General features: G+C 61.6%; 41 protein-coding genes. 27 read left to right on the top strand and 14 right to left on the bottom strand.

The window, feature by feature from the left end:
• Positions 1–151: 151 nt before the first annotated feature.
• Genes AAFN47_RS26715 through AAFN47_RS26685 form a run of 7 tightly spaced genes read left to right on the top strand, consistent with a single transcriptional unit; the run spans position 152 to position 6,501 of the window.
• Positions 152–655 carry a cytochrome P450 gene (locus AAFN47_RS26715; RefSeq protein WP_499812279.1) on the top strand — a complete coding sequence of 168 codons (504 nt, stop codon included), beginning with the start codon at positions 152–154 and terminating at the stop codon, positions 653–655.
• 11 nt (positions 656–666) lie between these two features.
• Complete coding sequence (locus AAFN47_RS26710) at positions 667–1,785, top strand: NAD(P)-dependent alcohol dehydrogenase (RefSeq protein WP_499812278.1); 1,119 nt, start codon at positions 667–669, stop codon at positions 1,783–1,785.
• Positions 1,778–3,190, top strand: coding sequence for an aldehyde dehydrogenase family protein (locus AAFN47_RS26705; RefSeq protein ID WP_499812277.1), 1,413 nt, complete (start codon positions 1,778–1,780; stop codon positions 3,188–3,190). Before AAFN47_RS26710 ends, AAFN47_RS26705 begins: the two co-directional genes overlap by 8 nt.
• 26 nt (positions 3,191–3,216) lie before the next feature.
• Positions 3,217–3,537 carry a 2Fe-2S iron-sulfur cluster-binding protein gene (locus tag AAFN47_RS26700; protein ID WP_499812276.1) on the top strand — a complete coding sequence of 107 codons (321 nt, stop codon included), beginning with the start codon at positions 3,217–3,219 and terminating at the stop codon, positions 3,535–3,537.
• A gap of 17 nt (positions 3,538–3,554) precedes the next feature.
• Complete coding sequence (locus tag AAFN47_RS26695) at positions 3,555–4,673, top strand: C4-dicarboxylate TRAP transporter substrate-binding protein (protein WP_499812275.1); 1,119 nt, start codon at positions 3,555–3,557, stop codon at positions 4,671–4,673.
• A gap of 30 nt (positions 4,674–4,703) precedes the next feature.
• Positions 4,704–5,201 carry a TRAP transporter small permease gene (locus AAFN47_RS26690; RefSeq protein ID WP_499812274.1) on the top strand — a complete coding sequence of 166 codons (498 nt, stop codon included), beginning with the start codon at positions 4,704–4,706 and terminating at the stop codon, positions 5,199–5,201.
• Between the two features lie 4 nt (positions 5,202–5,205).
• On the top strand, positions 5,206–6,501 hold the full coding sequence (locus AAFN47_RS26685) for a TRAP transporter large permease (protein WP_499812273.1): 1,296 nt from the start codon (positions 5,206–5,208) through the stop codon (positions 6,499–6,501).
• A 75-nt stretch (positions 6,502–6,576) separates the two neighbouring features.
• Here the strand turns inward: AAFN47_RS26685 and AAFN47_RS26680 are convergent, their stop codons facing one another.
• The 8 genes from AAFN47_RS26680 to AAFN47_RS26645 all read right to left on the bottom strand — a co-directional run bounded on the left by AAFN47_RS26680 (position 6,577) and on the right by AAFN47_RS26645 (position 16,400).
• Positions 6,577–7,509, bottom strand: coding sequence for an IS5 family transposase (locus tag AAFN47_RS26680; RefSeq protein WP_499812272.1), 933 nt, complete (start codon positions 7,507–7,509; stop codon positions 6,577–6,579).
• Positions 7,415–7,888 (bottom strand): IS110 family transposase, encoded by a 474-nt coding sequence (locus AAFN47_RS26675; RefSeq protein WP_499812271.1) that lies wholly within the window; start codon positions 7,886–7,888, stop codon positions 7,415–7,417. Before AAFN47_RS26675 ends, AAFN47_RS26680 begins: the two co-directional genes overlap by 95 nt.
• 152 nt (positions 7,889–8,040) lie before the next feature.
• Positions 8,041–10,281 (bottom strand): acyl-CoA dehydrogenase family protein, encoded by a 2,241-nt coding sequence (locus AAFN47_RS26670; protein ID WP_499812270.1) that lies wholly within the window; start codon positions 10,279–10,281, stop codon positions 8,041–8,043.
• Between the two features lie 16 nt (positions 10,282–10,297).
• The gene (locus AAFN47_RS26665) at positions 10,298–11,083 is read right to left on the bottom strand and encodes an enoyl-CoA hydratase-related protein (RefSeq protein WP_499812269.1); all 786 of its coding nucleotides are present in this window, start codon (positions 11,081–11,083) and stop codon (positions 10,298–10,300) included.
• Positions 11,080–13,218: an acetate--CoA ligase family protein gene (locus AAFN47_RS26660; RefSeq protein ID WP_499812268.1), complete on the bottom strand. Its 2,139-nt coding sequence runs from the start codon at positions 13,216–13,218 to the stop codon at positions 11,080–11,082. The genes AAFN47_RS26665 and AAFN47_RS26660 overlap by 4 nt, the downstream gene beginning before the upstream one ends.
• Before the next feature lie 120 nt (positions 13,219–13,338).
• Positions 13,339–14,397, bottom strand: a complete 1,059-nt coding sequence (gene dctP / locus AAFN47_RS26655) for a TRAP transporter substrate-binding protein DctP (protein WP_499812266.1) — start codon at positions 14,395–14,397, stop codon at positions 13,339–13,341.
• A gap of 108 nt (positions 14,398–14,505) precedes the next feature.
• The gene (locus AAFN47_RS26650; RefSeq protein ID WP_499812265.1) at positions 14,506–15,804 is read right to left on the bottom strand and encodes a TRAP transporter large permease; all 1,299 of its coding nucleotides are present in this window, start codon (positions 15,802–15,804) and stop codon (positions 14,506–14,508) included.
• A gap of 62 nt (positions 15,805–15,866) precedes the next feature.
• The gene (locus tag AAFN47_RS26645) at positions 15,867–16,400 is read right to left on the bottom strand and encodes a TRAP transporter small permease (protein WP_499812264.1); all 534 of its coding nucleotides are present in this window, start codon (positions 16,398–16,400) and stop codon (positions 15,867–15,869) included.
• A 195-nt stretch (positions 16,401–16,595) separates the two neighbouring features.
• Between AAFN47_RS26645 and AAFN47_RS26640 the strand changes: the two genes are divergently transcribed.
• The 4 genes from AAFN47_RS26640 to AAFN47_RS26625 all read left to right on the top strand — a co-directional run bounded on the left by AAFN47_RS26640 (position 16,596) and on the right by AAFN47_RS26625 (position 20,006).
• Positions 16,596–17,753: a thiolase C-terminal domain-containing protein gene (locus AAFN47_RS26640; RefSeq protein ID WP_499812263.1), complete on the top strand. Its 1,158-nt coding sequence runs from the start codon at positions 16,596–16,598 to the stop codon at positions 17,751–17,753.
• A gap of 1 nt (position 17,754) precedes the next feature.
• A complete protein-coding gene (locus tag AAFN47_RS26635; protein ID WP_499812262.1) occupies positions 17,755–18,171 on the top strand; it encodes a Zn-ribbon domain-containing OB-fold protein in 417 nt (138 codons plus the stop codon).
• Positions 18,172–18,215: 44 nt separating this feature from the next.
• The gene (locus AAFN47_RS26630; protein WP_499812261.1) at positions 18,216–19,352 is read left to right on the top strand and encodes a nitronate monooxygenase; all 1,137 of its coding nucleotides are present in this window, start codon (positions 18,216–18,218) and stop codon (positions 19,350–19,352) included.
• 177 nt (positions 19,353–19,529) lie between these two features.
• A complete protein-coding gene (locus tag AAFN47_RS26625) occupies positions 19,530–20,006 on the top strand; it encodes a MarR family winged helix-turn-helix transcriptional regulator (RefSeq protein ID WP_499812260.1) in 477 nt (158 codons plus the stop codon).
• 39 nt (positions 20,007–20,045) lie between these two features.
• Here the strand turns inward: AAFN47_RS26625 and AAFN47_RS26620 are convergent, their stop codons facing one another.
• Entirely contained in the window at positions 20,046–21,593 is a 1,548-nt protein-coding gene (locus AAFN47_RS26620; RefSeq protein ID WP_499812259.1) for a TLP1 C-terminal extension domain-containing protein, read from the bottom strand.
• Positions 21,594–21,614: 21 nt separating this feature from the next.
• Positions 21,615–23,246, bottom strand: a complete 1,632-nt coding sequence (locus tag AAFN47_RS26615) for a flavin-containing monooxygenase (RefSeq protein WP_499812258.1) — start codon at positions 23,244–23,246, stop codon at positions 21,615–21,617.
• A gap of 134 nt (positions 23,247–23,380) precedes the next feature.
• On the opposite strand from AAFN47_RS26615, the gene AAFN47_RS26610 reads away from it, so the two are divergent.
• From AAFN47_RS26610 to AAFN47_RS26580, 7 genes are all read left to right on the top strand, one after another.
• Complete coding sequence (locus tag AAFN47_RS26610) at positions 23,381–24,340, top strand: alpha/beta hydrolase (RefSeq protein ID WP_499812257.1); 960 nt, start codon at positions 23,381–23,383, stop codon at positions 24,338–24,340.
• Between the two features lie 166 nt (positions 24,341–24,506).
• Complete coding sequence (gene dctP, locus AAFN47_RS26605) at positions 24,507–25,526, top strand: TRAP transporter substrate-binding protein DctP (RefSeq protein ID WP_499812256.1); 1,020 nt, start codon at positions 24,507–24,509, stop codon at positions 25,524–25,526.
• A 77-nt stretch (positions 25,527–25,603) separates the two neighbouring features.
• Positions 25,604–26,074, top strand: coding sequence for a TRAP transporter small permease (locus AAFN47_RS26600; RefSeq protein ID WP_499812255.1), 471 nt, complete (start codon positions 25,604–25,606; stop codon positions 26,072–26,074).
• Complete coding sequence (locus AAFN47_RS26595) at positions 26,074–27,381, top strand: TRAP transporter large permease (protein WP_499812254.1); 1,308 nt, start codon at positions 26,074–26,076, stop codon at positions 27,379–27,381. Before AAFN47_RS26600 ends, AAFN47_RS26595 begins: the two co-directional genes overlap by 1 nt.
• The gene (locus AAFN47_RS26590; RefSeq protein ID WP_499812253.1) at positions 27,378–28,202 is read left to right on the top strand and encodes an SDR family oxidoreductase; all 825 of its coding nucleotides are present in this window, start codon (positions 27,378–27,380) and stop codon (positions 28,200–28,202) included. The genes AAFN47_RS26595 and AAFN47_RS26590 overlap by 4 nt, the downstream gene beginning before the upstream one ends.
• Positions 28,199–28,942 carry an SDR family NAD(P)-dependent oxidoreductase gene (locus AAFN47_RS26585; RefSeq protein ID WP_499812252.1) on the top strand — a complete coding sequence of 248 codons (744 nt, stop codon included), beginning with the start codon at positions 28,199–28,201 and terminating at the stop codon, positions 28,940–28,942. The genes AAFN47_RS26590 and AAFN47_RS26585 overlap by 4 nt, the downstream gene beginning before the upstream one ends.
• A gap of 90 nt (positions 28,943–29,032) precedes the next feature.
• Positions 29,033–30,424, top strand: a complete 1,392-nt coding sequence (locus AAFN47_RS26580) for a hypothetical protein (RefSeq protein WP_499812251.1) — start codon at positions 29,033–29,035, stop codon at positions 30,422–30,424.
• Here the strand turns inward: AAFN47_RS26580 and AAFN47_RS26575 are convergent.
• Complete coding sequence (locus tag AAFN47_RS26575; RefSeq protein ID WP_499812250.1) at positions 30,421–30,831, bottom strand: helix-turn-helix transcriptional regulator; 411 nt, start codon at positions 30,829–30,831, stop codon at positions 30,421–30,423. The genes AAFN47_RS26580 and AAFN47_RS26575 overlap by 4 nt on opposite strands.
• Here AAFN47_RS26575 and AAFN47_RS26570 point away from each other — a divergent pair.
• On the top strand, positions 30,736–31,524 hold the full coding sequence (locus AAFN47_RS26570) for a DUF7146 domain-containing protein (protein WP_499812249.1): 789 nt from the start codon (positions 30,736–30,738) through the stop codon (positions 31,522–31,524). The two genes, AAFN47_RS26575 and AAFN47_RS26570, sit on opposite strands and share 96 nt — an antisense overlap.
• 298 nt (positions 31,525–31,822) lie before the next feature.
• Positions 31,823–32,734: a DUF2493 domain-containing protein gene (locus AAFN47_RS26565; RefSeq protein ID WP_499812248.1), complete on the top strand. Its 912-nt coding sequence runs from the start codon at positions 31,823–31,825 to the stop codon at positions 32,732–32,734.
• Positions 32,735–32,742: 8 nt separating this feature from the next.
• Here the strand turns inward: AAFN47_RS26565 and AAFN47_RS26560 are convergent, their stop codons facing one another.
• Both AAFN47_RS26560 and AAFN47_RS26555 read right to left on the bottom strand, forming a co-directional pair.
• A complete protein-coding gene (locus AAFN47_RS26560) occupies positions 32,743–33,036 on the bottom strand; it encodes a helix-turn-helix domain-containing protein (RefSeq protein WP_499812247.1) in 294 nt (97 codons plus the stop codon).
• Positions 33,033–33,416 (bottom strand): type II toxin-antitoxin system RelE/ParE family toxin, encoded by a 384-nt coding sequence (locus AAFN47_RS26555; protein WP_499812246.1) that lies wholly within the window; start codon positions 33,414–33,416, stop codon positions 33,033–33,035. Before AAFN47_RS26555 ends, AAFN47_RS26560 begins: the two co-directional genes overlap by 4 nt.
• Positions 33,417–33,996: 580 nt before the next feature.
• Here AAFN47_RS26555 and AAFN47_RS26550 point away from each other — a divergent pair.
• The 4 genes from AAFN47_RS26550 to repC all read left to right on the top strand — a co-directional run bounded on the left by AAFN47_RS26550 (position 33,997) and on the right by repC (position 38,581).
• The gene (locus tag AAFN47_RS26550; protein WP_499812245.1) at positions 33,997–34,335 is read left to right on the top strand and encodes a DUF736 domain-containing protein; all 339 of its coding nucleotides are present in this window, start codon (positions 33,997–33,999) and stop codon (positions 34,333–34,335) included.
• Positions 34,336–34,829: 494 nt separating this feature from the next.
• Positions 34,830–36,041 carry a plasmid partitioning protein RepA gene (repA, locus tag AAFN47_RS26545; RefSeq protein ID WP_499812244.1) on the top strand — a complete coding sequence of 404 codons (1,212 nt, stop codon included), beginning with the start codon at positions 34,830–34,832 and terminating at the stop codon, positions 36,039–36,041.
• A gap of 103 nt (positions 36,042–36,144) precedes the next feature.
• Positions 36,145–37,140 carry a plasmid partitioning protein RepB gene (gene repB / locus AAFN47_RS26540; RefSeq protein ID WP_499812243.1) on the top strand — a complete coding sequence of 332 codons (996 nt, stop codon included), beginning with the start codon at positions 36,145–36,147 and terminating at the stop codon, positions 37,138–37,140.
• 160 nt (positions 37,141–37,300) lie between these two features.
• Positions 37,301–38,581, top strand: coding sequence for a plasmid replication protein RepC (gene repC, locus AAFN47_RS26535; protein ID WP_499812242.1), 1,281 nt, complete (start codon positions 37,301–37,303; stop codon positions 38,579–38,581).
• Between the two features lie 12 nt (positions 38,582–38,593).
• Here the strand turns inward: repC and AAFN47_RS26530 are convergent, their stop codons facing one another.
• Positions 38,594–39,598: a tyrosine-type recombinase/integrase gene (locus AAFN47_RS26530; protein WP_499812241.1), complete on the bottom strand. Its 1,005-nt coding sequence runs from the start codon at positions 39,596–39,598 to the stop codon at positions 38,594–38,596.
• Between the two features lie 221 nt (positions 39,599–39,819).
• On the opposite strand from AAFN47_RS26530, the gene AAFN47_RS26525 reads away from it, so the two are divergent.
• From AAFN47_RS26525 to AAFN47_RS26515, 3 genes are read left to right on the top strand one after another with little or no spacing between them, the layout of a single operon-like run.
• Entirely contained in the window at positions 39,820–41,466 is a 1,647-nt protein-coding gene (locus AAFN47_RS26525; protein ID WP_292306978.1) for a TnsB C-terminal domain-containing protein, read from the top strand.
• The gene (locus AAFN47_RS26520; protein WP_292306980.1) at positions 41,456–42,337 is read left to right on the top strand and encodes a TniB family NTP-binding protein; all 882 of its coding nucleotides are present in this window, start codon (positions 41,456–41,458) and stop codon (positions 42,335–42,337) included. Before AAFN47_RS26525 ends, AAFN47_RS26520 begins: the two co-directional genes overlap by 11 nt.
• Positions 42,334–43,350, top strand: coding sequence for a TniQ family protein (locus tag AAFN47_RS26515; protein WP_292306981.1), 1,017 nt, complete (start codon positions 42,334–42,336; stop codon positions 43,348–43,350). The genes AAFN47_RS26520 and AAFN47_RS26515 overlap by 4 nt, the downstream gene beginning before the upstream one ends.
• Positions 43,351–43,530: the final 180 nt, after the last annotated feature.

Below are 43,530 nucleotides of genomic sequence, written 5' to 3'. Positions count from 1 at the left end.
ATTGGCGCTTCAGCTTGTCGGCAATGGCATTCAGAATCATGGCTACGCTCCGCTACATTGGGAGCGGCAATTTCTCCGCTGGTGGTCAACAGGCCGTTAACCAAGAAAATTTGCGACAGGCCCGATCGAGCCGGACGAGGCTCCTCTTCTCGTGCGCCCCTTCATTACTGCAGGGATTGATACCACAATCGGAGCAATCTCGGCTAGTGTACTGGGGTTGGCGGAATCGGGCGATTGGGAAAAGCTCACTGAGAATCGTGACCTGGCGCCTCAGGCATTCGAAGAAGCGGTTCGGTGGAGTTCGCCTATTCAGTCCGTATTTCGCACCACGGCCTGCGACGTTGAGATCGGCGGGAACTTAATTCCTAAGAAAAGCAAGGTGCTCATGATGATGGGGGCAGCGAACCGGGATCCCCGAAAATTTGAGAGCCCTGACAAGTACATCTTGGGCCGTAAGACGTCGGGTCATTTGGGCTTTGGCTCAGGAATACACACATGTGCAGGTCAGATGATGGCGCGAGTCGAAGGAGAAGCGCTCCTAAGAGTTCTTTCCCGTCGAGTAAAATCCATTTCTCTCGAATCCGATCCTGAGTTCGAGTTGAGCAACACGACCCGTGTGCTGAAGGCTGCCAAGGTTACCGTGGTCGCCTTTTGAAAGGATGCTTCATGTCTATCGAGATGATTTCCGCGATATCTCGCGGCAAAGATGAGCTATTGGCGCTTGAGTCCTGCGAACTTGCTGTGCCGGGACCAGGTGAGGTGCTCGTACAAATTGATGCCTGTGGAATTTGTCACACGGACGTTGCTGTTATTAGGCAACATATACCATTGCCTTTCCCAAGGGTACTCGGGCATGAAGGCGCAGGAAAGGTTAAAGCCTGCGGCGAAGGAGTCGAAGACCTTCAGCAGGGCGACCATGTATTGCTCAGTTTTGGATTCTGTGGTGAGTGCGAGCAGTGCAAATGTCGCGAACCTGCCTATTGTAGCTCGTTCCGCGAAATAAATTTCGGAGGACAGCGAGCCAGCGGAGATGCAATTTCGCAGGGTGGAAAACCGATTGGGGGTAATTTCTTTCGCCAGTCGGCCTTCGCAACTTTTGCATTAGCGCAGCGAAGCAATGTCGTGAAAATCGACCGCGATCTTCCATTGGATGTTTTAGCACCGCTTGGTTGTGGAGTTCAAACCGGTGTCGGGGCGGTTTTGAATGTGATCAAGCCGACTGCTGGGAGTTCGTTTGCCGTTTTCGGTTCCGGGTCGGTAGGCTTGTCGGCCGTGATGGGAGCAAAGATCGCCGGATGTGATGTCATCTGCGCGGTCGATATGGCCGATAACCGACTGGCGTTGGCAAAAGAACTTGGCGCGACCCACGTTTTTAGGGGTGACGCACCAGGCCTCACCGAATCGATACGTGAAGCCACTGGAGGTGGTGTGAATTCAGCACTCGATACGACCGGCGTTCCGGCAGTAGTGACTACGGCAACCCAATCTCTTCGCAAGCTTGGAATTCTTGCGCATGTCGCGGCCCCGGCAGCAGGGACGGAATACAGCGTAGACAGTCGCTTGTTCGTCGGGGCTGGGCTGTCTTGGCGGGGTATAGTAGAGGGTGATAGCGATCCGCAAGATTTTATTCCTCAATTGATTGAATACTATCGGAACGGCCAGCTTCCACTGGAAAAACTCATCACTCATTATCCTTTCGCCTCGATCAATCAGGCGATTAAGGACATGGAAGATGGACTAATAGTTAAGCCCGTCCTCCGTATGGGGAAAAACTCCAATGCGTGAGTTCGGACTTTTTATAGATGGTCAGGTAATGCCCGGGACCCGAACGTCGCCGGTGGTCAATCCTGCGACCGAAATCACTGTTGCCCTAGCGGCGCGCGCCACACCGGTCGAACTGGACTTGGCAGTAGAAAGTGCTCAACGCGCGTTCGCGACTTGGTCACAACTTATGGTGGCTCAGCGGCAGAAAGCCGTCGGTCGAATTGCCCAAATAATGGAAGAAAATGTAGATCAGCTTGGTGAGCTTCTGATGCTTGAGCAGGGAAAGCCGCTTAGTGCCGCTAAAAACGAAGTTCTGCGCGCGGCGGAGTTCTTTCGTTACGCAGCTTTGCGCCAAGTCGAAGACCGGCACATTCATGCTGGAGGCGGTCGAGATTCTATCATTCAGCGTCGTCCGCTTGGCGTTGTTGCCTGCATTATCCCATGGAACTTCCCAATCGCATTAATGGCGTTGAAGGTCCCTCTGGCACTGATCGCGGGGAACACGCTGGTCGTGAAGCCAGCTGGCTCCACCCCGCTTTCAACGCTACGGTTTGCTGAACTGGTAGGTGATATCCTGCCAGCCGGCGTGCTCAATGTGCTTAGCGACGAAAATGATCTGGGTCCGCTAATCAGTGCCCATCCTGGCATACGAAAGATTTCGTTCACCGGTTCAACAGCAACTGGCCGCCGCGTGATGGCTACGGCGGCAAGCACTTTGAAGCGTGTTACGTTGGAACTCGGCGGCAACGATCCTGCCATTGTTCTGGACGACGCCGACCCAAAGCTCGTTGCTGCCAGAATCTTCGCTTTTGCCTTCGTGAACTCCGGCCAAATGTGCATTGCGATCAAACGGGTTTATGTTCCTGAAGCCCTCCATGATCGGCTATGTGAGGAACTTGTTCTGCTTGCGGAACAAGCGGTGGTTGGTGCCGGTACCGAAGAAGGAGTCCAGATCGGACCGTTACAAAACCGTGCGCAATTTGACCGGATCCTAGAGCTCCTTCAGGATTGCAATAGCCGCGGAACAATATTGACGGGGGGAAATCGGGTCGGCAACAAGGGCTTTTTTGTACGGCCTGCAATTGTCTGTGATGTCGCTGATGGCGATCGCATCGTGGACGAGGAGCAGTTCGGTCCAATCTTGCCGATTGTGAAATACACAAACCTCGACAAAGTAGTGGATACGCTGAACCGGGGCGAGATGGGTCTGGGCGCTTCGATATGGACACAGGACTCCGAGCGCGCTGAAGAACTCGCTGACCGGTTAGAATTCGGTACAATCTGGATCAATGATCACATGGCGCTTTCCCCAGCACTCCCCTTTTCCGGAGCGCGCCAATCTGGAATTGGCGCCGAATTAGGTGATGACGGACTGCATGAATTCTGTCAGCTCCGAGTTGTCAACCGAGCACTGCCGCGTACCTGAAGAAGGCCTAAAACAATGAGAGACAAATGAAGATAACGGTCACAAAGAGGGACGGCTCGACCCGTATGATTAGAGCAGAGGCTGGACAGATTTTGATGGAGGCACTCCGCGACAATGAAATCGATGATATCGAAGCGATATGCGGTGGCAATTGCGCTTGCGGCACTTGCCATGTCTACATAGCTTCTGAAGCTTTTGAAGAAATGCCGAAGCCTGCAGAGGCCGAGGTAGATATCTTAGAATGCTTTGACTCAGCAAAGCCGAATTCGAGGTTGTCCTGTCAAGTGGAACTCACCGAGACGATGGATGGTCTCTGCCTCGAAGTAGCACCTCAAGATACCATCTAACCATTTCTAGGGAGGAAATGAACATGAATACGACTCTATTGACCATGGCAATGCTGGTGCTGTCCGCCTCCATTGTAGAAGCCCGTGAAATACGTGTTGCACCGGGTCTACCTAGTCCACACCCTGTATATGACGACCTTTATGTCCCTTTCGTGGAGTATCTTCCCAAAGTGTCAGATGGTAATCTGACGGCGAAAATTCTAGGGCCGGAAGTCGTGGCACTTCCCCAAATGAAGGACGCACTTCAGACCAATCTCGCGGAGATTGGGACGATCGTGCCTCTCTACTACGGATCCGAAATGCCTTATGCTGGCATTATGAGTGCGGTCGCACTGACCGGCCGTGAACCACATGTCATGGGAGCTGCGGCAACTGAATTCATGGTCAATTGCATACCTTGCCAAAAGGAGTTCATTGACTTGGGCATGGTATACTTGGGAACCGGATCTACGGATGTTTATGGTCTTATTACGACGAAACCAGTCGTGGTTCCAGAAGATCTTCAGGGCTTGCGTCTACGAACTGGGGGAGCGCCGTTTTCCCGCTGGGCTGAACATTTTGGTGCCGCTCCGGTGACCATGTCAACCGCGGAAGTGTTCGAGTCAATCTCGCAAGGCACGCTCGACGGATCGGTAAGTTCACTGAGTGATCTACTGACTTTGAGGCTGATGGAGGTCATCAAAAACGCAACGCTCATTAGCATTGGTACCTATCATGGCACTTCGTCATTTACCGCAAGCAAGACTACTTGGGTGCAGCTTTCGGCCGAGGAGCGCGAACAGCTAGCACGTGCAGCCAATCTCGGTGCGGTTCAGATGACCCAAGCCTGGGGATATGAACTCGCCGACAAGGCGCTGAACGCTGCCAAGGAGGCTGGCTTGACTGCGGTAACCCCGTCGCCAATTCTGAAGGAAGCCAGCAATGCCTACGCGTTGGAAGATGTGAAGATAGCAGCTCAATTGGCAAAGGAAAATTACGGGATTGATGATGCCGATGATTTGATTGCGGAGTTCATCCGGCTTGTCGAGAAATGGCAAGGCATTGTTGACGAGACAGGGCTCGACCCAGATGCTATCGCTGCGCGTGTGCAGGCAGAGGTCTGGGATAAGGTGGACTATGCATCCTATGGCAACTGATACCGGGAATTTCATACTGGACTATTCTCTGTGAAACGAATCATTAACACCGTCAGCACGGCGCTGGCTTCAGTCGGTGCCGTTGCTGTTATCCTTCTAATGCTGCACGTCTGCGCGGATGTCGTCGCTCGAAATGTTTTTGTTGTGGCTATCCCAGGTACGTCAGATATCGTTGCCCGTTATTACATGATAGCTCTCACTTTCCTGCCACTGGCTCTGACGGAACAAAAATTGGAAATGATTTCGGTCGATTTAGTGAATTCCGTTTTGCCGAACGTGTTCCAAAAGTTGCTGCTACGTGCGGTTGCGCTGATTAGTGTTGGTGTTTATGGAGTTCTTGGATATTTGACTTGGTTGACCGCGATAAAGTCATTCCATGCGGGAACCTTCATCATGGTTGAGAATACACGAATTTTTGTCTGGCCTACATATTTCATGTTGCCTCTGGCCTTTGCTGCGGCTGGTTTCATCTGTCTGATGCGCTGCATTTGTGCTGTGCCTGGCCATCAGAATCTACATAAGGCTTGATAATATGAATGTCGAAGCGGGTTTTATGGGTGCGCTTGCGCTTCTCTTATTGCTGATATTGCGTGTTCCGGTTGCGATTGCGTTGATCTTGGTGTCTTTCGTGGGCATAGCTTCGATCCTCGGTTTCGGGCCGGCCTTTGGTATCTTGCAGAACACGCCCTACAGCTTCGCGTCTAGCTGGACCCTCAGCGCAGTACCAATGTTCCTTCTGATGGGATTTATGGCCTACCGTGCGGGTTTTACGTCTGGACTTTTCGAGCTTGCTAAGGTCTTGCTGCGTTGGCTGCCGGGAGGGCTAGCCATTTCTACCATCGCAGCGAGTGGGGGCTTCGCTGCGCTTAGTGGGTCAAGCATAGCCAACTCCGCTACGATAGGACGTATGGCAGTGCCCGAAATGGTATCGGGCGGGTACGGGCGGGGCTTTGCCTGCGCTACTGTGGCTGCAGGGGGGACGCTGGGTGCTTTGATCCCGCCATCCATCTTGATGATCGTTTTCGGGATTTTCGCAGAGGTGTCTGTTAACTCGATCTTTCTTGGCGGGATCGTAGTTGGTGTACTGTCTGCCTTTTCCTATGTTGTGGTCATCTTGACGACTGCCTTCATTCGTCCAGACATAGTTCCGCGCCGTGCCGAACCTGGTGAAAGCACCATCAAACTAGGTGTTGCCTTGCGCAACGCATGGCCAGCTATCGCTCTAGCCGGATGTGTTTTGGGCGGGCTCTTCACAGGTATCTTCACGCCTACTGAGGCGGGCGCAGTTGGATCGATGATGACCTTTGTTGTTGCGGGATTTCTTGGCCGCCTGACAAAGGAGATGGCTTGGTTTGTGTTGTCTGAAACAGTTCTGACGACGACTGCAATATTCATTGTCGCAGTCGGAGCAACAATGTTCACCCGCTTTCTTGGAATAACTGGGCTGTCGTCGTATTTGGTATTGGCTACCGCAGGCCTCGAATTGACGCAGTTGACGCAAATTTTGCTAATTGTAGCCATATATTTGGTGCTTGGCATGTTTATGGAGCCATTTGGTGCGCTTTTGATAACCCTACCGGTCTTTCTTCCGATGATAAGGGCTGAGGGAATCGACATGGTCTGGTTCGGCGTCCTTGTTGTAAAACTGCTTGAAATCGGAATGATAACTCCGCCGATAGGTTTGAATGTTTTTGTTGTAAAGCGTGTTGCCGGAATGGAGGCTTCTCTTATGAGAATATTTGCCGCCGTGGTGCCGTTCCTTGTTGCGGATGCGTTTGTGGTAGCGTGCATGATTGTGGCTCCGGGAATGGTGAGGATATTTGGGTAGACGATACCGTGCAATGATGTGGGCGTTGTTGCGTAAATCAGCGTTGGGGCTGACGATCCCCTTTCCCGTTACTTTTCAGGCGACAGCCTCGATCTCGGCCCTGCCGAGGGCCGAGAAGCGGTTCATGAGGGCGATGCGGATGTGGATTTCGGCGGTCTGGCGGTCGGGGTCTCTTGAGGCGATCCTCTTTCCGAAGGACTTGAGGCCACGCATCTTCGCCTCGATGCGACTTCGGGCATGATAGCCAGACCATTTTTTCCAGATCGCTCGCCCAAGGAGCCGGGTGGCGCGCAGGATGTCATTGCGCGCCAACGCCGCAGGGCAATTCTCCTTCCAGAAGCGACCATTCTTGCGAATGGGGATAATGGCGGTGCCTCCCCGCGCGAGGATCGCGGTATGGCAGCGGCGGGTGTCGAAGGCGCCATCGCCCGTCACGGTGCCGATCTCCTGATCCGGCGGGATCTGGTCCAGGAGGTCCGGCAGGACAGGACTGTCGCCCTCGCGGCTTGACGTGAACTCCACGGCCAGGATGTCTCCGGAGCCCGTGTCCATCGCAAGATGGACCTTGCGGTATTGACGTCTGCGATGGGTGCCATGCTTGCGGGCCAGCCATTCGCCATCACCGAGGAACTTGATACCGGTGCTGTCCACCAACAGGTTCAGAGGGCCTGGCGCGCGGCGGCTCGAGATCCCGACCGTGATGGTCTTTTGCCTGCGGCTCAGGGTCGAGAAGTCGGGAACTGGCCAATCCAGCCCCGCCATCTGCAGAATGCTGGACACCATCCCTGTCGATTGTCGGAGCGGCAGGCCGAACAGCACTTTCACCATCAGGCAGAACTGGATCGCGGCATCGGAGAATACCGGCGGCCGACCCGGACGCCCAGCCTTGGGGGCATGCCATTCCATGTCCTTGTCAAGCCAGATCAGCAGCGATCCACGCCGTTTCAGGGCTTCGTTGTAGGACTTCCAGTTCGTCGTGCGGTAGCGGACAGGGTCGGGCTTGCTCACACCAGCCTCTTAACCTACCGGATTCGCGAGGTGAATCCTTTCGGCGCAGAGTTGTGCAACAATGCCTCGTGGGGCGCGTCGCGGCTTCGGCAATCGCCTCTGCATCACGGTCGTCGTTCTTGTGGACTTTCACATATGGCCGGACATAGAGCGGCGACATCAAACGTGGCTCATGTCCCTTCTCAAGACAAAATCGCCCGATGTGATGCGCCCCGCCGCAGGCCTCCATGGCAACCACGCAGGGCGGCAGCGTGTCAAGAAAGTCCAGCAGCCGATGCCGTTGGAGCCGTTTGCGGAACACGACCGCTCCCGTTTCATCCAGCCCGGCGAGACTGCAAACGTTCTTGCCCAAATCTATGCCCAGAACCTTGATGTCCATCAGATGCTCCTCTCTCCACCTATGCCTGCCACAATAGCAGCGTCTGGTGGGAAGGCAGTTCATCCCATTAGCTCAAACATTGTCGAAACTCTTTCTCCGCTGCCGGATATGTTGTCGATCAAGTGGACGGGCACTAGTGTTGAGATTTGACTTCACCGAGGAAGCCCTAGACCCCGTTGCGCGATCAGCGTACGCTGTATTTCGTTTGTTCCGCCCCCGATGGTGTACAAGAGCGAATCCGGCAACCCGAACGCGACCGAACCGTCCAGCACCGCGCCCGGCTCGCCGAAGGACAAAAGCGCGCCGGGCCCCAGAAGATCGCTCAGCGCGATGGCAAGCCGTTCGGCCAGTTCGCTGCTATAGACCTTCATCATCGCGGCGTCGGCCATGGGCAATTCGCCCGCGTCGATGGTCTGCGCCGTGCGCAGCGCCAGAAGCCGCGCGCCGTCGATCTCGGCCGAGAACCGCGCAACCATGTCGCGCACCGCCCCGTCCGCCCGCAGTGCGGGGGCCAGCGGATCGTCCCCGTCGAGCCAGCGCAGGAACGCGTCAAGCTGCGCCCGCGCGCGCGAGGCGATCCCGGCCAGCGACACCCGTTCAAAGGCCAGCGCGGCGGTGATGATCGACCAGCCCTGATCGACCTCGCCGACAATGGCATCCTCGGGCAGCATCACGTTGTCGAAGAACATCGTGTTCGCCTCATGCCCGCTCAGCCCGATCACCGGATGGCGGGTGATGCCGGGCGTGTCGAGCGGCACGATGAAGGTGCTGATCCCCCGGTTGCGGCTTTCGGGCGTGCCCGTCCGCGCGGCAAGCCACAGGTATTGCGCATAGCCCGCCGACGAGGTGAAGGTCTTCTGCCCGTTGATCCGCCAGCCGCCCTCGACCCGCTCGGCCCGTGTCTTCAGACCCGCCAGGTCCGACCCGTTCGACGGCTCGCTGTAACCCAGGGCAAAACACAGCTCGCCCCGCGCAATCGGCGCGACATAGCGCGCTTTCTGCTCGTCCGTGCCGAACCGGATCAGCGTCGGCGCGATCATCCCCGCCGAGGTCTGGTGCCAGCCGATGGGTGCCGCCGAGAAGGCGATCTCCTCCTCGAGGATAAGCTGCTCGACCGCGCTTGCATCCTGCCCGCCCCAGGCTTTCGGCCAGGACATCGACAGGTAGCCGCGCTCGGCGAGCTTCTGACTGAACCCCCGATCCGCCTTGATATGGTTGATCGGGCGGGTGTCGTCGGGGTCGAAGACCCGGCCCGCCCAGTTCTGCGCCAGCCAGCCGCGCACCTCGTCGCGAAAGGCGTTCAGCTTCGGGCCAAGGTCGAAATCGGGCAGCCGTGCGCCCGGCCCCTCCGCCGCGTCGATCAGCGCATCCGCCTGGTCGCGCCGCGCCCGTGCGCTGCCGCCCAGCCGGACAAGATCGCTGTGGATACGGCGGAAATGGCGCGCTGTCTCGTGATCGTTCCAGAACGAGATGCCGCCGAACCCGCGATGGGTCTGCATCGAGGCGGTGCGAAGCCCGCCGCAGGCCAGGATCAGCGCCTCGCGCCCGGCGGCGCTGTTCGCGAACCCCTCTGCCGGTTGCCGCGCCGCCAGCCCGATGGCCAGCCCGGCCAGATCGACCTCAAGATGCAGATCCGCGATCTTGTGCTGGATCGCCTGAAACTGACCGATCTTGCGCCCGAACTGCTCGCGCTCGCCGACATAGTCGATCAGCATTTCCTCGCCGCGCCGGGCCGCGCCAAGCGCGCGGGCCGCAAGCATCAGCCGCAGCACCGCCAGCGCGTCTTCCAACCGCTCGGCACCCGAAACGGGCCGCCCCGCCGCCGCGTCCAGGTCGACGGCGCACTGGGTCGGGGCGCCCAGCCCCCGGCGCGCGGTGATCATCACCCCCGGCTGGGCCGTCTCGACAATGGCGAAGCCTGCCGTGGTCTCGACCAGCAGATGGGTGGCGCTGCCTGCCGCATCGACGCAGCCGACCCGGCCCGACAATGCGCCGCCCGGCCCGGCCACGACCGATCCCGCGCCCGCCTCGCCGCTGCTTGCGGTCAGGGCACAGGCGACCAGCGCCTCGCCCGCCGCGAGCGGCCCGGCAAGCGGATCGTCCGGCCCCAGCACGATACGCGCCGCCAGCGCCTCGCCCAGCGGCAACGGACAGCCCGCCCGGCCCAGCTCTTCGCACAGAACCGCGCTCAGCCGCAGCCCGCCCTCATCCGCCGCGCCCGAAAGCGCGGTCCAGCCATTCTCGGCAATCAGCTCCCAGGCCCGGCGCAAAGCCGCCGGATCGGCGGCCTGCGCCTCGGCGGTGTCCGCTGGCCAGTGGCGGGCCAGAAGCCCCCGCGCCGCATCGCGCAGCGCCGCCATATCCTCGTCGTCGCCTACAAAGATGGTCTCCATGCCGGGCCCGCCGCGATCAGGAATTGGTCCAGACCGGCTTGCGCTTCTCGGCAAAGGCGGTCGGTCCCTCGATATAATCGTTGCTGGCGCGCAGCTTGCGCACCGCCTCGAAATCGCGGCGCATCAGCTCGTCCAGATCGTCGCCGTAGAACGCGCTGTAAGCCACCGTCTTGGTGGTGCGCAGCGAAACCGGCGAACATTCCAGGATCTGCGCCGCCCATTCACGGGCCACCGCCAGCGCCTGACCCTGTTCGGTCACAACGTTGACGAAACCCATCTCGGCGGCCTCGGCGGCAGGGACGCGGCGCCCGGTCAGCAGGATACCCATGGCGCGCTGCCAGCCGACCACCTGGGGCAGCCGCACGATCCCGCCCGCCAGCGCGGCCAGCCCCACCTTGGGCTCGCTCAGCGCGAAATAGGCATTGTCGGCGGCAATCACGATGTCGCAGGCCAGCGCCATTTCGAACCCGCCGCCCATGGCCAGCCCGTTCACGGCGGCGATCACCGGCTTGTCGATATCGGTGCGCATCGACAGCCCGGCAAACCCGCCCGGCGGAAACTGCCTGCGGCCCTTGACGCGAGCCTGGGTCTTCAGGTCGTTCCCGGCCGAAAAAGCCCGGTCCCCCGCCCCGGTCACGATGGCGACCCATTGATCGGCATCGTCGCGAAAATCGTCGAACACCTCGTTCAACTCAAGATCGGCCTCGTAATGCAGCGCGTTCATCACCTCGGGCCGGTTCATCGTGATGACGGTCAGGTGGCCGTCCTTCTCGACGGTGCAGAACTCGTAGGACTTGCTCATGATGTTTCTCCGGTCTGTGCGGGAATAACCAGCGCGTCGAGCGCCTCGATACGGTCGCCATCGACGACCAGCGGATTGACCTCAAGCGCCTCGATCCGGTCGCCCAGCGACAGCGCCGCCTCGCCGATCCGGCAGATCGCGCGCGCCAGCGCAGGGATGTCGGCCTGCGGCGCGCCGCGATAGCCGTTCAGCAGTTTCGCCCCGCGCAGTTCGCCGATCATGGTCTCGACCTCGGCTTCGCTCACGGGCAGCAGGCGCAGGCTCAAATCCTTGAAGATCTCGACGAAGACACCGCCAAGCGCGACGGTGATCGTCGGGCCCCATTGCGGATCGCGGGTGATGCCGACCAACAGTTCGACCCCGCCCTTGCGCATCGGTGAAATCAGGACACCGTCCAGAACCGCATCGGGTTTCGCGGCCTTCACCCGCGCCATCATGGCGTCGAAGGCATCGCCGACCTCGTCCTGGGCAATGCCGATCGCGACCCCACCCACCTCGGTCTTGTGCTGGATCTGGGGCGAGCTGATCTTCAGCACCACCTCGCCGCCGATCCCGGCCGCCATGCGGACGGCCTCGTCCCGGCTGGCGGCCAGCGCCGCCGGAATGGTCGGCACGTCAAAGCCGCGCAGCATGGTCTGCGCCTCATACTCGGTCCGGGGCAGCGCCCCGTCCAACGGTTTGGCACTGTCCTGCGCCGCCGGTTCGGGCAAGGCACCGACCCGGCCCGCCTGACCCCGGGCAAGCGCCAGCGCTGCCAGGCCGAACTGCAACCCGCCCGACAGGTAGGGCAGCTCAAGCTCATCGACGACCGCGGCGGTCTCGGCCGTGAAGCCCTTGGCATGGTTGGCGATCACCAGAACCGGGGCCGAGGCGCGCTTCACTCCCTCGCTGACCGAGCGGAGCATCGGCAGGGACAAGGGCGATGCGTCATCGGCATCCATCGGCACGTCGAAGACATAGACAACGACACCGACCGACGGATCGTCGGCAATCGCCTCGATCGCCTTGGCGGCCATGTCCGGCTCTGTCACCGCCAGCCCGGTCAGGTCGAGCGGGCAATGCACCGTCGCGTAATCGGGCAGGAATTCCTTGAGCCGCGCGGCGGTTTCAGGCGCGAAATGCGCCAGCGGAAGCCCGGCCTCATGGGCCAGGTCCGCGCTGATCTCGCTCAGCCCGCCGGAGATCGAGATGATGGCCACATCGCCCTCGGCGCCGACCCGCGCCTTGCACAGTAGATCGGCGGTATGCACCAGCTCGTCAATCGAGCCCGCGCGCAGGATGCCGTATTGCGAACAGAAGGCGTCGAACACCTTGTCATCGCCGACCAGCGCCCCGGTATGGGCCTGCGCGGCCAGCGCGGTCGCCTCGCTGCGGCCCACCTTGAGCGCGACGATATGCTTGCCCAGCTCCATCGCACGGCGCGCCACTTTCGCAAAGGCCGCCGGATCGCGGATCGCCTCGACGAACAGCGCGATCACCTCGACGCCGGGATCTTCGAGCAGGTAGTCGATGGCATCGCAGACGCCGGTATTCAACTCGTTCCCGGTCGAGACCAGATAACCATGGCCAACGCCCTGCTGGCTCGCAAAACGGTGGATCGCAATGGCGACCGCGCCGCTTTGCGACACGATGGCAACCTTGCCGGGGCGCACCGGGGTGCGCAGGCTTCCGGTCCACAGCGCGCTGCGGTCCGAGAAATTCGCAAGCCCAAGGCAGTTCGGGCCGATGATGTTGATCCCATGCGCATTCGCGCGGTCGCGGATCGCGGCTTCCAGCCGCGCGCCCTCTTCCCCGATTTCACCGAAACCCGAGGCCAGGATCACCGCGTTGGAAATGCCCGCCTGCTTCAGATCGTCAAGCGCATCGAGCAGCCCGACCGCCGGGATCACCAGCATGGCCACGTCCACCGGCGCCCCGATGGCGGCACAGCTGGTATGGGCAGTCCGGCCCAGCACCTCGCCGCCGCGGCGGTTGACCAGATGGATGTCGCCGTCGAAACCGACCTTGTCGAGATTCCTGAGCGCCGCCCGGGCCCAGGCCGAGCGGTCGCTCGCGCCGACAATGGCGATGGATCGGGGCGCGAACAGGCCGCGAAGAGGATGCTCCGTCTGCGGCAGCGGACCTGATTGTAGCATGACGTATTCCAATTGATGTCTGTGTGCGGTCACAGGGCGCATGGCGTCAGCCCGCGCCCGTGGCGTTGCGTCTGCACCGCGCGCCAGCGGCGCGGTGCAGACATGTCGGATACGGCCGGATCAGTTGCCGTAATTGTCCGTCAGGATCATTTCCAGCATGCGGTCGCCCGGCAGCCCTTCGGCCTCGCGCGCTTCGGCCCAGGCGGTCCAGATCGGCTGACCGCCCATTTCGCGCAGACCGGCCAGTTCTTCGGCGGTGTAGGTGATCGGCTGCACCCCGTCCTCGGCCAGGATCGGAAGGTTCACATCGTCTTCCTTCTTGAACTCCGCGATATTGGCGTCCAGCGCCCCGCTGCGCAGATCGGCCAGCAGACCCTTGTACTGGTCGGGCAGCGAGTCATACGCATCCTTGTTGGCCAGCACGAAGCACACGGCCGACCCCGGTGAGAGGTTGGTGGTGTACCATTCGGCGATCTCGTTCCACTTGTTGGAGAAGAACGGCCCGGTGAACGGATAGACCATGCCGTCGATCACGCCGCGCTCCATCGCCTGATAGAGATCGGTGGTCGGCGAGGACGAAACCGACACGCCCAGCAGGCGCATAGCCTCGGCAACCTGGCCGGTCGAGTTCAGGCGCAGACCGTCGTAATCGGCCAGCGCGACCGGCGGCTTGCCCCGGCCCATGACCTGGTAGTTCGGCAGCAGGACACTGGCCAGCGCCACCGCGTTCCACTTCTCAAGCTCCGACACGATTTCGGGCTGGGCCATGTAGGCTTCCTGAAGCGCGCGGCGTTTCTCGATCGTGTCGGCGGGGATGAACGGCAGTTCAAGACCCGACAGCAGCGGCAGCTTGCCCGCTGCGAAAGCCGTACAGGCGATCCCAACCTCGAAGGCCCCGGATTCGATGCCCTCAAGCATCTCGAACTGCCCGGCCAGCGCACCGCCATATTGCAGCGAAATATCGAACGCGCCGTCCGTCTTTTCCTTCGCCTGCGCCGACAGATACTCGACGCCCTCGGTCATACCGCGCCGGGTGCCCCACAGACCTGCAAGCCACTTGACCGACGGACCCTCGACCTCGGCGGCCGTGGCCGCGCCCGGAACAACCGTGGTGGCGGTCATGACCGATCCGGCCACCAATGCAGCGCCGACCAGCGATGAAATTCTGAGATTTTTCATAATGTTCTCCTCCCATTGTTTGGGTCTGCCTGTCCGGAGCACCCATGGAAATTAAACCACGCTGTTGTTGAGCAGTCAACGTTATAATGAACTCAATCTAACGGTACCTCAGTTCATCCGGTTAGGCAGGAACAGGACTAGTTCTGGAAAAAACAGGATGATGGTGACAATCACGATCTCGCCGACCAGGAACGGAGCGACACCTCGGAACACTTCTCCCAGCTTGATGTCGGGCCTGACCGAATTGACGATGTAGCAGTTCAGCCCGATCGGAGGGGTCACAAGCCCGATCTCGATCAACTTCACCACCAGCACCCCGAACCAGATCGAATTGAACCCGAGCGCGGTGACCACCGGATAGATGATCGGCAGCGTCAGGATCAGGATGCCCAGCCCGTCAAGCACCATGCCCAGCAGCAGGTACAGGATCACGATCGCCACCATCAGGTGTTGCGGCGACATGTCCAGCTCGACAATCGTGTTGGTGATCGTGTTGGTCAGCCCGGTGAAGGCCAGGAAGCGCACGAAGATATGCACCGCCCAGATGATCGTGAAGATCATCGCCGTGGTCTTGACCGTATCCACCAGCCCCTCGCGGAACTGCGGCCAGGTCATGCCCGCGACGATGGCCATGATCAGCACCACCACCACCGCCAGCGCGGCCGATTCCGTGGGCGTGGCCCAGCCGAAATAGGTCCCGGCAAAGATCACGCCGACCACGACGAAGATGCCCCAGACCCCGGAGAGCGACTTGAACTTCTCGCCCCAGGACACGCGCGGCTGTTGCGGCGTCCACTCGGGGCGCAGGAACGAAACCACGGCGATGACCACCGCATAGACAAGAAGCGAGATCAGACCGGGGATGATCCCGGCCAGCAACAGCGCCCCGATCGATTCCTCGACCAGGATGCCATAGATGACCAGGATGGCGCTTGGCGGGATCAGCGCGGCCAGCGTGCCGCCCACGGCGCAGACGCCCGCCGCCAGCGCACGGTTATAACCGGACTTCTCCATCTCGGGGACCGCAAGGCGGGTGAAAACGGCGGTCGAGGCCGTGCTCGATCCCGAGACCGCGGCAAACCCGGCCGAGGCAAAGATCGTCGCGGTGGCAAGCCCGCCCGGAATACGCCCGAGCCACAGCTTGGCGGCCTTGAAGGCCCCCGTGGTTATGCCCGCATGAAACGATAAGAACCCGATTGCTATGAACAATGGCACGACCGTCAGCGAATAGGTCGCCGCCGTGTGATAGGGCACGCCCCCGACAATCGAAAGCACCGCGCCCACCGGCCGCAGATAGAGCAGACCGGCCAACCCGACGATACCGGCCGAAAATGCGATGGGCACGCCCAGAGCGACCAGCGACAGCATCGCCACGAAGCCCAGAATGCCGACCAGTTCACCTTCCATGATATTCTCCTCCCACTACCCCGCTCGGGCAGCCCTTTATTGTTTTGGTCAGATCGCCCTGATCACTCGATGATGGCATCATCGGCCTGCGGCACCGGCGGCCGGACAAGCTGGATGGCCAGTCGCAAGGTCAGAAGCACAAGGGCGATGGGGGCCACCGCGCTCGGGATCCAGAGCGGCAGCTTGGCCGTCGGGGTCGTGCCGCCAAGCGACACCAGTTTCTCGGTCTGCGTGAACGAGGCATAGGTGACATAGGCGATCAGGATCAGCGCGATCAGTGTCGCGAAGAGCTCCAGCGCGCGCCGCGCCTGCGGCCCGACACGGTCGATCACCAGCGTCATCCGCACATTGCCCGCCAAGTTCTGGCAATAGGCCATGCCAAGCAGCGCCACCGGCACCATCGACTGCGCCACGAAGTCGATCTGCCCGAAGATCGGCGCGTTGAAAAGTTTACGCATCACCACTTCGGCAACGCCGAAAGCTGTGATGACCATAACGAATGCCCCGGCGATAAGCGCCGTCCAGCGTTCGACCCGGCGAAGGCCGAAGTCGATCCTGTCCAGCACCGTCGGAGTCGCGTCCGTGGACCCTGTCATGATTCTCCTCCCTTACCGGGTTTTCCCGGCTCTTTTTCCGGCATTTAGCTCAATGCCGGACGTCCGAAAGCGTAGCTGATCATTGTTGCCGTATCAACATTGTTACACAGCACTGTTGACAGATCAACATTGAATATGTATCAATCCGGCATGCGAAACAGGCCGTCAGGCAGGCGCATAAAGGGAGGGGACCTCATGTCATCGACGCTGTCCACAGCGGCGGCCATCACGGGTATCGGCGAGGTGGGATATTCCCGCTCTGCACCCGAACAAAGTGAGCTGGCACTGGAACTTGGCGCCGCCCTGCTGGCCATCTCGGATGCCGGATTGCAGCCCCGCGACATTGACGGGCTGATCCCGTTCGGACCCGCCGGGGCCTGCGCCGAAGACATCATCACCAATCTCGGTCTCGGCGATCTGAAATTCTCGGCCCACACGCCGCTGGGCGGGGCCAGCGCCGTCGCCGCGATCCAATGCGCCGCGCTGGCGATCCATGCGGGCCTGTGCCGTCATGTGCTGGTCTCGCTGGGCCGCAACGGGATGGAGCGCAAGATCGGCGCGCGGCTCAACGCCTTTCCGCAGTTCAAGGCGGTGCGGGAATTTGAACAGCCCTCCGGCATGTCCGCCCCGGCGCAGCTCTATGCGCCCATGGCCCGCCGCCATATGGAACTGTTCGGCACGACCAGCGCCGATTTCGCCGAAATCGCCCTTTCCACCCGCCTCCATGCCATGCGCAATCCCATGGCCCTGATGACCGCGCCGATGATTGTCGAGGATCATCAGGCGTCGCGCGTGATCGCCGACCCGCTGCGGCTGTTCGATTGCAGCATCGAAAGCAATGGCGGCGCGGCCTTCATCGTCAGCACAGCGCAAACCGCGCCCGACCTCGCGCAGCACCCGGTTCTTGTCGCCGGGGTGGCCGAGGGCCATCCTGACGAGCCGCTCGCCATCAGCCAGCGCGCCGACCTGACCACGCTGGGCACCGCGCGGGCCGCAGAACGCGCCTTCGCCATGGCCGGGATCGGGCCCGAGGACATCGACCTCGCCGAGATCTATGATTGCTTCACCTATATCGTCCTTTGCCAGATCGAAGACCTGGGCTTTTGCGAAAAGGGCGAAGGCGGCGCTTTCGTTCAAAGCGGGGTGCTCAGACCGGGCGGCGCGTTGCCGGTCAACACCCATGGCGGCCTGCTCTCGCAGGCGCATATGGCGGGCTACAACCATGTGACCGAACTGGTGCGCCAGCTCCGCCACGCCGCCGGACCGGCCCAGGTGCCCGGCGCTCAGACCGGCCTTGTCACCGGCTTTGGCGATATGGGCGACGGCGCGGTCGCCATCCTGAGGAGAGGCTGAGATGACAACCGAACCCCGGATCGCCGCACCTGAACCGACCCGCGATTCACAGCCCTATTGGGGCGCGCTCGCCCGGCATGAACTGATGTTCCAGCGCTGCGCCGATTGCGGCACATGGCGCCATTACCCCCGCCCGGTCTGCACGCATTGCTTCTCGCTGCGCAGCGAATGGCAGCGCGCAAGCGGGCGCGGCACCCTGCACAGCTGGACGACGATCCACCACGCCTATGACTCCGCGCTTCGGGGCGAGACGCCCTACTTGATCGGGATCGCCGATATGGAGGAAAGCGTCAGGCTCGCCTGCCGGCTGGTGCCGCCGGACGGCATGTCACCCTCCATCGGCCTGCCCCTGCGGGTCGGCTTTACCGATCAGGCGGGCGGCTTCACCCTGCCGGTGCTGCACCCGGCGGGCGGGTAGCGCCAAGTTTCAACACGTCAAAGCAACAACTTACGAGGAACCGAATGACCATTGATCTCATGACGAAGCTGGGCATCGAGACCCCGATCTTCGCCTTCAGCCATTGCCGCGATGTCGTCGTCGAAGTGTCCCGGGCGGGCGGATTCGGCGTGTTGGGCGCGGTGATGTTCCCGCCCGATCAGCTTGAGCAGGAGCTGGACTGGATCGACCGCCACACCGATGGCAAACCCTATGGCATCGATTTCCTGATCCCCGCCAATTACAGCAAGGACGCCGAGGAGTCCGAGCTGCCGCTGCTCGACATGGTCCCGGCGCAGCACCGCGATTTCGTGACGAAGCTGCTGGATGATGCGGGCATTCCGCGCCTGCCCGACGATCAGGCCGCCGAACTCAAGGCCCGGATCGCCAAGCGCGAGAAGAACCTGACCCCGGCCGGCGCACGCGAATTGCTGAAGATCGCCCGCAAGCACCCCAATATCCGCATGTATGTCAGCGCCCTTGGCCCGATGCCCACCGACCTTGTGGATGAGCTTCACGGTGAAGGCATCGTTGTCGGCGCGCTCTGCGGCAAGCCCGAACATGTCAAGCACCACCGCGCCGCGGGCGCCGACGTTCTGATCGCGCAGGGCGGCGAGGCGGGCGGGCACACCGGCACCGTGCCCACCTTCATGCTGGTGCCCCAGATCGTCGAGGCGGCGGCAGGCGACATGGCGGTGCTGGCCGCCGGCGGCATCAATCGCGGCTCGCAGATCGCGGCGGCGCAGGCGATGGGCGCGCAGGGCGTCTGGACCGGAAGCATCTGGCTCACCACGATGGAAAGCGAGCTGTCGGAATTCGAGCGCGAGGCGATGTTCCGCGCCCGCGCCGACGACGCGGTGCGCCGCAAGGTGCTCAGCGGCAAGCCGGTGCGCATGCTGCGCAGCAAGCTGAGCGAGGCATTCGAAGCCGAGGGCGCGCCCGCCTACCTCCCTGCCCCGCTTCAGGGCCTTCTATTCCTGGAAGCGCGCGCGCGGATCGACCGGGCCGAGAACGTCGAATATTACACCTCGCCCGTGGGACAGGTCGTCGGCGAAATGAACGAAGCGACCACCGTGCGCGACGTGATGTATAAATTGCAGCTCGAATATGTCGAGGCGCTGGAAAAACTCGCCGCGAACCCGGCCCTTCAGGCCCTGCAGTAAACACCGGCCGGGGAGCGCCGCGCGCGGCGCGGTGCTGTCCCGGCTCTCGTGCACCGTCGCACACATGACCGCGCAATAGGTTGTCGAGTCATCGAAATTGCCCTAGACAGAGCGAATGTCCGGCCACTGGGGCCGTGAAGGCGGGCCATCGGGTCCCGTTGGCTGCAAGGTGAGATCGTGAGCAAAGATATGGCGCCAGAAAAAGCGAGCCTGTCGACTTGGGGCATCGACAATTATGTCCCGGCTCTGATCACCTGGGTTTACAACAAGGTCGCATCGCGGTCGTCCAGTATTTACCTGGCCCGGTTCGGTGTCGGGCTGACGGACTGGCGCATCATCGCCTATCTCGGTCTTTTCGACGGCGGCACCAACGCGCAGATCTGCGACTATATCGGGCTCGACAAGGCGGCGGTCAGCCGCGCGGTCTCGCGGCTCAAGACCAAGGGGATCGCCGTTGTCACGCCGATCAACCGCCGCGACCTGAAGATCGAGCTGACCAAGGAAGGCCGCGAACTGGGCGAAGAGATCCTGAGCGTCGCGCTTGAGATCGAGGCCAACCTGCTCGCCGGTGTCACCGAGGAAGAGAAGCAGCAGCTTCTGGCGATCCTGCGCAAGGTGCTCGGCAACGTCCCGACCATCAAGAAAGCGGGCTAGGCCAGCCGCCACCCCGTAAGGGCGCGGCCAGCCTGCCTGTCATGTCTCCGGCGTGAACCGGCTCAGACCGGCCTCATCCGTCACGACCGAACCGGCCGCCCCGGACATGTCCGCCGCTTCCATCCGCGCCAGCAGGTCCGGGTCTTCCGGGGTTAGCGCGATGAAGCGGTGCCCGTTCGACAGGCGGCCCAGCACATAACCCTTGGCCGGTCCGTTTCGACCATGCAGAACCGTATAGGCTTCGATCCAGCCGCGCCCCTCGGGCGTGGCCGCGAACGGGGCCGGCTCGCCCCAGACCGCATCCACCTCGGCCTGAAGTTCGGGGTGATTGTCGTAACGCGGCATCTCCGCCGGGGGCGTTGTGGAATAGACGCCCGCCGCATGTTTGGTCAGCAGACCGCCATTCGCCGTGACCAGCCCGTACCGGCCCGGCATCTGGCGCATCCGCTCGACCATCTGGGCGATGGCATGGGTCACGTAATTGCTGCCCGGCCCGCCGAAGAACGGCAGCCCGCCGGTCACGGTCAGACCGCGCGGATCGTCCAGCTCAAGGCCGATCTCGGTCGCCGCGACCTCGACCGCCGAGGCAAAGCAGGAATAGAGGTCAAACGCCCCGATCTCGTCCAGGCCGATACGCGCATCCGCCAGCACCCGCTGGGCGATCAGGCGGATCGCCGGGGACTGGGCCAGGTTCTCGCGGTGCGAGACGAACCATTCGTCATGGGCCGCCGCGCCCGCGTGAAGATAGACCCTCTTGTCCGCCGGAACGCCCAGCTCGTCGGCGATCTTCTCGGAACACAGGATCAGCGCCGCCGACTGATCGACAAACGCATTCGCCACCGACAGCCGGGTATAGGGGAAGGCGGCGATCTGGTTGCGCTCCGACGGGCGACCGATCTCATCCGCACCCAGCCCGTCACGCCGCGTGGCCAGCGGGTTTTCCGCGGCCACCTGCGCGAACGGCGCGAAAAGCGCACCGATCTGCCCCATCCGCTCGTCGAAAGTCGCATCGCGCGCCAGCCGAAGCGCGTTGTCGATGAAGGCATACATCACCATCGGCGCGTTCATGCCATGGGCGATCTCGGTTTCAGAATAAAGCGGCGGCATCGCCGGCGGTTCGACCGGCTTGAACGGCGCGTCCTGCGACCAGTCCAGCGTCAGCTTCGCCTTCTTCGCCGCGCGCTCGGTGTTCATCGCCTCAGCGCCCACCACCATGGCGGCGCCGATCTTGCCCTGCGCGATGGCGGCAGCAGCGGCCGTCACCGCCGATTGCGGCGCATCGCCCCCGACTGCGTCATAGATCAGCTCGTCGGCGGGCAGCCCAAGGCATTGGGCAAGCGACCAGGGCGCGTTTTCCATCCGCCCGAAGGTGGACGGGAACGAGGCCGAGAAATCCGCGAAGAAGCGCTGGACCCGCACCGAATTGATCTGTTGCAGAACCGCCCCGACGCCCCCACTCGCCCCGGCATCGGCGGCGGCGGCCCGCGCCGCCTCCTCCATCAGCCGCAGCGGCGAGATGTCCGAAAGGGGTTTCTCTCCGGCGCCGGAGACCTGTCCGACGCCGATAATGACCGGCAGATTGCTCATCGTCCGTGACCTCTATCTGTCTTACGCGTCTGCGGGCGAGACCAGCCGGAACCCGGCATAGCCATCATCCGCAACGCTCTTGCAGATATCCGAATAGGTCGCCGCACCGCCAAGATAGGCCATGAACACCTTGGGCTTGCCCTCGATATTCGCCCCGACATACCACGAATTCGACCCAAGCCCGGTCAGCAGCGTGTTCTCGGCCAGTTCGCCCACTTTCACGGTCCAATCATCGACCGCTTCGGTCGTGGCCTCGATGGTCTGCACGCCCTCCGTTTCCAGCCGGTTCATGCAATCGGCAACCCAGTCCACGTTCTGCTCCACCGATGTCACCATGTTGGTGAACACCGACGGGCTGCCGGGGCCGGTGACGATGAACATGTTCGGGAAGCCGTCGATTGCCATGCCGAGATAGGTCTTGGGACCGTCCTCCCACCGCTCGGTCAGGGTCTGGCCGCCGCGCCCGACCGGGTTGATCCGCGTCAGCGCCCCGGTCATCGCGTCGAACCCGGTCGCAAGGATAAGAATATCCACCTCGATCTCGCCGGAAGCCAGCTTGACGCCCGCTTCGGTCACGGTCTCGATCGGGTCGGCCTTCACGTCCAGAAGCGTCACGTTCTCGCGGTTGAAGGTCTTGTAGTAATCGGTATCGACGCAGATCCGCTTGGCACCGATCGGGTAATGCATCGGCTTCAGCTTCGCGGCGGTCTCGGGGTCTTTGACGATCTGGTCGATCTTGCGGCGCACGAAATCCGAGGCGTGATCGTTCACGACCTTGCTGCTGGTCATGTCGGTGAACCCGTACATGAACCCGAGACCGCCGAACTGCCAACGCTCCTCAAAGACCGCTTCGCGCTCGTCCCAGCTCAGCCCCTCGCCCGGACCTTCGCCCGCCGCGTTCAGCGTGTTGTTGCGGGTCTGCTTGGCCAGCGCACGGCGCTCGGGGTAATGCGATTTCCAGTCATGCTGGTATTCGTCGTCCAGCTCGTGGTTATGGGCCGGGATCGAATAATTGGGCGTGCGCTGGAACACGTAAAGATGATCCGCCGCAGCGGCCAGGCGCGGCGTGGCCTGGATGCCCGACGATCCGGTGCCGATCAGACCGACGCGCTTACCCTCGAACGAGACCGGCTTATCGGGCCAAGAAGAGGTGCGGTAAAGCTCGCCCTTGAAGCGCTCGATCCCGTCGAGCTTGGGGGACATGGGCACGGACAGACAGCCGGTCGCCATCAGGCAGTATTTCGCAACGAAGGTCTCGCCGGTGTCGCACCCGATCTCCCACAGGCCCGCCGCCTCGTCGAACACCGCCGTGTTGACGCGGGTGTTGAACTGGATGTCTTTCTTCAGGTCGAACTTGTCGGCGACGAAATTGACATATTCCAGGATCTCGCCCTGCGGCGCGTAACGTTCGCTCCACGACCATTCCTGCTGGACCTCGTCCGAGAAGGAATAGGAATATTGCATGCTCTCGACATCGCAGCGCGCGCCCGGATAGCGGTTCCAGAACCAGGTGCCGCCAACGCCGTTCCCGGCCTCGATCACCTTGACGCGGTAGCCTTCATTCCGAAAGCGATACAGCGCGTAAAGACCGGCAAATCCGGCCCCTACAATGACAATATCATATTTCGACGTGTGGGTTTGTGCGGCCGACATCTTCTTCCTCCCATTTTCTTCAATCTTCGGCGCCTGCGGGATTGCTCACCGCCGGCTTCAGTCCAGTCAGGGGTAGCCGGTTTTTGTTGACAGGTCAACGCTAATACTGTTTGTTTCCGTGAGGGAGGAGCAAGATGATGGATAAAACCCGACCGACGCTCGACGCCGATGCAGCCGCGCTCTTGGATATGTTCGCCAAGACGCAGGTGCCCGCGATGGAAAGCATGAGCCCCGCTGACGCCCGCGCGGCTGGGGACCAGCGGCGGGCGGCGGCGAACCTGCCATGCCCCACGATCGGGGCGGTTTCGGACCTTGCCGCGGGCGGGTCCGGCAGCGCCCCGCTTGGCCTGCGCATCTACCGCCCGCTTCTGGGAAAAACCCCCTCCCCCGCCGTGATCTTCTTCCATGGTGGCGGCTGGGTGATCGGCGGCCCGGATTCGCATGATCACCTGTGCCGCTCTGTGGTGCGCGGCGCCGATGTGACGCTGATCTCGCTCGATTACCCGCTGTCCCCGGAAGCCAAGTTCCCCCGCACCCTCGATCTGTGCGCCGAGACCGTCCGCTGGATCTTCGACAATGCCGACGGGCTGGGGATCGACCCCGCGCGGGTCGCGTTCAGCGGTGACAGCGCCGGCGGAAACCTTGCCGCCGTCCTGGCGCTCATGGCCCGCGACGGCGACCTGCCCCGGCCCCGCGCCCAGGCGCTGTTCTACCCGGTGACCGATCTCACCATGTCGCAGCCCTCCTACGGAATCGACTTCCCCGGAATGCCGGTTTCGGCCCGGACCATGGCATGGTTCATCGACCATTATCTGGAGACACCGGATCAGGCCCGCGACTGGCACGCCTCGCCCCTGCTGGCACCGTCTTTCGCGGATGTCGCCCCGGCCTTCGTCATGACGGCGGGCTGCGACGTCCTGTGCGACGAGGGCCGCGCCTTTGCCGCCAAGCTGGCCGAGGCCGGAACCGAAGTGACCGAGGCGCATTTCCCCGGCCAGATCCACCCGTTCCTGACCCTGCCCCATGTGCTGCCCCGCTCCTATGCGGCGATCGAGGCGGGCACCGACTTCCTGGTCCGGCATCTGATGCTCTGACCCGGCCCGGCGGCCGTCAAAACCCCGTCGGTCCACACGGCACGGCCCAAGCCGAATTACGAGTTGGCAATCCACGTTATAGTTGACGTGGCAACAGTTAGCAGATACCTTTTTCAAGGTTGAATGGACGCGAACCGGCGTCCCGCCATCATCCGGGAGGAAAAAAATGAAATTGATGTCACGTCTTGGCGCCGCCGCACTCGCGACCGCCACCCTGGTCACCGCTTTGCCCGCAGCGGCCGAAACCACCCTGAAAGTCTCGCTCTTCACGCCGCCCGTCAGCCCGTTGAATGAGCAATTCGAACGGATCAAGGCCGGGCTGGCCGAAGCCACCGGCGGCGAGCTGGTACTTGAGCTGTACGAATCCAGCCAGATGGGCCCGCCGGTCCGTCAGTTCGACCTCGTGCGCACCGGCGTTGCAGACATCACGGTGGTCTTCCTGGGCCTGACGCCGGGCCGGTTCTCGATGTCGCAACTCGCCGAGATGCCGGGCATGAGTGATCCGGGCGTGTCCGAAGAGGCTTCCTATGCCGTGTCGCAGGCGACGATGGAACTTGGCACCGAATACCTGGCTGACGAATATCCCTCGGCCATGCTGCTGAACGTGGCGATGCTGCCCAACCCGATCATCCTGACCAAGCAGGAAGTGACCAAGCTGTCCGACATCGAGGGTCTGCGCCTTCGCCATCCCGGCGAAATCCACGCCGCCACCATCGAAAAGCTCGGCGGCGTGCCGGTGCTGGTCCAGCCCACCGAACAGGCCGAAGCCCTCAGCCGTGGCCAGATCGACGGCGCGCTGACCGCCTATAGCGGCATCATGAGCTACCAGCTTCAGGACAGCGCGAAATTCGCCTACGAGCTTCCCACCGGCGGTCTGGAATTTGCCGTGGTGATGAACACCGAAAGCTACGAGAACCTGCCGGACGACCTTAAACCCGCCTTCGACGAATATTTCGGTGCCGGCGGCCAGGATGCCTGGGGCCGTCTCCTGGGTGCGGGCGAAGTGCGCCTGCGCGAGCACCTCGAAACCCTCGGCGTTCAGGTCCGCCAGCCCAGCGAAGAAGATCTTGCGACCTTCAACGCGATGGTGCCGGACCTTCAGGAAGCCGCCATCGAGGCGCTTGAAAGCGAGGGCAAACCCGCCCGCGCCTTCGCCGAAGCCCTTCGCGAGAAGCTGGGCAAGTAACGCCCGGCGTCAAGCTGCAAAAACCCGGAGCGGACCGCCAAGGCGGGCCGCTTCGGATTGCGAAAAGGGGACTTCAATTGCTGCGCTTTCTCAGCCGCCTGAGCACCGTCTTCATGGCGATATCGGGCCTGTCCATCGTGACCATCATCGTCATGAGCATCACCGACGCCCTGACCGAGGCAATCACCGGCCGGGGCCTTGCCATATCCTATGACGTGGTGGAAATCGCCATGGCCTATACGATCTTTCTCGGCCTGCCCGAAGTGTTCCTGCGCAACGCGAATATCCGGGTCGATGTCAGCGACTATTTCCTGCCGCGCCGGGTGACGCGGGTGCTCGAGGTCACGGGAACGCTCCTGATCCTCGGCTTCGTCATGCTCCTGCTCGCCGCGATGGTCATGCCCGCCTACGACAGCACGCGCTTCGGCGACTACAAATATGAGACCGGTTTCCCCTATTGGGGCATCTGGCTCCCGATCTTCGCCGGCCTCATCGCCGCAATACCCTCTGCCCTGGCCGCCGGTGGCCGCAAACACGTGGAGCCATGATGGAACAGATTGTCGGCGTTTGCGGAATCGTCCTTCTTCTTGCGATGATCCTCCTGCGGGTGCCCATCGCGGCGGCGATGGGTCTTGTCGGGTTCATCGGGTACGGCATGGTCAATGGCTGGTCCAACGCAGCGCGCGTGATGGGACAGGTGCCGTTCGACAGTGGCAGCAGCTACACCCTCTCGCAGCTTCCGCTCTTCGTCCTGATGGGCGATCTCGCCGTCCGGTCGGGCATGTCGGGGCGGCTCTACAGCTCGGCCCAGACCATGTTTTCCGGCCTGCGCGGCTCACAGGCTTTCGCCACCCTTGGCGCCAGCGCGGGCTTCGGCGCGGTCAGCGGATCGTCCATCGCCACGGCGGCCACGATGACGCGCGTGGCCCTGCCCTCGATGCGCAGCGCGCGCTATGACGACCGGCTGTCGGTCGGCAGCGTTGCGGCGGGCGGCACGCTCGGCATCCTGATCCCGCCCTCCATCGCGCTCGTCGTCTACGGCATGATCGCCGAACAATCGGTGCCCCGGCTCTATGCCGCAAGCCTGTTGCCCGGCATTCTGCTCTTCGCGATCTACGTCGTCATCGTCGCCCTGCTGACCGCCTTCAAATCCGGCATGGCCCCGAAAGAGGCGCTGCGCGCCAGCCTGGGCCAGCGGGTCCGGGCGCTGGCCAATGTCTGGGAAATCACCCTGCTCTTCGTGGTGGTGATCGGCGGCATCTATACCGGGATGCTCAGCGCCACCGAGGCCGCCGCCGTCGGCGCCGCGGGGGCATTCCTCCTGGGCTTCCTGCAGCGCAAGCTGACCCTGCGCGACACGATGGCGGGGCTGCGCGACACCATCCTCACCTCATCCATGCTGTTCATGATCCTGATCAGCGCCAACATCTTCACCTATTTCGTGGTCCTCACAAAACTGCCGCAAATGCTGATTTCCGGCATCGACGCGATGGGGATCGGCAGCTACGGCATCATGCTGGCACTTCTGGTGTTCTACATCATCCTGGGCTGTTTCCTCGAAGCCTTCGGGATGATCCTGATCACCGTGCCGATCTTCCTGCCGCTGGTGCAAAGCGCGGGCTTCGACCCGATCTGGTTCGGCGTGTTCCTCGTGCTCGTCGTCGAGGCGGGGATGATCACTCCTCCGGTCGGCATGAACATATTCGTCATACAGGCACAGGCATCGGACATTCCGCTGATCCGAATATATCAGGCGGTCATGCCCTATGTTGCCGGGCCAATCCTGCTGTGCCTGCTTCTGGTGATCTTCCCGGCAATCGCCCTGTTCCTGCCAGAAGTGTTGTTCGCACCATGACCCAAAGCTCTTTTCCCTTCGATGGCGCGGTTGCGCTTGTCACCGGCGCGGCGTCCGGCATCGGTCAGGCGCTGGTCGCCGCCCTTCAGGCCCAAGGCGTGAAGGTGGCGGGCGCCGACCTGTCGGCCCCCGCTGGCCCGGACCTCGCCCTCGCGCTCGACATACGGTCCCGTTCGGACTGGACCGCCGCCGCCGACCGGGTCGGGGAAACCTTCGGCGGGGCCGATCTGCTGTTCAATGTCGCGGGCATATCGGCCTCGCCCCAACCCATCCATGAGGTCGAGCTAGACACCTTCCAGCGCGTCCTCGACACCAATCTGGTGGGCATGTTCCACGGCACGCAGGTTTTCGTGAACCAGCTGCGCCGGGCGGGCCGCTCGGCGCATATCGTCAATATCTGCTCGGTCTGCGGCCTGTTCTCGACCCCCGGCTATGCCGCCTATGCCGCATCCAAGGCCGCCACCGTTTCGCTGAGCGAGACCGCGCGCAGCGATCTGGCCCCGCTGGGCATCGGCGTCACCGCGGTCTGCCCGGGCTACGTCAACACGGCCATCGCCAGCTCCGGTCAGGACAGCACGTCCGAGAACCGCCGGCGCGTGGCCGAAATCATGGCCAATTCCATGCAGCCCGAAGAGGTCGCCCGCCGGATCATCGAGGCGGTGAACCGCAACCTCCCCTATCTGCTGACCCATCCCGAATATGACCGCGTCATCGCCGCCCGCGCCGCCATGCTCGACGCGGCGCTCGTCACGGCGCGCGAACTCGATGCCGGGGGCCACCCCATCGACGACGTGACCCGGCTCGGGGGGAGCTGGCTATGACCCCCGGCCAGGCCGACATCCTGGGCGTGTCCTTCGGCGGCCGCCTCGTGGTGGTCACCGGCGGCGCGCGCGGACAGGGCGCGCTTCAGGCCCGGCATCTCGCGGCGCGGGGCACCCAGGTAATCGTCGCCGACATCCTTGAAGACGAGGGCCGCGCCCTCGCCGATGAGATCGGCGCGCAATTCGCCCGCCTCGACGTGACCTCGGAAGCGGACTGGGCGGCGTTGCAGGCGCAATGCGGCGACCGGCCCCTGCACGGTCTGGTGAACAATGCCGGGCTCTACCGCCCCGAAAGCATCCCCGACACCACGCCCGAGGATTTCGACCTGCAATACAAGGTCAACCAGTTCGGCACCTATCTGGGCGTGAAGTTCGCCGAAGCGGCGATGGGCCCCGAGGGCGGGTCGATCGTGAACATCTCGTCGCTTGCCGGGCTGCGCGCCAGCAAGGGCATCGCCTATGTCGGCACCAAGTGGGCCGTGCGCGGCATGACCAAGACCGCTGCGCGCGAACTGGGCCCGCGCGGGATCCGCGTCAACTCGGTCCATCCGGGCATCATTCTCACCCCGATGCTGGACGCCTGGAGCGATGAGGACCTGAAGACCCGCACCGCGCAGGTGCCACTTGGCCGCGCAGGATTGCCCGAAGATGTGGTCCATACGGTGCTGTTTTTACTGTCGGATTTTAGCCGCTACATCTCGGGGGCCGAAATCGCGATTGATGGCGGGTTGTCTGTCTAGACAATACCGGAAAGGATAGAGTCGCCGCACCGTCGATCACACCGGGCGGTGCGTAGCGGTCGGTTCACCGGTATGAGGTAAGAGCATATCATGCCAGATGCAGCCCGCCTTGTCAGGCTTTCTACGATTGCATCGTTCGCACTGCTGGGCGGCACGGTTTTTACCCTCGCTGACCTGTTCAGTAACAATCACCTCTTCGCTGGAATCGCGATCATGTTGATCGTGTGCCACATCCTGATGCGCTGGCGTCACGTGCGCACCACCGCTAAAGTTCTGCTATTCCTCGCCGCCCTTTCGGGGGGGCTTCTGGTCCTCACGGGGGGCGATCCGGGCAGCCTTGCCCTTGCAGCAAGCCGCGCGCTCTACCTTCCTGCCCTGCTGGCCGTCATGGCGATCCTGCGGGTGGCCGCGATGCGCTCGAACATCGTCAGTACCGCCGCCCATTTCGTGGTGGACCAGCCCCCGTCGCGGCGGTTCGCCCTGCTGGCCAGCGGCAGTCATATCTTCGGCATCCTGCTCAATCTCGGCGGCCTGCAGCTTCTGCTCGGGATCGCGTTGGCCGAACGTGACCGCGCCGCGCCCAGCCCCGACATCGCCGAGGTGCAGGGGCGGCGAATCACCAATGCGGTCCTGCGCGGCTTTGCCGCCACCATCCTGTGGTCGCCGGTCGGGCTGGCCATCAACATGCTCATCCCGCTGATGCCGACATTGGGATATGTGTCCTACCTGCCCTACGGCCTTGGCCTGATGGTGGTCTTCTTCGCCCTCGGCTGGGTGTTCGACCGGCTGGAGCGCCGTCCGCGCCGCACCTTCACCCCGTCGCCCCACAAGGGCGCGGGCCTCGCCATGGCCGCGCTGCTCGGGTTGCTCCTTGCGATCACCGGGCTGTCGGCACTGGCCGAGGCGGTGGTCGGCATTCCGATGCGGGCCGCGATCCTGATCGTCATTCCCGCCATGGCGGTGATCTGGGTCCTGCTGACCGAGGGTCGCCCGTTCTCGGGCAATCTCAAATCCCTTGCCCGCGACGGGTTCCGCGCCCTGCCCGATTCAACCAGTGAAATCTGCCTGATCGGCGCCAGCGCCTTCCTCGGCCTGACAGTGGTGGAAATGCTGCCCGCCGAAAAGCTGCGCATGCTGATCGAACATGTCTCGGTCGGACCGGGCGTCATCGCCTGCATTATCATCCTGCTTATGACGCTGCTAAGTCAGCTTGGCCTCTCGCCAATGATCAGCGCGCTCGTCTGCTCCGGTGCCATCATCTCGTCCGGGATCGACATGCCCGAAGTGATGTTGATGCTAGCCGTGATGTGCGGCTGGTCCGGTTCGATGCTACTTTCGCCCTTTGCATCGACATTGGCTATCGCCGTTGGCATGACCGGCAAGCCTGCCCAGGAGATTGGCCTGCGATGGAACGGGCCCTTTATTATAACCTATTACGTGATCGTTATGACCGTCCTTTTTATCGCCAGCGCGATGCTCTAGAGTTCTAATCCGAGTACTCTCATTCTATACTCTGAAGGAGTTTCACCCATCCGCAAACGAAACCTGCGAGAGAAATAAGAAGAGTCAGAAAAACCGAGTCGGTATCCGATCTCCGCCATGGGAAGGCGGGTAAAAGCGATTAATCGGCACGCTTCGGTTATCGTTGCGGTCTCCAGATGTGCCGACAGGCTGCGCCCGGTCGCCATCCGAACGATACGGTTAAGATGACCGGTTGTGATGTGAAGAGCCGCCGCATAATCCCGACCGGCCCAACCGTCGGCCAGGTGCTTGGCGATTAACGCGTCAAGCCGTTGGATTTGTCGTCCGGCCTGCGGATTCTCGAATGCAGCATCGGCGAGGTCGTCTTCAGCCAGCGTGGTGAGGAGAACATGGGCGAGCGCGACCAACCTCTGTGCTCGAAATGTGCCGCGCGGGCGCGCAAACTCTTCGCCGCTGGCAAGCCGGTGCTTGGCAATCTGGCCGCCACTTATCTGCAAGGGCGCGGGATCACACGGCTGGGTCCGGCCCTCCGCTACCACCCACGGGTCTTTTTGCGGCACGGCGAGGACGATCCCAATCTGCCGCAAAGGGCCCCTGCCCTGCTCGCGAAGATCACCGACAATCGGGGCCAGATCACCGGATGCGCAAGGTTCTATCTCGACCCGTCCACCGGCGGATTGGCCGAAATCGAGAACCCAAAGCGGATCCTTGGGCAGCTGCTTGGCCATGCCATCCGCTACTGGTCCGGCACAGCTTGCTCCGACCTCATCGTCGGCGAGGGACTCGAGAACACCCTCTCGGTCGGCACGGCACTCCCCGAGTTCGACCTCGCCTCCTGTCTCACCGTCACCCATCTCGGCCTCTTCATCCCACCGCCGCGGATCAAGCGCATTTGGATCGCGCGGGATAATGACGAAGCCGGACGTAACGCATCAAAGAAATTGCGTAACCAACTGGAATCGCGTGGAATTACCTGCGGTTATCTCGTGCCGAACATGGGCGATTTCAACGACGATCTGCGGGCATTTGGCAGAGATGCGCTGCGCCGGTCCCTGTTAGGGTCCATGAAAGCACAAGGTCTGGAGATCGAGGACAGGTGACCGCCAACGTCCTCGTGGATGTCCGACAGGGCAAAGGTTCCGCGGGTTTGATCTGATCCCGTTTGGAAAAGGGGAGCGATGGACCAGCGGGTCGGGGCTGAGTGCCCCTCGCCCGAGCAGCAATGCGCCCCGCACCAGAAAATTCCCCTGAGCCTTCGGCTCATTCCTCGCGGGAACAATTTTCCGGCCCGCGGCGCATTCTCCGCTGCGCTGCGATCCTGACGGATGCGGCCCGGTCGCCGCCGGTCCTGTTATCGCCCTATCCAAATCGGGTCAGATCAAACAGAGGAACAAGACAATGCCCCATCAGACAGACATCCAAGAGGAAACCGGCGTGACCTCCGCCATCCTCGACCACCTCGCACTTCACGGCGCAACGCCCGGGCCCGGCGAGACCGATCACCGCCCCCTGCCCCAGCCCGACGAGGTCGAGCTCGCCATGGCGACGCTTTTTGACACCACCATCGGCCTCCTCACCGGCAGCCAGTTGGAAGACAATCTCGAAGAGATGCTCTGGTCCCTGACCTCGATTTTCCATCGTCGGCTCACCCATATCCAGAAGCTCCTCGACGACAACGAATTCGAGGTCCGGGAAAGTCTGGCCATTCAGGACGGCTCCGAGGTCGCCTCGGTCGAACTCGAGCGCCTCCAGTTGATCGGGCTCAAGCTCTGGGACCATCGCGACGCGTTCGAGCAGATGCGCGATCTGGCCGTGGACCACTTCTCGGCCGCCACCGGTTCGCCCTGGCTGCCCCGCACCGGATCCAAGGTCTCGCATCGCGGCTTGACCTCCGCCGTGGTGGACAGCCGGGCCTATCTCTCGGCAAAGCGCCGCAAGGAGACCGAGGTGCACTGCCCCGAAGGCACGCGGATCGCTTTCTCGGGCGGGGATTATCACGCCCACGATCTGATCTGGTCTGTCCTTGACGCCACACATGCCAAATACGCCGACATGGTGCTCCTGCACGGCGGCACGCCCAAAGGCGCCGAGAGAATCGCGGCCCGCTGGGCAGATACCCGAGACGTTACCCAGGTGGTCTTCAAGCCCGACTGGAAGAGCCACGGCAAGGCTGCCCCCTTCAAGCGCAACGACAAGATGCTCGAGACCATGCCGCAGGGCCTGATCGCTACACCCGGTTCAGGCATCACCGAGAACATCGTCGACAAGGCCCGCAAGCTCGGGATCCGCATCAAGAGGATCGGGGCTTAGGCCCCGGTTCACGCGCCGCGCAAGAGATCCTGCACCACCGATGGCTTCTTGGCGATCAATGCCAGCAGAACCTGTGCTGGGCCTGTCGGGTGCCGTCGCCCGTGTTCCCAGTTCAAGAGCGTACCTTTAGCGACGCCAATGCTCTTTGCAAACTCGGCCTGGGACAGGCCAGTTCGTTGCCGGACTTCGGCGACATCGACCTCCGCCACGGAACGTTCATGTACCTTCGCGCCTGCCAAATCGCCATCTGCGAAGGCCAGAGCCTCTTCCAGTCCCTTGGAGATGGATTCGAATGCACTCATGTTGCGTCTCCATATTTCGCGACAAGCGCCTTGCTTATCTCTACCGCAGCGGCCTGTTCGGTCTTCGACAGGTTGGCTTTCTCATTCTTGGCGAAGACCGTGATCAGAAAGATCGGCATATGGGTCCCGCCAAAGACATACACCGTCCTGAAGCCGCCACTCTTGCCGCTACCCTCTCTCGGGATGCGGACTTTGCGTAACCCGCCACCAAGAGAAATGCCCGCTTCCGGATTGGCGGCAATGAAGTTGATCGCCGCCTCACGCTCCTTGTCCGACACATGATTGCCTTGGCGCGCCTTTGGAATTCGGGCAGTTCGACAACTGTCTGCAATCGCGTCATCGTCAATTCCATATATGTCAATGACGTATAGGATGCGCACTGGAAGGGTAAGTCGGCGACGGTTGCCGGGGCCAATCGGTATGCGCCGTCGGTGGGCGGGGCTACCATGGCCATGTGTACCGTCGCATAGAATGACCGATCCGACCGACCGGTTTGTCGTTTCAGACCATTGGAGGGTGGCGGTGTCACGTAACGAGGCGGTCCTTCGTTCTTAGCCTCGGGCGCATCGAATGCTCATCCGCATTGTGCACGCTGTAGCGGAGACATTGATTGCGGCAGGTCATCCCGGGCGCGCGACGTTGAAGTCTGGCCTATGTTATATTTCAGGCGAGTTTAGGAGTGGATTGCGCCCCCCACAGCATCTCTGTCGGCTGTTCAACCAGTTTCATTCGCGGCCACCGCACTTCTCCCTTTGTCTGAGTTGCATGACATGCTGGTCGCAGCTGTCGTCCCGTCCACAAAGGTTGCCGCCGATCTTTTTCCCCTGACCCTGCGGGCCATTCCTCGCGAGGCAAAAAGACCGGCGCCTGCCCCTCTCCGCTGCGCTTCGCCTTCGGTGTGGCCGGGCCTTGGCCAACTGCAAGGTGACCATCATTGCAACGCAAACAAGGAGTAGAGCAATGACCACGAACTGCATCAAATTCACCAGCGCCGACATCGAAACCGCCAAGGGCGTCGGCTCCATCTCGACCCTGACTTTCGACCTCGACATCACGGTCGAACCCGTCGCGAGCGCGAACCCGATGGCCCCCACGCACCGCGTCCTCGGCCGCTCCCCGCGTGGCAAGCTGGTCGAGTGCGGTGGCATCTGGAAGAAGCAGAACAAGGAGACCGGCGCCGACTACTACACGCTGACCATCCGCGATCACGGCTTCAACGCCAACCTAGGCAAGGCGGCGAACCAGGACGATCTGTCCCTGCAAGCCGTCATTCCCTGGGGGCCGAAAGACGCCGTGTGACGCGAAGAATCGGCTGGGGCAACCCAGCCGACTCATGCTGCCTTCCCGGCCCCTGAAGCGACTTGGTTATTTGTTGGTCTGCCGTGATTGAAGAGCGGAACGGCGGCAAATGGTCATAGCCCGTTTGCAAGGCCCGCCCGATACTGTTCGTTTTAGCATCCTAGGTTTCGCGGTTCTGCCGGGCGTTTCGAATCTTAGATCCGCATGTGTTTTGACAGCCGTGCAGTCGCATAAATTAAATATAAAACAGATGGTTACAGAGTCGGCACCGTGGGACATGACTCAGTAACTGCGTCTAAGATGTCGCTATTATCCCTATATATTGAGTTGAGGTGTTCTGTGATCGCTAGAGATTGTCGCCACATCTAAACCACCTGGTGCGTCGAGAGGGTTCGAACCTCCGGGTGAAAATCGTTGTTAAGACTCGTTTTTCCGTGTAGATGACACTTTAAAGAGCGAAATCGCTGAAAAAGCGATATTTAGAGGGCAGGCGGATGCGAGATAGGTCATTTACGGCTGATACGAAGGATCAACCCTTCGACGAGATCATCCTTCAGCAGGGAGAGTTGATCTCTGACCGCCTCAATATGTTGCGGCAGGAACAGTATCCTCCAGATGCCCAGAAAGGTCTACGTCAGTTTTCGTTAGCGGAGGTTGCCTACTACCTTGGTGTAACCCAGTCGACCATCAAGAAGCTTCACCTCGAGGGCAAAGGCCCCGAGCCTGAAACGTCGTCATCCGGAAGGCGTAGCTACTCTGCGGAGCAGATGCTCGAGCTGAGAGCTTATCTGGACAAACATGGTCGGCCAGGCAAGCGTCGATATGTGCCCTACCGGCAGCTAGGCGAAGAGTTGCACGTTGTGTCTGTCGTGAACTTTAAAGGGGGTTCGGGAAAGACCACCACCGCAGCTCATCTCGCTCAGCATCTGGCGCTGAAGGGGCATCGCGTTCTTGCGATCGACTTGGATCCTCAAGCTTCGCTGACAGCATTGCACGGTATTCAGCCTGAACTCGACAACGTTCCTTCGCTCTATGAGACGCTCCGGTATGATGACGAGCGCAAGCCCATCTCCGAAGTAATCCGACCGACAAACTTTCCAAATCTGGATATCGTTCCGGCAAGCCTCGAACTGCAAGAGTACGAATATGATACCCCGGTTGCACTGACGAGCAGCGACCCCCATGAGGGGCGAATCTTCTTCACTCGGATATCCAAAGCGCTCGGCGAGGTCGAAGAGCGCTATGATGTGGTCGTAATCGACTGCCCCCCTCAGTTAGGCTACTTGACGCTCACCGCTCTTACGGCCTCATCTTCGGTGATTGTGACCGTCCATCCTCAGATGTTGGACGTCATGTCGATGAGCCAGTTTCTTCTGATGCTGGGCGGGATCATGAAGACGATCCGTGACGCCGGAGCAAACATGCGCCTGAAGTGGTTCCGTTACCTCGTAACGCGATTTGAACCGACGGACGGCCCCCAAAAGCAGATGGTTGGGCTCCTCCAGGCAATGTTTCCAAATCAGATGCTTTCGGCTCCGGTGTTGAAATCAACCGCGATATCCGACGCAGGGATCACGAAGCAAACGCTCTACGAAGTCGAGCGGTCGCAGTTCGTCCGGACCACCTATGATCGCGCTGTCACTTCTTTGAACGACGTTAACGACGAGATTGCAGAGCTGATCCACAAGGCTTGGGGGCGGGAATGACCGACATTTTGACAGCCGTGCAGACCATCGATTTTGACAGCCGTGCAACTGGTCGGATGAGCGCAGAGCTTGAGTTGGATCGCCAAGCAAAGGAGTTAGCTTGATGGCTCGGAAAGATCTCCTGAAAAGCGTCATGAGCGGTTCCCCGGAGCAACCCAAGGATTCTGGCCGCTCTGGATACGCAATGCGCGGTGCTTCGAAGTCGATGAAAGTTTCAATCGACAGCCTCGCGGAGAACTCGAAGCGTCTCCTCGAAGGGGAAACGATTGTCGAGATCGATCCACAATTGATCGACGTGTCCTTTGTCTCGGATCGCCTCAGTGATGACGATCAGGCGTTCGATGAACTGAAGGCATCGATCGCTGCCGGCCGCCAGGACACACCAGTATTGCTTCGCCCGCATCCGGAATTAGACGGGCGCTATATGATCGTCTTCGGGCATCGCCGCGTGCGAGTTGCATCTGCGCTCAACCGTAAGGTTCGCGCTGTTGTCAAACCAATGGACGATGTGGCGCACATTCTTGCTCAAGGGCAGGAAAATACGGCGCGCGCAGATCTCTCGTTCATCGAGAAGGCACTGTTTGCGAAGACTCTCTTGGATATGGGGCAGTCAAAGGATGTGATCCAGGCTGCGTTGACCATTGATGGTACACTGCTTTCGCGCATGCTGTCGGTGGCTCAGAATGTCCCGCGAGACGTTATCGAGCAGATTGGTCAAGCAAAGCAGATCGGGCGTGATCGCTGGGAGGATTTCAAAAAGCTGGCTTTGGAGCCGGCGAACGACAAGATCCTCAAAGAAGCCTTAGAATTTGGCGGGTTTCCGGAACTCGATAGTGATGCTCGCTTCGAGTTCTTGCACAGCAAACTGGCAGAAGCGGGCAGGGCGCCGAAGCGCCGGAAAGCACGCGCTGCGCCCAAGAAACGCACCTGGACCGCCGGCAAAGGCCGCATCAAAGGCGTCATCGGTCGGTCTGGTAAGGCATTCAGTATTTCGCTGACAGCACAGGATTCAACCGATTTCGGAGACTTTCTCTCCGGTCGACTGGATCAGCTCTACAGCGAATTCCTCGCTACAAAAGAGGAGCAGTCGGAACAATGAACTAGGCAAAAGAAAAGCCCCCAAGCAGCGTGGCCTGAGAGCTAATCTGAAAAGTTTGGTCGCTTAGAAGATACCTCTCCCACGAATCACTGTCAACGACGAACGCTTTTGAGCGAACGGCTTTCTTTTGCCTCCACATAACCGGAGGTGAGATACAGGCATGAAACATACAGGTTGGCGCAAGCCGACACCGGGTCTTGGGGTTGCTGAGCAACTTGCCCAAGCCGGTGAACGGGTAGCAGTACCCAAAACACGGGCCTTCGTGGCACTCAAGCGCGTGGGGGCACATATAGGCTTGAAGGCCGGCGACATGATGCTCCTCGACACGCTTGGGGCGTTTACCCAGGCCCAGGACTGGGAAGAGGGGCAGCGCCCGATCGTCTGGGCGTCGAACGCCTATCTGATGGAGCAGACGGGGTTTTCGCTGTCTGCCCTCAAGCGCCACGCGCGGCGTCTTGCTGAGATCGGCGTGATCTCCTTCCACGATAGCCCTAATGGTAAGCGGTGGGGCCGCAGGGACGCTGATGGGCGTATCGTCGAGGCCTACGGCTTCGATCTGTCGCCGCTTTCGGCGCGTGTCGACGAGTTCGAGAGACTTCATGCCGAGCTGCAGGCGGAGCGCGAGCTCTGCCAGCGGCTGAAGCGCCAGATCACGGTTGCGCGCCGGATGATCCGAGCCCGGATTGAAGCGGCTATCAGCAGCGCGCTGCGCGGGCCCTGGAGCCAACTCACGGGGCTTTTTGAGGAGCTTCTGGACCGGCTTCCGCGCCGACACGAAGCCTCTGAACAGCTTGTGCGCCTGCTCACCTGGTTCAAGGAACTACAGGAACGGGTCGACATCGCCTATCTCAAAGCGACTGGCGCAGCAAAACCTGTGGAAAACACTGATGATAAAGATGCTCAAGTCATGGAGAAGACTCAAAAAACGAACCCCAGGGGGGTCAATTCTGACCCCCATATACTAATTACAAACCAACTTGATCCTGTAATTGGTAATTCCTCAGAAAAAGAGGAAGCGGCGGGTGTGGTGCCCAATGCCCGATCCGAAGAGCGGGTTGACAGGGAGCTGGAAGACTGGGTTGCGGCGGTGCGCAAGAAGCGGGCTGCGCTCGATCTGCCAACCATCATGCAGGCCTGTCCGGAATTCGCATCCTGGGCGCGCAATATGGGCGGATTCGTCAAGGATTGGGGCGATCTGCATCGGGTTGCCGGGCAACTCAGGCCGATGATCGGGATCTCGGAGCATGCCTGGAACGTGGCGCAGGACAGACTGGGCAAACAGGTGGCCACGGCGGCGTTCGCGCTCGTGTTCGAAAAGCACAGCGCGGGCGAGGTGGCCTCGCCGGGCGGCTATCTGCGGGGCATGGTCGAGAAAGCCGGGGCGGGGGAGCTGCATCTGGAACGCAGCTTCTATGGTAGGCTCAGCGGGCAGGCCGCGTGATAGCGCAGGGGCTCAGAGACCGGCGGCCTTGGTCAGGTTCACCCGGAACCGATCGCGGCGGCGCTGGTAGCGGCGGGTCATTTCGGCCGAGGCATGTCCGAGCTGCTTCTGGACATAGCGTTCGTCGACCTCCGCCGAACTGGCGAGCCCCGCGCGCAATGAATGCCCGGAAAACAGCGCCAGCCGCTCCTTCTCAGGCAGTTCGGATCGGATGCCGGCGTCCAGGACCGTGCGCTTGATCAGGCGCGCAACGTGCTTGTCGTTCAGCCTGGTTTCTGAGGCGCGTTTGCCATCGCGTGAGGTGCCGACGAAGATTGGGCCGAAGTCGATCCTGGCAAAATGCAGCCACTGTTCCAGCGCGTGCACTGGGCAGGTCTGCTCCGACGAGCCGCGCCCGATCTCGACCTCGCGCCAGCCGGTCTTGGCATTAAGCGTGAGGAGGGCACCTTTCTCCATGATCTCGATCCAGCCACTGGAGTCCTGCGTATCATCTTTGTGCACGTCCAGGCTGACGATTTCCGAGCGGCGCAAGCCTCCGGCGTATCCAAGGAGAAGGATTGCCCGGTCCCGAAGCCCGCGCAGATCGAAAGGAAGGGTGGCCACCATTGCGAGGATGTCTTCTGCCATAATGGCGGCCTTCTGCACCGGCGGCCGAGCGTGCTTGCGCTTGATCCCGGCCAGCACCGTGGCGATGTGCCGGTTCTTGCGATCGAGAGCGAACCCTCGCTGTGCGTAGTTCCAGGCGAGACCGGACAGGCGGCGGTCGATGGTTGAGACGGATAGGGCAGGGGAGGGGCCCGACCCTGATGCCAGATCCGCGATGTACAGGCCGATCATCTCCGACGACGGGGGGAGGGGCTCGGCACCCTTCATCCGGCACCAGCGCGCGAAATGCGCCCAGTCCTTGGCATAGGACTTCAGCGTGTTGTCCGAGGCCGCGGCGCGGGCATAGTCGCGCGCGGTGTCGACCAGCCGATCGAGGGTGCCGGAACCGGCCACAAAGGAAGGCAGGTTCAAGGCCTCGCCGCCAGGGCAATCTCTCTCACTGTTCTCGTTGGCCGAAGACCCATTTGGCGGTGCTGAGTGTCGGTCTGCCGGTATTCGTGAGACTGCGGTCCATTTGTTTTCAAGGCTTTGCCGGTACTTCGTTTTCGATATTGAGTCGGAATTCATGAGACTGTACATGGATGTGAGTCACTATTCGTGAGACTACACAGCATCCGTGCGTCGCTCAAGTCATGTCCGATAATCCCGCAGCTGACCAAGACTGGGAAGAAGCCGAGTTTCGCGCAAGAGTGCTTGCCGAGCTGCCGGAACAGCTCACCGAAGGTGACGTTGATTGGGCGATGCGACAGTTGGATATCAGCCGGGCGACGGTCTATCGTTTAGCGAGGCAGTTCCGGGAAAATGCGCGGACCAGTGCGCTCCTGCCAAATACGTCGGGCCGCAAACCGGGCATGCTGCCCTTGGACCCGGCGGTGGAGGCGATTGTGGTCCACCATTTCAAAGGCTTCTATGCCACCCGCCGCAAACCGACCAAGACCCGGTTCTGGCGCGAGGTTGCAGCCGATTGCCGATCGCAGGGACTGGCACCTCCTTCGATCAGGCGCCTTGGCCGCTGGCTGGATCTGAAGGATCAGGCAAAACTCATGGCCAGGCGGGAGGGGAAGGACAAGGCGGAGCGCCGCCACCTTGCCACGCCCGGAACGCTCACTGCGGCCCACCCGCTCGACATCGTCCAGATCGATCATACCAAGGTCGATGTGACGGTAGTCGATCCAGTGACCCGGCGCCCGCTTGGCCGGCCGACGCTGACCGTGGCGATAGATGTGAATAGCCGCATGATTTTGGGGTTTCACCTGTCTCTGGAACCGCCCTCGCTTCTTTCCGTTGCGCTTTGCGTGACCCATGCGGTGATGGACAAGTCGCACTGGCTGGCGGCGCGCGGGATCAATACAGGCTGGCCCACGCAGGGCATTCCCAAGGCGATCTACGTTGACAACGGCGCGGAATTCCATGCCCGTGCCTTCGGACACGCCTGCGCCGAGTACCAGATCGATCTGCGGTACCGCCCGCCCGGCACACCGCGCTATGGCGGCCATATCGAGCGCCTGATCGGCACCATGATGGGCGCAGTGCATCTGTTGCCGGGCTCGCATTTCTCGAACATCTTCGAACGTGGCGATCTCGACGCCGAGGCTGAGGCGGTGATGACGCTCGACGAGTTGGAAACCTGGTTGGCGCTCGAAATCACCGGCTCCTACCACGCGCGCATTCACAGCGCCTTGGAAACTACGCCCTCAGCGGCCTGGGAGCTGCGTGCCGGCGAACCCAAGGTCCGCATGCCCGCCGATCTGCGTCAGTTCCTGGTCGATTTTCTGCCTTCGGAGCAGCGTGTGCTTCAACGCGACGGTTTTCACCTCTTCCACATCCGCTACTGGTCGAACGAGCTGCGCTGGCTGATGGGCCAGGAAACCCGCAAATACACGTTAAAATACGACCCACGCGATCTCTCGCGTATCTTCGTTCTGACCGAGGACGGCATCATTGAGGCCCGGCCCGCGGACCTGACGCGACCTGCAATCACGCTCTGGGAACACCGCGCGGCGCGGAGGGCCTTGCGGGAGGCCGGTCGCCGGTCGGTAGACGAGGAGCTCATCTTTCGGACGATCGAGGCGCAGCGCGATCTCGTCGATAGCGCCGCGCGGCAGACCAAGGCGATACGACGCCACCAGGCCCGGCGGGCGCATCTCGACCAACGCCCGATAATCGATGTGACGCCTGGGCCAGATGCGCCCGAAGCGCTTCCTGCGCCGGAAAACAAGGGCAATGCGCTGAAAGATCACCCGGGCTTCTATGTCGAGGAGTGGTACGATGACGACTGAGTTTCCGCATCTCTATCCGAACGCAGGCAGGATTGCCGCTCTCAGCGCCGAGGAACGCATCCTGCGCATCCGTGCCGACCGATGGGTGTCCTATCCCCGGGCGGAGGCGGCGCTCGCCAAGCTGGAAACCCTGCTGTCCTTCCCGGAGCGCGCCCGGATGCCAAACCTGCTCCTGGTCGGTGAAAGCGGCATGGGCAAGACCATGATCATCGAGAAATTCACGCGCGATCACCCCTCAAGCTTCGACGACACCAGCGGGCGGCTCAACATGCCGGTCGTCGCGGTGCAGATGGTCTCAGGCCCGGATGAGACAAGGTTCTACCGCCGGATTCTGGCTGCAATCGGGGCCCCGGAACCTCCCCGTGCCACGCTTGCCGTTCTTGAAAGCCTGGCTCTGCGGCTGCTCACCGAGTTGCGCCCTCATATGCTGGTGATCGACGAAATCCATAGCCTACAGGCGGGCACGATACGCGAGCAGGCACGGTTCCTGAACATGCTGCGATTTCTGGGCAACGAGCTGCGCGCTCCTCTCGTTTGTGTCGGCACCGCCCAGGCCCGTAATGCGCTGCGCACCGATGACCAGCTGGTGCGCCGTTTTGAGGCGTTCGGCCTGCCGCCCTGGCAGGACGGGGCCGATTTCACCGGGCTGATGAGCACGCTCATGCGCAGCCTGCCGCTCCGGCGCGAAAGCGAGATCGGCGAGAAGGCGCTCTCGCGGATGATCAAGGTGACCGGCGGCATCACCTCGGGGATATTTTCCATCATGTGTCAGCTGGCAATCTCCGCCATCGCAAGCGGCGAGGAACGCATCCTCTCGCGTGACATTCTGGGTGGTGACAGGTTGCAGGTGGTCTTGGGAGAGCCGGTGTGATCGGGCAGGGCCTTCTGCCGGTGGTGTTCCCACCCGAGGCGGACGAGCGCCTATCTTCCTGGATCGCCCGCATGGCGCCGTTCTACGCGATGACAGTACCGGAGTTTCTGGCCGAGCTTGGCTTGTCCGGCCGCGATGTGTTCGATCTGGAATGGCGAATGTCGGAAGGGGAGGGGGCTCGGATCGAGGCCCGAACCGGGCTTTCGTCCCAGGTCGTGCAGGGGGTGACGTTCGGTGAACTGATTCCGGAGGCCCGGATGATGATCCGCAGGAACCGGTATCACTGCCCGATGTGTCCCGCCGACGTGCAGAGCAAGTCCGCGGCTCTTCCGTGGGTTTTTCGGTGTCCTGTCCATGGTTCTGATTATCAGGGTACGACAGGCGAGGCGCTGCCTGTTGTGCTGGGTGCAAAACGGATGGCGACAGCGGACGCGCCCGCAAAGGTCGGGGCTGCTGTTCTCGATGCGTGGGTTCAGGGACTCGGTCAGGGGGATTTGGGGCCAGTCGAGATACTGGCCCTTCTGACAACACGACACCGCCGAGCCTCGCCCCCATCTCTTTCCGAGCAACCGCGCATGTCGTTGCAGACCCGGCGCGACTACCATGACTTCCTCACGACGCCGATTATCCGCCAGGCGCTGACGGTTGTCGTTCCAGAGTATGACGAGGTTGCGCCAGTCCTGGCCAAACCCGTGCGTCCCGGCCTGCACGCTTTGGCGCAGGGCTCACTTCTACAGGGTTTCGCATTGACGGTGGGGATCGGTCGGGTTGTCGGAAACCCGGTCGACCAAGCGATCTCCATCTTGCTGAAGAGCGACGTGGACGGGCAGGTGCGGGTTCGCGAGGCGCTTGCGACATGGCCTCTCTCGTTGAGGAGACGTATCTCAGCCCGGCTCTGGCGTGCTCAACGCGACGAGAGAGAGCGTCAGAATGCTGCAAAGCCCAAGAAACGTCGCCAGTCTCACGAATTCCGACTCTACCAGTCTCATGAATACCGCTCCAGAATCTCATGAACCCCGGTTCGTTTTTCAGGGAAGTGCTTGAATCTCATGAATTCCGGTCATCCGACATGTCGATTTAGGTTTGAAACCGAGACTCGCGCATTGAGTGTTTTCAATGATTTGCGTGAGACTGAAGTGTAATGCATTACACTTCAAATGAGACGCCAATGAGATTTTATTACACTCCAAATG

The organism is Hoeflea sp. CAU 1731, from assembly GCF_039888615.1.
Classification (GTDB): domain Bacteria; phylum Pseudomonadota; class Alphaproteobacteria; order Rhizobiales; family Rhizobiaceae; genus Flavimaribacter.
Note: the sequence above shows the minus strand (reverse complement) of the source record. Positions and strands in the feature narration are given on the sequence as shown.

Bases quoted from the DNA above. Each gene is read 5' to 3' on its own strand.
- AAFN47_RS26710 (WP_499812278.1), top strand. From the start codon at position 667: ATGTCTATCGAGATGATTTCCGCGATATCTCGCGGCAAAGATGAGCTA.
- AAFN47_RS26705 (WP_499812277.1), top strand. From the start codon at position 1,778: ATGCGTGAGTTCGGACTTTTTATAGATGGTCAGGTAATGCCCGGGACC.
- AAFN47_RS26700 (WP_499812276.1), top strand. From the start codon at position 3,217: ATGAAGATAACGGTCACAAAGAGGGACGGCTCGACCCGTATGATTAGA.
- AAFN47_RS26695 (WP_499812275.1), top strand. From the start codon at position 3,555: ATGAACATGAATACGACTCTATTGACCATGGCAATGCTGGTGCTGTCC.
- AAFN47_RS26685 (WP_499812273.1), top strand. From the start codon at position 5,206: ATGAATGTCGAAGCGGGTTTTATGGGTGCGCTTGCGCTTCTCTTATTG.
- AAFN47_RS26675 (WP_499812271.1), bottom strand. From the start codon at position 7,888: ATGGACATCAAGGTTCTGGGCATAGATTTGGGCAAGAACGTTTGCAGT.
- AAFN47_RS26670 (WP_499812270.1), bottom strand. From the start codon at position 10,281: ATGGAGACCATCTTTGTAGGCGACGACGAGGATATGGCGGCGCTGCGC.
- AAFN47_RS26665 (WP_499812269.1), bottom strand. From the start codon at position 11,083: ATGAGCAAGTCCTACGAGTTCTGCACCGTCGAGAAGGACGGCCACCTG.
- AAFN47_RS26660 (WP_499812268.1), bottom strand. From the start codon at position 13,218: ATGCTACAATCAGGTCCGCTGCCGCAGACGGAGCATCCTCTTCGCGGC.
- dctP (WP_499812266.1), bottom strand. From the start codon at position 14,397: ATGAAAAATCTCAGAATTTCATCGCTGGTCGGCGCTGCATTGGTGGCC.
- AAFN47_RS26650 (WP_499812265.1), bottom strand. From the start codon at position 15,804: ATGGAAGGTGAACTGGTCGGCATTCTGGGCTTCGTGGCGATGCTGTCG.
- AAFN47_RS26645 (WP_499812264.1), bottom strand. From the start codon at position 16,400: ATGACAGGGTCCACGGACGCGACTCCGACGGTGCTGGACAGGATCGAC.
- AAFN47_RS26640 (WP_499812263.1), top strand. From the start codon at position 16,596: ATGTCATCGACGCTGTCCACAGCGGCGGCCATCACGGGTATCGGCGAG.
- AAFN47_RS26635 (WP_499812262.1), top strand. From the start codon at position 17,755: ATGACAACCGAACCCCGGATCGCCGCACCTGAACCGACCCGCGATTCA.
- AAFN47_RS26630 (WP_499812261.1), top strand. From the start codon at position 18,216: ATGACCATTGATCTCATGACGAAGCTGGGCATCGAGACCCCGATCTTC.
- AAFN47_RS26620 (WP_499812259.1), bottom strand. From the start codon at position 21,593: ATGAGCAATCTGCCGGTCATTATCGGCGTCGGACAGGTCTCCGGCGCC.
- AAFN47_RS26615 (WP_499812258.1), bottom strand. From the start codon at position 23,246: ATGTCGGCCGCACAAACCCACACGTCGAAATATGATATTGTCATTGTA.
- AAFN47_RS26610 (WP_499812257.1), top strand. From the start codon at position 23,381: ATGATGGATAAAACCCGACCGACGCTCGACGCCGATGCAGCCGCGCTC.
- dctP (WP_499812256.1), top strand. From the start codon at position 24,507: ATGAAATTGATGTCACGTCTTGGCGCCGCCGCACTCGCGACCGCCACC.
- AAFN47_RS26595 (WP_499812254.1), top strand. From the start codon at position 26,074: ATGGAACAGATTGTCGGCGTTTGCGGAATCGTCCTTCTTCTTGCGATG.
- AAFN47_RS26590 (WP_499812253.1), top strand. From the start codon at position 27,378: ATGACCCAAAGCTCTTTTCCCTTCGATGGCGCGGTTGCGCTTGTCACC.
- AAFN47_RS26585 (WP_499812252.1), top strand. From the start codon at position 28,199: ATGACCCCCGGCCAGGCCGACATCCTGGGCGTGTCCTTCGGCGGCCGC.
- AAFN47_RS26580 (WP_499812251.1), top strand. From the start codon at position 29,033: ATGCCAGATGCAGCCCGCCTTGTCAGGCTTTCTACGATTGCATCGTTC.
- AAFN47_RS26565 (WP_499812248.1), top strand. From the start codon at position 31,823: ATGCCCCATCAGACAGACATCCAAGAGGAAACCGGCGTGACCTCCGCC.
- AAFN47_RS26560 (WP_499812247.1), bottom strand. From the start codon at position 33,036: ATGAGTGCATTCGAATCCATCTCCAAGGGACTGGAAGAGGCTCTGGCC.
- AAFN47_RS26550 (WP_499812245.1), top strand. From the start codon at position 33,997: ATGACCACGAACTGCATCAAATTCACCAGCGCCGACATCGAAACCGCC.
- repA (WP_499812244.1), top strand. From the start codon at position 34,830: ATGCGAGATAGGTCATTTACGGCTGATACGAAGGATCAACCCTTCGAC.
- repB (WP_499812243.1), top strand. From the start codon at position 36,145: ATGGCTCGGAAAGATCTCCTGAAAAGCGTCATGAGCGGTTCCCCGGAG.
- repC (WP_499812242.1), top strand. From the start codon at position 37,301: ATGAAACATACAGGTTGGCGCAAGCCGACACCGGGTCTTGGGGTTGCT.
- AAFN47_RS26525 (WP_292306978.1), top strand. From the start codon at position 39,820: ATGTCCGATAATCCCGCAGCTGACCAAGACTGGGAAGAAGCCGAGTTT.
- AAFN47_RS26520 (WP_292306980.1), top strand. From the start codon at position 41,456: ATGACGACTGAGTTTCCGCATCTCTATCCGAACGCAGGCAGGATTGCC.